This window comes from Tychonema sp. LEGE 06208, assembly GCF_015207505.1.
Lineage (GTDB): Bacteria > Cyanobacteriota > Cyanobacteriia > Cyanobacteriales > Microcoleaceae > Microcoleus.
Window position 1 is genome coordinate 57672 of sequence record NZ_JADEWT010000006.1, and the last position, 50337, is coordinate 108008.

At 45.3% G+C, this 50337-nt stretch carries 40 protein-coding genes; 19 read left to right on the forward strand and 21 right to left on the reverse strand.

Annotated elements, in window-relative coordinates; genetic code table 11:
• Positions 1-248: 248 nt before the first annotated feature.
• From IQ263_RS02920 to IQ263_RS02930, 3 genes are all read right to left on the reverse strand, one after another.
• Positions 249-2720 carry a GH116 family glycosyl hydrolase gene (locus IQ263_RS02920; protein WP_194066095.1) on the reverse strand — a complete coding sequence of 824 codons (2472 nt, stop codon included), beginning with the start codon at positions 2718-2720 and terminating at the stop codon, positions 249-251.
• A 210-nt stretch (positions 2721-2930) separates the two neighbouring features.
• Positions 2931-3536 carry a Uma2 family endonuclease gene (locus IQ263_RS02925; RefSeq protein WP_194066096.1) on the reverse strand — a complete coding sequence of 202 codons (606 nt, stop codon included), beginning with the start codon at positions 3534-3536 and terminating at the stop codon, positions 2931-2933.
• A gap of 41 nt (positions 3537-3577) precedes the next feature.
• On the reverse strand, positions 3578-4123 hold the full coding sequence (locus IQ263_RS02930; RefSeq protein ID WP_194066097.1) for a gamma carbonic anhydrase family protein: 546 nt from the start codon (positions 4121-4123) through the stop codon (positions 3578-3580).
• A 106-nt stretch (positions 4124-4229) separates the two neighbouring features.
• Between IQ263_RS02930 and IQ263_RS02935 the strand changes: the two genes are divergently transcribed.
• From IQ263_RS02935 to IQ263_RS02955, 5 genes are all read left to right on the forward strand, one after another.
• Positions 4230-4739 carry a TIGR02652 family protein gene (locus IQ263_RS02935; protein WP_006631343.1) on the forward strand — a complete coding sequence of 170 codons (510 nt, stop codon included), beginning with the start codon at positions 4230-4232 and terminating at the stop codon, positions 4737-4739.
• Positions 4740-4933: 194 nt separating this feature from the next.
• Complete coding sequence (locus tag IQ263_RS02940) at positions 4934-5368, forward strand: VOC family protein (RefSeq protein WP_194066098.1); 435 nt, start codon at positions 4934-4936, stop codon at positions 5366-5368.
• Positions 5369-5585: 217 nt separating this feature from the next.
• Positions 5586-7562 carry a heavy metal translocating P-type ATPase gene (locus IQ263_RS02945; protein ID WP_194066099.1) on the forward strand — a complete coding sequence of 659 codons (1977 nt, stop codon included), beginning with the start codon at positions 5586-5588 and terminating at the stop codon, positions 7560-7562.
• 66 nt (positions 7563-7628) lie between these two features.
• Positions 7629-8276: a hypothetical protein gene (locus IQ263_RS02950; protein ID WP_194066100.1), complete on the forward strand. Its 648-nt coding sequence runs from the start codon at positions 7629-7631 to the stop codon at positions 8274-8276.
• A 54-nt stretch (positions 8277-8330) separates the two neighbouring features.
• Positions 8331-9242 (forward strand): vitamin K epoxide reductase family protein, encoded by a 912-nt coding sequence (locus IQ263_RS02955; protein WP_194066101.1) that lies wholly within the window; start codon positions 8331-8333, stop codon positions 9240-9242.
• A gap of 269 nt (positions 9243-9511) precedes the next feature.
• On the opposite strand, the gene ctpB is transcribed toward IQ263_RS02955, so the two are convergent.
• Positions 9512-10831, reverse strand: coding sequence for a carboxyl-terminal processing protease CtpB (gene ctpB, locus IQ263_RS02960; RefSeq protein WP_194066102.1), 1320 nt, complete (start codon positions 10829-10831; stop codon positions 9512-9514).
• A gap of 196 nt (positions 10832-11027) precedes the next feature.
• Here ctpB and IQ263_RS02965 point away from each other — a divergent pair, with 196 nt between their 5' ends.
• Positions 11028-11858, forward strand: coding sequence for a hypothetical protein (locus tag IQ263_RS02965; RefSeq protein ID WP_194066103.1), 831 nt, complete (start codon positions 11028-11030; stop codon positions 11856-11858).
• Between the two features lie 181 nt (positions 11859-12039).
• On the opposite strand, the gene IQ263_RS02970 is transcribed toward IQ263_RS02965, so the two are convergent.
• Positions 12040-12615: a pseudouridine synthase gene (locus IQ263_RS02970; protein ID WP_194066104.1), complete on the reverse strand. Its 576-nt coding sequence runs from the start codon at positions 12613-12615 to the stop codon at positions 12040-12042.
• 208 nt (positions 12616-12823) lie between these two features.
• Here IQ263_RS02970 and wecB point away from each other — a divergent pair, with 208 nt between their 5' ends.
• On the forward strand, positions 12824-13939 hold the full coding sequence (gene wecB, locus IQ263_RS02975; protein ID WP_194066105.1) for a non-hydrolyzing UDP-N-acetylglucosamine 2-epimerase: 1116 nt from the start codon (positions 12824-12826) through the stop codon (positions 13937-13939).
• A gap of 145 nt (positions 13940-14084) precedes the next feature.
• Here wecB and IQ263_RS28150 read toward each other — a convergent pair whose 3' ends face one another.
• The 6 genes from IQ263_RS28150 to IQ263_RS03005 all read right to left on the reverse strand — a co-directional run bounded on the left by IQ263_RS28150 (position 14085) and on the right by IQ263_RS03005 (position 18924).
• The gene (locus tag IQ263_RS28150; RefSeq protein ID WP_228049755.1) at positions 14085-14924 is read right to left on the reverse strand and encodes a TPM domain-containing protein; all 840 of its coding nucleotides are present in this window, start codon (positions 14922-14924) and stop codon (positions 14085-14087) included.
• Between the two features lie 308 nt (positions 14925-15232).
• Positions 15233-15751, reverse strand: a complete 519-nt coding sequence (locus IQ263_RS02985) for a hypothetical protein (RefSeq protein WP_228049756.1) — start codon at positions 15749-15751, stop codon at positions 15233-15235.
• Between the two features lie 8 nt (positions 15752-15759).
• Positions 15760-16257 (reverse strand): TIGR00725 family protein, encoded by a 498-nt coding sequence (locus tag IQ263_RS02990; RefSeq protein ID WP_194066107.1) that lies wholly within the window; start codon positions 16255-16257, stop codon positions 15760-15762.
• A gap of 237 nt (positions 16258-16494) precedes the next feature.
• Entirely contained in the window at positions 16495-16899 is a 405-nt protein-coding gene (locus tag IQ263_RS02995; RefSeq protein WP_194066133.1) for a hypothetical protein, read from the reverse strand.
• A 153-nt stretch (positions 16900-17052) separates the two neighbouring features.
• A complete protein-coding gene (locus IQ263_RS03000) occupies positions 17053-17763 on the reverse strand; it encodes a DUF7847 domain-containing protein (protein ID WP_194066108.1) in 711 nt (236 codons plus the stop codon).
• A 276-nt stretch (positions 17764-18039) separates the two neighbouring features.
• Entirely contained in the window at positions 18040-18924 is an 885-nt protein-coding gene (locus IQ263_RS03005) for a 4-hydroxybenzoate solanesyltransferase (protein ID WP_194066109.1), read from the reverse strand.
• Between the two features lie 216 nt (positions 18925-19140).
• On the opposite strand from IQ263_RS03005, the gene IQ263_RS03010 reads away from it, so the two are divergent.
• The 3 genes from IQ263_RS03010 to IQ263_RS03015 all read left to right on the forward strand — a co-directional run bounded on the left by IQ263_RS03010 (position 19141) and on the right by IQ263_RS03015 (position 22406).
• Positions 19141-20751, forward strand: coding sequence for a Ppx/GppA phosphatase family protein (locus tag IQ263_RS03010; RefSeq protein ID WP_194066110.1), 1611 nt, complete (start codon positions 19141-19143; stop codon positions 20749-20751).
• A 1-nt stretch (position 20752) separates the two neighbouring features.
• Positions 20753-20893: a D-galactonate transporter gene (locus tag IQ263_RS29705; RefSeq protein ID WP_370588934.1), complete on the forward strand. Its 141-nt coding sequence runs from the start codon at positions 20753-20755 to the stop codon at positions 20891-20893.
• An 85-nt stretch (positions 20894-20978) separates the two neighbouring features.
• Positions 20979-22406, forward strand: coding sequence for a protein adenylyltransferase SelO (locus IQ263_RS03015; RefSeq protein WP_194066111.1), 1428 nt, complete (start codon positions 20979-20981; stop codon positions 22404-22406).
• Positions 22407-22729: 323 nt separating this feature from the next.
• Here IQ263_RS03015 and IQ263_RS03020 read toward each other — a convergent pair whose 3' ends face one another.
• Both IQ263_RS03020 and IQ263_RS03025 read right to left on the reverse strand, forming a co-directional pair.
• Positions 22730-24913: a tetratricopeptide repeat protein gene (locus IQ263_RS03020; RefSeq protein WP_370588935.1), complete on the reverse strand. Its 2184-nt coding sequence runs from the start codon at positions 24911-24913 to the stop codon at positions 22730-22732.
• A gap of 454 nt (positions 24914-25367) precedes the next feature.
• Positions 25368-27569: a tetratricopeptide repeat protein gene (locus tag IQ263_RS03025; protein ID WP_194066113.1), complete on the reverse strand. Its 2202-nt coding sequence runs from the start codon at positions 27567-27569 to the stop codon at positions 25368-25370.
• A gap of 363 nt (positions 27570-27932) precedes the next feature.
• On the opposite strand from IQ263_RS03025, the gene IQ263_RS03030 reads away from it, so the two are divergent.
• Together IQ263_RS03030 and mnmE are read left to right on the forward strand one after the other, a co-directional pair.
• Positions 27933-28142, forward strand: a complete 210-nt coding sequence (locus IQ263_RS03030; protein ID WP_194066114.1) for a hypothetical protein — start codon at positions 27933-27935, stop codon at positions 28140-28142.
• Between the two features lie 501 nt (positions 28143-28643).
• Complete coding sequence (gene mnmE / locus IQ263_RS03035; RefSeq protein ID WP_194066115.1) at positions 28644-30029, forward strand: tRNA uridine-5-carboxymethylaminomethyl(34) synthesis GTPase MnmE; 1386 nt, start codon at positions 28644-28646, stop codon at positions 30027-30029.
• Positions 30030-30242: 213 nt separating this feature from the next.
• Here the strand turns inward: mnmE and IQ263_RS03040 are convergent, their stop codons facing one another.
• Positions 30243-31781: a SagB/ThcOx family dehydrogenase gene (locus IQ263_RS03040; protein ID WP_194066116.1), complete on the reverse strand. Its 1539-nt coding sequence runs from the start codon at positions 31779-31781 to the stop codon at positions 30243-30245.
• 230 nt (positions 31782-32011) lie between these two features.
• Here IQ263_RS03040 and IQ263_RS03045 point away from each other — a divergent pair, with 230 nt between their 5' ends.
• The 4 genes from IQ263_RS03045 (at position 32012) to IQ263_RS03060 (ending at position 36870) form a co-directional block, all read left to right on the forward strand.
• The gene (locus IQ263_RS03045) at positions 32012-32533 is read left to right on the forward strand and encodes a pentapeptide repeat-containing protein (protein ID WP_194066117.1); all 522 of its coding nucleotides are present in this window, start codon (positions 32012-32014) and stop codon (positions 32531-32533) included.
• Positions 32534-32728: 195 nt separating this feature from the next.
• Entirely contained in the window at positions 32729-33061 is a 333-nt protein-coding gene (locus IQ263_RS03050; protein ID WP_194066118.1) for a hypothetical protein, read from the forward strand.
• Positions 33062-33094: 33 nt separating this feature from the next.
• Positions 33095-35173, forward strand: a complete 2079-nt coding sequence (locus IQ263_RS03055) for a dynamin family protein (RefSeq protein ID WP_194066119.1) — start codon at positions 33095-33097, stop codon at positions 35171-35173.
• Positions 35174-35187: 14 nt separating this feature from the next.
• Positions 35188-36870, forward strand: coding sequence for a dynamin family protein (locus IQ263_RS03060; RefSeq protein ID WP_194066120.1), 1683 nt, complete (start codon positions 35188-35190; stop codon positions 36868-36870).
• Here IQ263_RS03060 and IQ263_RS03065 read toward each other — a convergent pair.
• Complete coding sequence (locus IQ263_RS03065) at positions 36837-38129, reverse strand: endonuclease/exonuclease/phosphatase family protein (RefSeq protein WP_194066121.1); 1293 nt, start codon at positions 38127-38129, stop codon at positions 36837-36839. The two genes, IQ263_RS03060 and IQ263_RS03065, sit on opposite strands and share 34 nt — an antisense overlap.
• A gap of 109 nt (positions 38130-38238) precedes the next feature.
• The gene (gloA2, locus tag IQ263_RS03070) at positions 38239-38625 is read right to left on the reverse strand and encodes an SMU1112c/YaeR family gloxylase I-like metalloprotein (RefSeq protein ID WP_194066122.1); all 387 of its coding nucleotides are present in this window, start codon (positions 38623-38625) and stop codon (positions 38239-38241) included.
• A gap of 310 nt (positions 38626-38935) precedes the next feature.
• Between gloA2 and ilvC the strand changes: the two genes are divergently transcribed.
• Entirely contained in the window at positions 38936-39985 is a 1050-nt protein-coding gene (gene ilvC, locus IQ263_RS03075; RefSeq protein WP_194066123.1) for a ketol-acid reductoisomerase, read from the forward strand.
• Between the two features lie 296 nt (positions 39986-40281).
• On the opposite strand, the gene IQ263_RS03080 is transcribed toward ilvC, so the two are convergent.
• Positions 40282-40506 carry a hypothetical protein gene (locus IQ263_RS03080; RefSeq protein ID WP_194066124.1) on the reverse strand — a complete coding sequence of 75 codons (225 nt, stop codon included), beginning with the start codon at positions 40504-40506 and terminating at the stop codon, positions 40282-40284.
• 858 nt (positions 40507-41364) lie between these two features.
• On the opposite strand from IQ263_RS03080, the gene IQ263_RS03085 reads away from it, so the two are divergent.
• Both IQ263_RS03085 and IQ263_RS03090 read left to right on the forward strand, forming a co-directional pair.
• A complete protein-coding gene (locus tag IQ263_RS03085; RefSeq protein WP_194066125.1) occupies positions 41365-42000 on the forward strand; it encodes a TetR/AcrR family transcriptional regulator in 636 nt (211 codons plus the stop codon).
• Positions 42001-42158: 158 nt separating this feature from the next.
• The gene (locus IQ263_RS03090) at positions 42159-43838 is read left to right on the forward strand and encodes a DHA2 family efflux MFS transporter permease subunit (protein WP_228049758.1); all 1680 of its coding nucleotides are present in this window, start codon (positions 42159-42161) and stop codon (positions 43836-43838) included.
• Positions 43839-43971: 133 nt separating this feature from the next.
• Here IQ263_RS03090 and IQ263_RS29710 read toward each other — a convergent pair whose 3' ends face one another.
• From IQ263_RS29710 to IQ263_RS03105, 4 genes are all read right to left on the reverse strand, one after another.
• Positions 43972-44175, reverse strand: coding sequence for a hypothetical protein (locus IQ263_RS29710; protein WP_370588936.1), 204 nt, complete (start codon positions 44173-44175; stop codon positions 43972-43974).
• Between the two features lie 37 nt (positions 44176-44212).
• Positions 44213-45871, reverse strand: coding sequence for an alpha/beta hydrolase (locus tag IQ263_RS03095; RefSeq protein ID WP_194066126.1), 1659 nt, complete (start codon positions 45869-45871; stop codon positions 44213-44215).
• 476 nt (positions 45872-46347) lie between these two features.
• Entirely contained in the window at positions 46348-48351 is a 2004-nt protein-coding gene (locus tag IQ263_RS03100) for a cation:proton antiporter domain-containing protein (RefSeq protein ID WP_194066127.1), read from the reverse strand.
• Positions 48352-48569: 218 nt separating this feature from the next.
• Positions 48570-49967 carry an amidase gene (locus IQ263_RS03105; protein ID WP_194066128.1) on the reverse strand — a complete coding sequence of 466 codons (1398 nt, stop codon included), beginning with the start codon at positions 49965-49967 and terminating at the stop codon, positions 48570-48572.
• Positions 49968-50337 lie beyond the last annotated feature (370 nt).

Genomic DNA, 50337 nt, shown 5'->3' on the forward strand with positions numbered 1-50337 from the left:
AATACAGCGTATTCCAGGTTGATTAAATACACACTCCCAACCGGGTTTCTTTACAGTTCTTGCATCATATCAATTCCGGTTGCACTCCTCATGATGTTAACTGTTAACTGTTAATTGTTAACAGTCAACAGTGCAGGCGATAGTATAGTTTACGGTTGCTGTTGAACGATCGAACCAGTCTTGATGCTGATGACGCAAAGCCTCAAGAAAAGAGAGATCAATAAATCAGAGGCGGCATTAATTAGTGTTCACCTGCCAACATCTGCGGTTTTACGATTCAAAACATAGTAAATCGCCCAAATTGCCATCGCCCGCAAATAGTGACTCGCCCGAAAAGTTCCCCCCGCCGTAATCGCTTCCGGCGTGCGAAACTGCAACCCATTTTCATAAATCTGCTTCACCACAGCATCCGTCAATTTAAAAGCTTTCTCCTCCATCCCCATCTGTACCAAAAAAGCCGCCAACCCAAAATTAATCCCCGTCCAAACTTCCAAAGGATGAGTCGCATTGGGATTTTCCGGCGAACCATTCAGCATCACTCCATTTGCCGCACCGAACTCGCCATCGTTGAACTTCAAAAAGCAAGAATCGTACACAGTTTCTAAAGCGCTGACTGCACATTCTGGCGGCACAATATCCGGCAATCCTAACAGCTTCGCGTAAAAATGACCGCAGAGTTGGTCTGCCATTACCACTTCCGATTTACTCTCGCTGTCCAAACGGTAATATTGACCGTTCCACAGTTTTTCTTGATAGCTAGGTCTTGCTTGTAACAGCCAACTGTGATATAATGCAATCTTCTCTTGGGGATTTGGAATTATCTCAGGTGCTGCATCTTCTAAGATTTCGCCGATCGCGATCGCACTCTCCAGCGCCGCCAACCACAAACCCCCGCAATACGCACTTATTCCCCGCATTTGCCAATCATCAAACGTCTGATCCGGGGCTCCCGAATTCTCAGGAATGCCGTCCCCATCTTCATCAAAGGTTTTCAGATAAGCCAAAGCCTCAACAATTGCCGGCCAACAATCTTGCAAAAACTCGCAATCTGTGCCGCCAGTCAACAAAAAGTCCCGATAAACCTGCAACACAAAATCGCAAGGTAAATCCTTCCACAAATTGCAATCTTGATAGCTAGTATAATTGGTTTTCTCCCAAGGATGTTCGTTAGGCGCGCCCAAATCGTGCGGTGTCGCACCGACGGCTTTTCTAATCGCCGAAGCTTGATTCCAGCCCACAATTCTCGGCGTATCGTCACCAGCAGAAATTGCCCTAGCAAAAGCAATCATTACCGACTTTTCTAATTCCGGCCACAGCATCAACAAAGCAAAAGAACCGTAAAGACGCACGTCTAAACTTTCATACCAACGGTAATCAATGCACTCTAAAACCCCAAATTGACCCTTCGGATCCCGTTCGTCCGCCGCACTCCAAAGAGTACCGCCGTCAGTCAAAATGTACAACTCATTAAACAGCGCCATTTTAAAAATTTCTGACAAATCTTTCCGTTCTAAAATCGGTTTTTGCCAAGCTTCAATATTTTCGCGCCAAGTATCGGAATGCTTCATTGCAGTGCGAACAATCGGCCAAGCATTTTTGCCGTTACGGCCGAAGAAATCTGTATAGCGGCGGTAGTACCAAACTCCCGATGCAAACTCAGTAACGGGCAAATCCCAAGCTATAATAAAGGGGATTTTGCGAGTTTTTCCCGGTCGAATAGTAAAGCGAACTGCGATCGCACAAGCCAACTGTTCTCCGGCGGCTGCGGCTGTCTCATCTTTGTCATCCAACAAGAAACCTTCAGCAGAAAAGTTGCGCCAAATTTCGTCGCCATTCCCCGCCGGGTTCCAGCGAGTTTGGTAAAATACTTCTACCGCTGGATTAGTAATAGTTGCGATCGCCCATTGTCCATCCCCCTCTTGGGGTTCGTCCTCAGCAGTCAACCGCGTCATCACGCAACCGATTCGGTGAAAATCTTCCACCAACAAATTCATATTCCCGGCACTTTCTCCCCACCGGGATTGATAGTCATAAAATGGACTGCCATCATCTCGCACCATCACTTCCGGCGACTTGTTGGCATTAGTAAACCAACCGACAATATTCTCCCAAGTCAGCATGATGCTGAGAGTAATCGGCGCATCTGTAGGATTGTGCGCTACCCATTCAAACATGGCAACTGGGTAACTGCTTTCCTGATAATTGTTAGGCAAAATTGGCGAAAATTGCTCGCAGCTTAATTGAGCCTGAAACACATTTTCGTAAACAAACCAACTGCGCGGATACAAAGCATGATAACTCCCCGAAGAATTAGACTCTTCCCCGGTTCTTTCTTCTTCTTCCCTTCTTCCTTCTTCCTTCTTCTTTTTTCCTTCCGATGGATACCATTTCCAACTAGATAAACTGCCATCGGTAGGCGGTTCAGTGGAAAGTGCAAAAGCTTGTTTCTTGCCTTGAGTTTCTTCAAAAACGCTGAACTGACAAGCGGGCAAACTGCGAAAAATGTGCTCGCCGCCGTCAATGTGCCAGAGGTTAAAGTCGCCGCGGGACGATCGCCCGATGCAGCCGGCACCGAACCCACCCAGAGGCATTCCGTGCCAGGGCCCGTCGTCTAGATTGCTGGCGTAGCGGACTGTATAGGGATTCTCCCAACCCATGCCTATGGGACGTTTCCAGGTTTGTGGGGGGATGTTTGGATGAGATGTGCGATCGTTATTCATGTGATTAATCTTAGCGCTCGATCGAGCTTTACAATTTTTTTTATTTTATTTTAAACTTTTATCGCTCGAACCAATACCGATATTTCCGAAGATTCTTGACGGTTGATTGTTGGCTAAAAGTAATTGCGTTCATGGCTGCCGGATTAATCAATTCTCCAATCTAAAATCTAAAATCTAAAATCTAAAATCTAAAACGGTTTGGGCGATCGCCTAACGGGGAAGAATATCATCTAGGCGAATTTGCCATGTCTTTAACAGAGGAGAAATAATCGGTTGACCAAGGCGAAATTGTTGCTGACTGTAATCTTGGTCAATTAGTTGGCAAACGGTGATAGTAGGTTGTTTTGGTTTACCGATAAAAGCCACACCCCCCAATCCGCGATAATCAACTATCCAATATTCTGGAATCCCTAAAATAGCATATTCTTCAACTTTTCTGGCGTAATCTGTTTCCCAGTTAGTGCTGACGACTTCTACCACTAATTTAATAGATCGTCCCAGCGTAATCACAGGTTCTCTTTCCCAAAGAGGTTCGCTGACAATAGCAGTTTCATCTAACACGACAATATCGGGACGGCGGGCAGTAGCTGCATCTGAAAATGGACGGATCAAACAAGTGCGGGGAATGAACCAAGGTAGTTTTTCGGCTGCGATGGCGATGCCGATTTGAGTTGCCAGTTTACCGCTGACGGTTTCGTGGGGGCCTGTGGGTGACCTGTCAACTAATTCTCCGTCAGCGAGCTCGTAGCGGAAGTTGTCACAATATCGATCGAGGAATGTTTCAAAAGTTAGGATTTTTTGCGCGGTGTAAGCCATTGGAAACTAATAATTTTTTGCTGAAAATCTTATTCTATCAACTAACCAAATCCCAAATCAGAACCTTTCCCCGCGTGAACCAGAGCCAACTTTTCGTAATGCTTAGCGTGTTCCACCAACTCGGCTGCTTCTTCCTCAGAGACATCCCGCAGGCGTTTGGCAGGCACTCCCGCAACTAGCGTGTGAGGGGGAACGTCCTTGGTGACAACCGCCCCTGCACCGACGATAGAGCCTGTTCCCACCCTCACTCCGTCCAGGACGATCGCCCCAATCCCGATCAGGCAGCCCCGTTCAATGTAAGCTGAGTGAATCACGGCTCGGTGTCCGACTGTCACGAAATCTTCCAAAACAGTCGGTTTCCCCGGATCGCCGTGGAGAATTGCTCCATCTTGGATATTGGTACTTAAGCCGATCGCAATTCGCTCTACATCCGCCCGCACCACCGCCCCGTACCAGATACTAGCGCCCGCTGCCACCTCTACCCTGCCGATGACAACAGCGCCTTCAGCGACAAAAGCCGCTTGGGACAGATCTGGCCTGGGCCAATAGGAAGGAAGTGCAGGTAGAGGTTCGTTGAGATTGCTCATTTGTTGGTCGATCGTTATACTTCTAGCAGATTAGCTGGTTGTTGATACGGGATATAATAAGAGTATTTGGCACTTTTGCAGAGAAAATATGCTGGGACGCAAATAAATGATTGAAGTTGCCTTGCAATACCCGATGTTTGGCCCGGAAATTCAGTGTCCCCACTGTCGCCAAACAATTCCGGCTCTAACGCTCACGGATACCTATTTGTGTCCGCGTCACGGGGCATTTGAGGCAGATCCAAAAACGGGGGAACTGGTTCACCTTCAGTCTGGGCGGCACTGGCGCCGCTGGGAGAATGAATGGTATCGCCAGCACACGCACCCCGACGGGATTCGGTTTGAAATTCACGAGGCGCTCGATCGACTGTATACTCAAGGCTACCGAGCAACTCGCGTGATCGTTGCCCAACGCTATCGGGACTTAATCAGCGCTTATTTGGAACGCAGCACGCCTTGGCGCGGCCAGTCGGAATCGCCACGGCCGAGGCTGTACGGTTTGCCTGTGGATTTTAGCCCCGATCCTCAAGAGGACCCTTGCTGGGAAGTGATTAATTTTGATTTGGAAAAAGAGCCGGGAGTTCCGATTAGATATCCCTATTTTCGGTTGTTTGAATAAGTGAAGGAAGAAGGAAGAGGGAAGAAGGAAGAAGGAAGAGGGAAGAGGGAAGAAGGCTCTATTGCTTTCGCGCTAAAGATGCGACCGTTTTTAATTACGAATTACGAATTTACCCTCTAAAATCTAAAATCCCCAGCCGGAATTCCTACTTCCCTTCTAAAATCTAAAATCTAAAATCTAAAATCTAAAATTGAATGCACCACGCCTCGATTCGCACTGCTAACATTCACCGGGCGATCGCCTTTTACGAACAGTTGGGATTTACTGTGAGCGATCGCTTTACTACAGGTTACACCCTAGCCTGTTGGATGGAAGGTCTCAACGGACGCATAGAACTAATTCAAATCCCGGAACCCAAACCCGCACCGGATGCTTTCGGAGACGAGCATTATGTTGGATATTATCATTTATCTTTTGATTTAACGGAGGCGACAACTGACTTGCCTAGCTGGTTGCAGTGTCTGAAAGAACGGTTTGAGGAAGCTGCTAAAGACCAACCAAACCAGTTTCAAGCTTTGAAAGTTTTATTAGAACCGACTCAACAGGCGATCGGGCAAAATGTTTACGAAGTAGCTTTTATTGCCGATACTGATGGTTTGCCCTTAGAGTTTATCCGGCGGCTTAATTAGTTAATCACTAACGACTATGGATAATCATTCTCTCTCTCAATCAGAAACTGAGAATAGTTATTATTCTTAATACCTCATAATGTTCCCTACCAACTTAACAATATTTTTATAAAATCTACTAGATTTTGAGTTAAAAATCTAGTAGATTTTATTTTTGACTCTATAATATGAATATCTGTTCATACTATAATCTGTCAGAAAAAACCTAGGAAAAACCATGCAAAAAGCCAAATCGAGCGATTCTGGCTGCTGTAGTCACGACTACCACCACGATCGCAGCCATGAGAATCATAACCACGAACACGACCACAACCACGACCACGGAGATTTTAACCTGAATCAAGAATTGATTCCTGTGATATTGGTTGTTGTACTGTTTATCGGAGGTTTAATTTTTGAAGAACAACTCCACAACACGCCCTATTCTATAGGTGAATATCTGGTTTTTATCCCAGCCTATCTTTTAAGCGGATGGAATGTTTTAACCATTGCGGGGCGCAATATTCTGCGAGGTCGATTTTTTGATGAAAATTTCTTAATGACTATAGCAACACTCGGCGCTGTCGCTATTCACAAACTCCCTGAAGCAGTCGGTGTGATGTTGTTTTTCAAAATCGGAGAACTTTTTCAAGAATTTGCGATCGGGCGATCGCGTCAATCGATCCGATCGCTTTTAGAAATTCGCCCAGACAGCGCCAACCTCAAGGACAACGGCGACATCAAAAAAGTTTCGCCAGAAACCGTAGCCGTCGGCGATATTATCCTTGTCAAACCGGGAGAAAAAATTCCCTTAGACGGTGAAATTATAGATGGCAATTCTCAGATTGACACATCTGCATTAACTGGAGAATCTGTACCTCGAACCGTGAAAGTTGGAGAAACAGTTTTAGCAGGAACAATTAACCAGACAGGAGTTCTCACCGTCAAAGTTACCAAACTCTTCGGCGAATCTTCAATCTCCCGAATTCTGGAATTAGTAGAAAATGCCAGAAGCAAAAAAGCTGAAACTGAGAAATTTATCACCAAATTTGCTAGCTACTACACGCCGTTTGTAGTATTTGCATCCCTAGCAGTGGCTTTAATTCCGCCTTTGTTCATTTCAGAAGCAACTAATGCAGACAGATTTTTATGGGTTTACCGCGCCCTAGTCTTGTTAGTTATTTCCTGCCCTTGCGGATTGGTGATTAGCATTCCTCTCGGATATTTTGGGGGAATTGGCGGTGCAGCTAAGGGCGGTATTTTGGTTAAAGGCTCGACTTTTCTAGATACCCTGACAGCAGTCAAGACAGTTGTTTTGGACAAAACAGGAACTCTGACTAAAGGAGTATTTAAAGTATCACAAATTGTGCCTACAAATGGTTTTACCCAAGCAGCGTTAATGGAAATAGCCGCTAAAGTAGAATCTCAATCAAATCACCCCGTCGCGAAATCTATTATGGAAGCTTACGGCGGAAAGATAGATTCATCGGATGTTAAAGATTACGAAGAAATAGCGGGACATGGCATTCGAGCAAAAGTAAATAATCAAATTGTGCTTGCGGGAAATGACCGTTTGCTGCACCGAGAAAATATCCCTCACGATGTCTGCAATGCTGAAGGTACTGTCGTCCATTTAGCGGTAGACAACAGCTACGCTGGCTACATTTTAATTGCTGACGAGCTTAAGGAAGACGCAGTACAGGCTATTCGCGACCTCAAAAAATTAGGTGTTGAGCGCATCGTGATGCTAACAGGAGATAATCAAGCTGTAGCCGATAGTGTTGCGAAAAAGCTCGGTTTAGATTCCTATTTAGCCGAGTTATTACCCGAAGGAAAAGTCGAGGCGATCGAAAAACTGATCGGTCAATCTAAAAAAGGCGATAAAATTGTCTTTGTGGGGGACGGAATTAATGATGCACCCGTACTTGCTAGGGCTGATGTGGGCATAGCGATGGGGGGTTTGGGCTCCGATGCGGCGATCGAAACTGCCGATGTTGTAATTATGTCAGATGCACCGTCAAAGGTGGCTGAAGCAATCCAAATTGCCCGAAAAACTCACAATATTGTCTGGCAAAATATCATTTTTGCCATGTTAGTCAAAGGCATATTTATTGCTTTGGGTGCTTTTGGGTTAGCTACCATGTGGGAGGCAGTTTTTGCCGATGTTGGGGTAGCTTTAGCAGCTATTTTCAATGCGACTAGAGTTTTAAAGTAGTCGGCTGACAACTCCAGGAGGGCGGGCAATTCCTCCCTCCTTGTAGCAATTTGTAGAGGAAAGCAAATGGAAAGTCTCATCAAAATTTTGTTGGGAAGTCTAGCGATTAGTATTATTCACGCATTAATTCCCAACCACTGGATGCCCTTAATTGCCATTAGTAAGACTGAAAATTGGTCTCGCAGCGAAACTTTGCGGGCAACATTAATTACAGGAATTGCTCATACCCTCAGCATTATCCTAATTGGAATTGTCATCGGCTTATTTGGTTACAAGTTGGCTGCTACCTATGTAGAGACAGCTAAAATAATTGCGCCTTTAGTTTTATTGGTTTTAGGCATTTTCTATCTTTTGGCAGAGTTGGATAGTTCTCGCAGACACCACCACCATCACGTTGAAACAGCTAATTTAACTACCAAGCGATCGCAATTTCAAATCCTAGCTGTTTTAGGAACAGGAATGTTTTTCTCGCCTTGCATCGAAATAGAAGCCTACTTTTTTTCAGCAGGAACGATTGGTTGGAGCGGCATACTTGTAGTTTCTGTCGTCTACTTAGTGGTGACCGTTTTGGGAATGGTTTTGCTAGTAGACTTGGGAATGAAAGGAGTTAATGCTTTAGAAGAAAAGCTGCATTTTTTCGAGCACCACGAACAAGGATTAACCGGAGCAGTGTTAATAGTTTTAGGAGTTGTCGCTTATTTCATCAAAGTGTAAAATGGTTGGTAATAAACTTTAGTCTTGCAAAATATCCAGCACCGGAAAAATACTATGCGTCGTCAACGTTCTCAGCCCTGGATTCACCGCTATTCTCGTCCCATCACGGCAGGAATTGCCTCAATAGGGGCTGCGATTACTGCCTATCTAACAGTGGTCAAGTTATCCAACGGAACGGCAGTTTGTCCGATCGAAGGCTGCGATATCGTGCTTTCGAGTCCCTATGCCTATGTCTTTGGTTTGCCTCTTTCTTTGTTCGGTTTTTTGGGCTATTTGAGCATGATAGTTTTTGCCGTAGCTCCCCTACTTGTCAATCCCGCAGAACAGAAGAGTCTCCGCTCTAAGTTAGAGTCTTGGACGGGACTATTTCTGTTTGCTGGTAGCACGGCTATGACGATTTTTAGTGGCTATCTGATGTATGTACTGGCTGTTGATATCAAAGCAGCTTGTATTTACTGTATTGCCTCTGCTTTATTTGCAACTAGCTTGTTTTTCTTAGCATTAATCGGTCGCGAATGGGATGATATCGGGCAACTATTTTTTATAGGAATTCTGGTGTCTATGTTAGTGCTGATTTCCTCTCTGGCTCTTTATGCTGATGTGAATAATCTCGGTACAGCTAAGGAGACTAGCATGAATACCACAACATCTTCCGGTACTTCGGAAATTGCTTTAGCGCAGCATTTAAAAAAAGTGGGAGCTAAAATGTACGGATCTTATACCTGCTCTCACTGTCAAGCGCAGAAGGAAAGTTTTGGCAAAGAGGCGGCTCGAATTATCAATTATATCGAGTGCAATCCTCAAGGGAAAAATGCGAGGCCTGATCTTTGCCAAGCTGCGAAGATTCAGGGAACTCCCACTTGGGAAATTGACGGTAAGTTTTACCAAGGGCAAAAATCGTTGCAGGAGTTAGCTGATTTATCTGGCTATCAAGGAACTCGCGAATTTCAATTTCTCTCAAATTAGGAACGTTGATAATAGTGATTTTGGCCGATCGACCTTATCGCAGTCGATCGCCCGCACCTCAGTTCAATTCCGGTTGCACTCCTGGTGATGTTAACTGTTAACAGTCAACAGTCAACAGTCAACAGTGAATTTACTATTCCGATGAAGAGAGGATTTGAGATCGCGGTGAATCGATCGGACTTGATATGAAGCTCAATCAAACTACAAAAATAAAACCCGCACTGGCGGGTTTTATCTGAAAGTTAATTGTAAATAACTGCCAATTTCAACTATTTCTTGACACCAGGAGCCTCGTTAGCAGCAACGGGACGAGTTGAGGAAGCCGTAGTTTTCAAAAGCGCGATCGCCTGCGCGTAAACAGGATCGTCCTTAGTCGCCACCAACATCGGTTTGTTAGCTAATTTCAGCTTTTCTGCGTCGCTGACTTCGACTTTGACATCGGGAGTAACGCCCTTGTGGCTGATATCAGTACCGTTGGGAGTATAGTAGTGAGCGATCGTCACGGCCAATCCCGAACCGTCAGACAAAGAATGCACCGACTGCACCAAAGCTTTGCCAAAAGTTTGGGTGCCCATCACAGTTGCGCGCTTGTTGTCCTTGAGAGCACCGGCCAAAATCTCGCTGGCGCTGGCCGAGTTGTCGTCCACGAGCACCACCAAAGGCTTGTCAGTGATCGCAGTGCGGTTTGTCCGCATTTCCTGAGAATCGCCCACCCGATCGACTGTACGGACGATCGCCCCTGTATCCATCCACATCCGGGCAATATCGATGCTCACCCGCAGCAACCCGCCGGGATTCCCCCGCAAATCCAACACAAAAGCGTCAGCTTTTTGAGCCGAGAGCTTTTTAATCGCCGCCTCCATTTGTTCGCCCGCGTGGGAACTAAACTCTTGCAAGCGGATGTAACCGACTTTCTCGCCCCCTTCATCCTTGAGGCTGTAGCGAACCGCAGCTACCTCAATTCTCGCCCTAGTCAGAGTGATATCAAACTCGCTTTTGCCCTGACGAGCCATCCGCAGCGAGACTTTCGTGCCTTCGGAGCCCCGAATTATCTGAGCCGCATCCGAGACAGTCATGTCCTTGGTAGTTTTGCCATCAATCGCCAAAATCGTATCGCCCGCTTGAATCCCTGCTTTCAGGGCCGGGGAATTTTCCATCGGTTCGACTACCGTAATCGCTTTCGTTTTCTCGTCTTGTTCCAGCCTCATCCCCACCCCTGTGAGTTCCCCAGAGGTTTGATTCGTCAGCGCTTCGTACTGCTTTGGATCCATGAAGCGCGTGTAGGGGTCGTTTAATTTCTCTAGGGCTTTGCGGAGCGCGGTGTAGGCAGCTTCGCGAGAGGTATAATTTTTGCTCAGCAACTCTTGGCGGGCCACTTGCCAATCAGTCTTGTTAAAGCTGCCATCGACGTATTCTCGGTTCACAATTTGCCAAGCTTCGTCTAAGACAGCTTTGGGGCTATCTTGAAGCTCGGCGCGGACTGATTGACTCAGGCCAGGAACGAGTAAAGATATCGAAGCGGTTGCGGCCATCGCCCCAGTGAACAGGGCTGCCTGTAACAGAGAAAAGCGTTTGCGGGCTTGATTCATTGAATTATGGCTCAATTCGATTTTAGATTTTTGATTTGAGATTTTATATTGCTAAAAAATCTCAAACTACCATTTAAACTATTGTGTGGAGGCTCTACCATCCCTTTGGATAGTTTAACGAGATTCATCGCCGATCGCCAACCAATCATTACTCTATTTTAATAAACTTAATTTTAAACTTGGATTTGAAGGTGCCGTGGAAGCTAAAATCGAACAATTTTCGCGCAATAAGTGGTTGAGCCTGCTCATTAATGGAGCCATCGGCTCTGCAGCGCTGGCGGGAGTGATTACCATGCAGTCGAGCGGGCAATTGGGAGGAATGCCCGCAGCTAGCGTTCAGGGCCAAAAGCCTGTCTCTGCAATGTCTGCCACCGATTTCAAGCAAGCCTCCCAGCAAGAAGCCCTGCGGCTGAAAATGCTCAAAACACTTCCTAGTTTTGGGTTTGACAATTTAATGGCCGACTGGACATTTCTGAAATTTTTGCAGTATTTTGGCGACGATGAAGCCCGAGACGTAACGGGCTACAATCTCAGCGAAGATTATTTTGACATAATTACGCGGCGCGACCCCAAGTGGGCTGACATCTACCTATTTTTGTCCACAGCCGTTTCTTTTTATCAGGGAAAGCCGGAAACTGCTGTTAAGTTGATAGAGCGCGGTACTAACGCCCTTTCGCGGCAAAATCATCCCCAAGCGTGGATTGTGTGGCGAACCAAAGGTATTGATGAGTTGCTGTTGTTGGGCGATATTCCCGACTCAATTCACTCTCACGAAATGGCCGCTGATTGGGTAGAAAACACAGCCGACGGCCCGAAATTAGCACCCATTTTTCGAGCCACTGCTGACTTTTTGCGCCGAGATCCCGATAGCGTGCCGGTGCGGTTTAACGCTTGGAGCACGGTTTATTATCAAACAACCGATAAGTTGGTGCGGCAAAGGGCGAAACAAGCTCTTGTCAAGTTGGGAGCTCAGGTAAAAAAAGATAAAGATGGAAACGAGAGTTTTATTTTGCCGCCCAGAAAGTAGTTGATTGTTGACTGTTGACTGATGACTGTTGACTGTTGACTGTTGACTGTTGACTGTTGACTGATGACTGTTGACTGTTGACTGTTGACTGATGACTGATGACTGATGACTGATGACTGATGACTGTTGACTGATGACTGATGACTGATGACTGTTGACTGTTGACTGATGACTGTAATTCTCAAATCTCAAATCTCAAATCAGCTTGAGTTAATTCGCGCCATTCACCGGGTTTCAGGTCATTTAGTTGCAAATGCCCGATCGCACTTCTCACCAGCCGCAGCGTCGGAAACCCTACTGCTGCGGTCATCCGGCGCACTTGGCGGTTGCGGCCTTCTGTGAGGGTCATTTCCAGCCAAGCTGTCGGAATGTTTTTGCGAAATCGAATCGGGGGCTGGCGGGGCGGCAATTGGGGTTCTGCTGATAATAATTGCACTTTTGCCGATCGAGTCCGATAATCTTGAATTGTGACACCAGTTTGCAAAAGGGCGATCGCGCCTGCATCTGGAACCCGTTCCACCTGAACCAAATAAGTGCGAGGATGAGCGAATTTCGGATCGCTGAGGCGGTGCTGCATTTGTCCGTCATCCGTTAACAGCAACAAACCTTCGCTATCGCGATCGAGCCTTCCCACCGCATAAACATCAGGAATCGGAATATAATCCTTCAGAGTTCTGCGTTTAACTTCCCCTGAATTATCAGTGAATTGAGTTAAAACATCATAGGGTTTGTAAAATAGAATGTAACGATAAGGCATGACCAATTAACGATTAAAAATGTACAAACAGTGCGAGCATAAACAATATAAATCCGTAAAAAACCACTTTCTATCTCTCTTGCCTCCCTTCTCTGCGCCCTCTGCGCCCTCTGCGGTTAAAAAAAAATCTTATTAACCAACGATTCCAACCAGCTATAAAATCTTCTGCCTTTAACAGCCTCGCAAATCTCAACTACCCAATTTTACCATGCCCGAAGCCACACACCGCGTTTGTATCGTCCTAGGAACTCGCCCGGAAGCGATCAAACTAGCCGCTGTAATTCAACTGTTCAAAAATTCACCAATCTTTGACACCCAAGTAATTTTAACCGGTCAGCACCGAGAAATGGTCGAGCAAGTAATGCAAATGTTCGACCTGAAAGCCGATCGCGATTTAGCAATTATGCAGCACCAGCAAACCCTCACAGACATTACATCCCGCAGCTTGCAGGGTTTGGAAGCTTGCTTTAAGGAATTGCAGCCAGAAATCGTATTAGTGCAGGGCGATACAACAACAGCATTTGCAGCAGCTTTAGCTGCATTTTACCAGAAAATACCCGTCGGTCACGTAGAAGCCGGATTGCGAACCGACGATTTGTTCAATCCCTATCCCGAAGAAGCTAACAGGCGGTTGATATCTCAGCTCACAAGGCTGCATTTTGCCCCAACAGCGCTGGCTGCAGAGAATTTAGGGCGATCGGGCGTTTTAGGAGAAATTCACCGTACAGGCAACACAGTAATCGACGCTTTGCTATCCGTCGCCAAACGCGAACCAGAATGCAAAATTCCCAACCTAGATTGGAGCAAACACCGCACCATTTTAGCAACAGTCCACCGCCGCGAAAATTGGGGGAAACCCTTAGCAGGAATTGCGCGAGCATTCATCCAAATCTTAGATAAATTTCCCGACACAGCCTTACTCTTACCGCTGCACAAAAATCCAACTGTTCGGGAACCTTTAAAATCTCTTTTAGGCGACCATCCAAGAATCTTTTTAACCGAACCGCTGGACTACGCCGAATTAGTAGGAGCCATGCAGAGAAGTCATTTAATCCTCACAGATTCCGGCGGCTTGCAAGAAGAAGCACCGAGTTTGGGCAAGCCTGTTTTAGTATTGCGAGAAACCACAGAAAGACCAGAAGCAATTGCTGCCGGAACCGCTAAACTTGTCGGTACAAATCCTGATACAATTACCGCAGCCGCCGCAGAATTGCTCAGTGATTCTACAGCTTACGACACAATGGCAATGGCAATCAATCCCTTTGGCGACGGTTTAGCAGCCTCCCGGATTTTAAAAATAGTTGAAGACTACTTTTCTGATTAAAAACTAATCCTAAAATTGGTTTGTAGTGAAGACTTTAGTCCGCATCCATCATAAAACTAAAGTCCTCACTACAAACCAATATGATTGTGGTCATTCTTAGCAAAACGTTCTAATTCAAAATTGAATAAAGAGCACCTTAGAACTATTACCAATCTCCACCGCCGCCGTCTCCACCAGAGTCACCCCCGCCAAAGCTACCGCCGGAGTCGCTACTGCTGTAATCGCTGCTACTGCTGTAATCGCTGCTACTACTACTACTACTACTGCTACTATTAGCAGAGGATCTAGTCAACCAAATTATCCATCCTATAAATAAAAAACTTAAGAAAAATCTCAACTGCTCACCTGTGGAGCCACTATTCTTAACAACTGGTGATTCTGCAGGTATTGGCGACGGTTTCACCCCTTGAGATTGTACGATGGGAGCTAAAGGCAGCGCGTTTTGAGATTGCACATTTGCGATCGGAGTTTGTAAAACATTTACTAATGCCTTTGTCCCCGCCAATGTACCCCCGTTAAAGTCCTGCTGTTTAAATCTGGGCGTAATTTCGGTTTTAATAATTCCCACTACTCGCGCATCGGGTAAAATACTTTGAATGCCAGAACCTGTTTTAATTTGAACGCGGCGTTCACCCGACGAAATCAACAACAAAACTCCGTTATTTGTACCTTTTTTGCCAATTCCCCAAAAGTTAAATAATTGTGTAGCAAATGCTTTTGGTGTCGCAGATGGTTTAGTATCAGGCACTGTCACAACAGCAATTTCCGAGCCGTTTTTTGCCTCCAACTCTGCAATCATCTGATTTAGCTGAGTTTCTGTGCTGTCACTGAGAATATTGGCTTTATCTGTTACCCAAGTGTGATTTTGGCGTGGATTCGGTACTTCTTGTACTGTTATAGCTGGACTCGTTAGGGGAAATACAATTGCCGAGAAGCACAGCAAACTGCTAAAAATTATTTGTTTTTTGCTAGATTGTAATTGCATCGTTTCAGTCTCCTGAATAAGTGCCAATCAAAAAAAATAAATAGATATGTCCGCCTAATTACAATTAAATAACCAGCTCGCTCTCGCGTCAATTCATATTATTCAGAAGTTAGATTCATAAAAGTCATATTTTTAGTAGGGACACGGCAGTGCCGTGTCCCTACAGAAAATCATTTAGGATTGCTATAGACGCACGGGCGGCCAGAAACCGGGTTTTTAACCAAAATAATTGCTCACAACCCTGAATTTCGGTTCAAAAACCCGGTTTCTTAGTGGGCGAGTGCGATCGCCAACTAATTTAGATATATTTAAGGAGAAGGAAGTTGTGGCACAAAATTGCTGCTGCCTTTATAACCGGATAAAAGAGCAAGTTTTTCCAAAGATTGCCTGCCGGTGTAATATTTGCCCCGAATTTCCCAAGTTGGATAAGCTTGAATCTTCGCAGCTTTGCACAAATCCGGTTGAGCATTTTTCCCCCTGGGATCGCACTCAATGTAAGTAATCGCGGTAAATGCTTCTTTGCCGAAAAGTTCTTGTTGCGTGTGACAGTGAGGACACCAGTAAGCACCGTACATTTTAGCTTCGATCGTCTGCAAATGGGTTGCTAAAGCTATTTGATCCGGCGCGGATTCGCTAAGAATCGGGGGCGCTTCTGGTTCGGTAACAGGCTGTGCGGCAGGAGGTGGAGGGAGGGTTTGTGCTAAAGTTTGAGTGGATTGGTTGCTGAAGCTTAACTGTGCAATTCCTCCGTCTGCTTTGGTACTGCCGAAAATCCCCAGAGTTAGGAAAATTGCGATCGCACAAAAGTTGAATTTGCTTACTTTCATCTTGAATTTCATCTGGGATTTGCTAGGATTTCGCGAGCTTGATTCATAGCCTCTACAGCATTGTGTACCACAAAAATGTTATTTTTGCCTAAATCTTTAAAGAAAAGTTGACTTTCCCAGCTATGATTTAACAAAATAACTTGCTTGTGAGCTTTGATGGCGAGGGCAATTTCCGAAGCGGTACCCGCGCCCGTACCGCAGGCAATTATCACATCTGAAGAAAGAATATTAATGTTATTTCTGGCGTTTCCCATATCGGTGACAATGGCAATATCTACAGCTTCGGAAATGCCGCGAGTATCCTTTCCCGGAAGGATGCCGATTGTTAAACCGTTAGCTGATTTTGCACCTTTGTTGGCGGCATCCATCACGCCGAGATTTCGGCCGCCAGTTAGCAATATCCATCCAGCTTCGGCGATGAGTTGTCCGAGTTGATAGGCGTTTTCTAAGTCGGTTGATGTGGCACTTTCGCCTGGGCCCATGATGCCGATGATAGTTTTCTTCATGGTTTATGGTTGAGTATCTGGTTGGGAAGAATGTGTGTTATTTTTTCATTAAACAGGTCAAAGAAAATAAGTATCGCTAAAAGTCCCGAAACCAAGCTGATAGAAAAAATTCGTAGCTTACCGCCGGATAAAATTATCTATCGCCTTTTTGATTGTATAACGGGCGCTCGCACTTTTGTTGTTTCTGAACAATAGGGTTTATGCTGCTTCCATTTGTAATCGACGTTCTACTTGTTCCTATTCATTTTCTAATAGCCAGAGTTTAGCTTCTTCATAACTTGAACTGGCAAACACGATTTGATGATTTTGAGCAGGATCGTAGATAGAGCTATTACCTGAATAGTCACCTTGATAGTTTGTATCGCGCGAAGGTGCAGAAATTTTGAGTGCATAATTTGTTGCACCCAAGTTATCGATGCTAAATGTACCGGAATTTGTGCCGTCGGTGGCGATGTCTTTGACGACTTTTCCTTCACTGTCAAGCAGTTGCATCCCCACCACGGAAGTGAAACCTTCGGCGGTGACACGGAAACTTCCTGTATTCAGTCGATTGAAGCGATAGGTATCGATGGGGTCTGTTTTGCCCGCAAAGTCGATCGAGAAATAGTTGTCGTTAAGATTGCCGATAGAAGTAGTAGACATGGCGCACCTCGATTAATCCGATAATTTGGGCTGACATTTATCTATCTGGAGTGCGTCGGAGTTTTTATGCGAAATTTATATTTGTGTAATATAACTTTATATAGAAGGTGCGATCGCCCGTAGGAGATCGCACTGTTAGACATCAGACTTACCCTAGACAACCGGCTGCTGATTTTTTGCATCCCAGTAGAACAAAAACAAAACTATGATGGGCAATGCAGAAAGAATACTCGCAATACACTGGTAGATTAATTCGATTCCAAAGTTATCATGTTGTCCAATTAATGATAGCGGTAAATACAAAATCCAAGACACAATCATCGAAGCAATAAACAATCCAAGATAGGTCAGAATCATCGTCCAAAATATCTTCCATCTTTTCCCTTGAGTCAAATTCGCACTCATTTTTTGAGCCTTCGAGCCTTCTACACCTTCCAGCACCACAGCGGCATCAATTAGTGCATAGCGCAATGCTAAGATGACACCTGGAACGATGAAAACAATTACACCACCTAGCACAATCAATCCAGTGACAAAACGAGTTCCGAACAGCTTGAAACACTTTCGTGCTGCGTGGGTCATGGACTCACGATAAGTTGGATGAAGTCCCCGCTTCAACTGAGCAAGTGCATGAAGTAATGCACCCACGTACAGCGTACCAAACGAGCCTTCAATGAATTGCGACATTCGCAACTCTTGAATGGTTATACGCAACTCGTCTCCGCCAGTCATCCCTGGAAAAACGTACAGGCGCAAATATATCAACAGAATTGACCCCGGCAACCATACTGTTAGCACTATCAAACTAAACAGCACAAAGTTTGATGCGAACAATGCAAGAGCTTCACGGATTTTTTGAATCATAAAGTGTAGGGTCTACATTATGAATAAATTTTTATATGACAATTTAAATTTTGAGGTGCTTTCAGACTAGCTTGCAAGGGTTATTTTGTCAAGTAAATAAACTGAATTTTTGGCGAGAGTCGTCGATCGCTTTAATCTTCACTGCTACTATTTTTTTGCTTTCACTTGAGTATTTTTGGAACCCGCTTTTTATTTCTCAGCTTCACGATTCTGAGTAAGTGTAAGTTTTGTTTCACGAGCGTTAAACTTAACTTACACTTGATATTGAGGAACTTATCAAAAAATATCTCCAACAATCATCCCCGCCAAAATCACAAAACCCACCCAAACATTTTGGCGGAAAATTTGACCGTAAACGGGATTCGGAATGTCGGTCTTTCGCAGTTGATTGTACTGCAAAACCCACAAAATCGCTGCCGCACAAATTGCGATCCAAAAACCAATATGCAACTGTAAATTAATCCCCATTGCTGCTAACAAACCGACAGTCCCTACAAAGAAAAAACCCACAGCATTAGCGGCATGATCCCCGAAAAATATCGCGCTGGAATTCACACCCAAACGCAAATCATCTTCTCTGTCGCTCATCGCGTAAACTGTGTCAAATCCCATCGTCCAAAACACGACGGCTCCCCACAGCAGCCAAGTTGCTATTTCTAATTGATTGACAGCCGCGCTCCAACTAATTAATACGGCAAATCCCCAGGCTATTGATAATACTAATTGGGGTACTGGAAAGAATCTTTTTGCTAGGGGATAGCAGATAATTACTGGTACGGCGGCAACGCACAGCCAGAAGCTTAAAGGATTGAGATAAAATGCAAGAATGGCGGCGCTTGCTAAGGAAATTAAGGCAACTCCTATTCCTGTTTGTACGGTGAGGGCGCGGGATGCTAGGGGGCGCGATCGCGTTCTTTCGACTTCGGGATCGATATCGCGATCCCACAAGTCGTTGATCGCGCATCCCGCCGCACTCGTGGCTAAGGTGCCCAACACGATCGCGCCTACCAACGCTACTGGTGGCTTACCCTGTGCTGCTAAAAACACGGCCCAGAGGGCTGGTATCATTAAAATCAGCCTTCCTGCTGGTTTGTCCCACCTCAAAAGCCTTATGATGGTTAGTAATTTGGATTCGGTTGGGCGATCGGACTCTTGAAGCATTTTAATTCTAGATTTTAGATTTTTAACATTAAATGTTATCAAATTTTAGGCAAAATCACCTAATATAGCGGTTCTCAAAAAAGTGATGTATGTCCCCATGCCCGATGTCCGATGCCCCATGCCCGATGCCCTAATTCCCAATTTTTGCTGATTTCATAGGATGCCTAACTGGATTCGTGAAATAATCATAATATCTATCAACCCCCATACACTCCAATGGTTAATTCAAGTGCTTCTGCGGAGTCAAACCGCATTATTGCTGCTATTGATATGGGTACTAACTCGTTTCACATGGTGGTGGCGCGGATCGAGCCGAAATTACCCGCCTTTGCGATTATTGCTAGAGAAAAAGATACGGTTCGGTTAGGCGATTCCGAAGCAAAAACAGGCTGTTTAAAGGCTGAGGTTATGGAAAGGGCGATCGCCACTCTGAGCCGTTTTCTAGACATTGCTAAAACTTTCAACGCCGAACAAATTATCGCTGTGGCTACGAGTGCGATTCGAGAAGCTCCTAACGGGCGGGATTTTCTCAAACGAGTTGCTGACGAATTAGACCTGAATGTTAGCTTAATTTCCGGTCAGGAAGAAGCGCGGAGAATTTATCTCGGCGTGCTTTCGGGTATGGAATTCAACAATCAGTCCCAGGTAATTATTGATATTGGGGGCGGTTCTACCGAGTTAATTTTAGGAGATAGCTCGGAACCTCGCTGTCTCACCAGTACCAAAATCGGTGCTGTGCGCTTAACAAAAGAATTTGTTAAAACTGACCCGATTAGCAGAGAGGAGTTTGCCTATTTGCAAGCTTATATTCGGATTTCGATCGAAAGACCGATCGACGAATTGCGAGATCAATTCAAGGCTGGCGAAACTCTGCGTTTAATTGGTACCGCTGGAACCATCGAAACTCTAGCAGCCATTAACGCTCGCGAAAAGCTGGGAACAGTTCCGAGTCCGTTGACAGGCTATCAATTAAGTCTAAAGGATTTGCGCGATTTAGTCAACCGTTTCCGCAAACTTTCTTACTCAGAAAGACTGGCAATTCCGGGAATGTCGGACAAGCGGGCAGAAATTATTCTCGCCGGCGCTTTGATTTTGCAGGAAGCCATGACACTATTAGGAATGGAATCGATCACTGTGTGCGATCGGTCTCTGAGAGAAGGTGTCATTGTTGACTGGATGCTGAGTCACGGTTTAATAGAAAACCGCTTGCGCTATCAAGGTTCAATCCGCCAGCGCAGCATTCTGCTGATGGCTGAAAAATATCAAGTCAATACAGAACAAAGCGAAAGAACCGCAGAATTTTCCCTCAAATTGTTCGACCAAACCCAAGGAATTTTACACAATTGGGGAACCGAAGAACGGGAGTTGCTGTGGGCCGCCGCGATTCTGCACAATTGCGGTTTGTACGTCAGTCATTCGGCGCACCACAAACATTCTTACTATTTAATTCGCAATGGTGAGTTATTGGGCTACACTGAAACAGAGATTGAAGTAATTGCTAATCTGGCTCGCTATCACCGGAAAAGCCCCCCGAAAAAGAAACATGAGAATTTTATAAACCTCCCCAAAAACTACCGAGAAATCGTTAGTAAACTTCATCCTTTTCTGCGGCTGGCTGTAGCTTTGGACAGGCGGCAAATAGGCGCAATTGCTAATTTCAAAAGCGAACACCGCCCCGAACTTCGAGAGTTTCACTTGCGGCTTCAACCGCTCGACTCCGAGGACGATTGCGCTTTGGAAATGTGGAGTTTAGATTACAAAAAACCGTGTTTTGAAGATGAGTACAATCTCAAATTGATAGCAACTTTGGAGGGAATATGCGGTTAAAATTCATGAGTCATTAGTTATTGGTTATTGGTTATTGGTTATTGGTTATTGGTTATTGGTTATTGGTTATTGGTTACTTGCTACGAATTTCCAATCCCTCCGCAACGCTAGAGCCCAATTCTCAATTCCCAATAACAACTAACAAATAACAGCTAACAGCTAACAGTTAACAGTCAACAGTCAACAGTCAACAGTCATTAGTCAACAGTCAACAATCAAATACAAAAATGTCAAATCCCTTGCTTTCCCTCAACTACGAACCAGCCCTCGAATCCCTCGGCGGCGACTATTTTGATGAAGTCCCCGCAGCCGATTTTCCCCAGCACATCCTCCGTTTCCGCAACGACAAATTATTGCCAGTATTGGGTTTAGATCCCGCACAAGTAACCGACCAACATTTCATCGAAGCCTTCGGTAAATTTCACTGCGTGCGTCCCTTTCTCGCACTCCGCTACCACGGCTATCAATTCAACGAATACAACCCGAATTTAGGTGACGGTAGAGGCTTTTTGTACGGTCAAGTTCGCGGTACTGACGGCAGACTTTATGACTTCGGGACTAAAGGTTCCGGTCGCACTCCCTACTCGCGCCACGCTGATGGTAGACTCACTCTCAAAGGGGGAGTTCGCGAAGTTTTAGCCGCCGAAGCTTTGCACAGATTGGGAGTTCGGACATCTCGCTGTTTTAGTTTAGTTGAAACTGGGGATGCTTTGTGGCGGGGCGACGAACCCTCTCCCACGCGATCGTCCGTAATGGTGCGTTTTAGCCACTCTCACATCCGTTTTGGCACGTTTGAAAGACTACATTATATCCGCCGCCCGGATTTAACTAAAAAACTTTTAGATTTTGTAATTGAATATTACTATCCAGAACTGCATTTAGCAGCTAGCAATTCTGCTACTTCTTCCGAAGAAAAGTATGCGCTATTTTATGCAGAATTAGTCAAACGTGTCGCCGAATTGGTTGCTCAGTGGATGGCGGCTGGTTTTTGTCACGCGGTGCTAAATACTGATAATATGTCGATTACTGGAGAAAGTTTTGATTACGGGCCGTTTGCTTTTATTCCAACTTACAAGCCGGAATTTACAGCAGCTTATTTCGATCACTACGGTCTTTATTGTTACGGAAATCAACCGTTTATTTGCAAGGGGAATTTAGAGAAGCTTCAGCAACCGCTAGCAGCGGCAATTCCTCAAGCTGATATGGATGCTGGTTTGGCAAAGTTTGGCGATTATTATAATGCAGCTTACCGCAAGTTGATGCTGAATAGATTGGGATTTGAGGATTTGCCAGAAGCTGATGGTGATGAGCTTTTGAAGCTGACAATTAAGATGCTGGCGGAGTCTCAAGTTGATTATCACGATTTCTTTTGGGAATTGCGCCGACAGTTCGATCGCACTTGGCGAGATGATGCTAGTCTAATCTTTAGCGAGGCGGAACCTGCGGAGTTGTTAGCACATTGGCGGGAGTTTTATTGTCACGTTTTGCAAAGTTTGTCGGCGGACGATATGGATGAGATGGCCCAGAGGTTGCGCCAGCACAATCCCGAACAATCGCTGTTGAGGCCGACGATTGAGGCTATTTGGGAACCCATCGCTCTTGAGGATAATTGGCAACCGTTTTATGATTTGGTTGAGCGAATTCAAAATTCTTAAAGGGAATTGGGCGAGCGCGAAGCGGAGGGATGGGGCATTGTTGACTATTAAGCTGTCGCGCAAATAAACATTGCATATTCAGGGCGGGCAGGATGCCTGCCCCACAAGAGTTTTACTGTTTTTTGACATACAGTTTCAATGCCGCACAACTAACAACTAACAACTGACAAATGAGGGCGGGCACGCACCATCCACCGCCCCTACCAACTAACAACTAACAACTAACAACTAACAACTAACAACTAACAACTAACAACTAACAACTAACAACTAACAACTAACAACTAACAACTAACAACTAACAACTGACAACTGACAACTAGCTACTTGATTTTTTCAATCTCAAATTGTGTGTCTTTGTAACCGCCGGTAAGTCCTTGATCGAGAAAGATTTTGCCCGCTTTTTCTAAGTCGCTAATTGCTCCTGCTTTGTCTCCCAAGGAGCGGCGAACCATTCCTCTACCGTAGTAAGCTGCTGCATAATTCGGATTCAGCCGAATTGCTTGCACATAATCGCCGATCGCACTATTGTAATTATTTAACTGCTGGTAAACCTTCGCCCGATTGGCGTAAGCTTCCGCATCGTTGGGATTGAGGCCAATTGCAGCAGTAAAATCTGCGATCGCCCCCTGGCTATCTCCCCCTGCGTTGCGAGCCAAACCGCGATTGCTCAAAGCATTATAATTGTTCGGATTTAGTGTCACCGCTTGGGTGCAATCGGCAATTGCTTTCGGATAATCCTTCAAATTTAAATAAGCAATGCAGCGATTGTTGTAAGGAACCCCATCTTCATCGCTCAGCGAAATCGCCTGAGTGCAATCGTCAATCGCCGCTTGATACGCTCCCAAATTCAACTGCGTGCTGCAACGATTAGTGTAAGCATCTCCACTCTTGGGATCGATCGCAATTACCTGAGAATAATCCGCCAAAGCTCCCTGATAATCTCCTAGGTGAAAGCGAGCTCTCCCCCGACTGTAGAAAGCATCAACATTCTGAGCGTCGAGTTTAATTGCTTCAGTATAATCTCCGATCGCCCCCTGCAAATCTCCGCTCCCGGCGCGAGCCAGCCCCCGCGAATGATAAGCTTTAACAAGCTTCGGCTGCAACCGAATTGCTTCAGTAAAATCCTGAATAGCCATATTGTAATCTTGTAGTTCTAAATAGGTAATTCCTCTTTCATAATAGGTATCAACATCGTTGGGTTGGAGCTTCAAAACCTGAGTATAATCCTCAATCGCCCCGCGCCTGTCGTTAAAATCGTTGCGGGCTAATCCCCGGTTAAAATAAGCCTTAAAATATTTAGGATTGAGAGCGATCGCCTGAGAATAATCGGCAATTGCTTCTTGATATTTTTTTAAATCGTAATTAGCATTACCCCGCAGATAAAAACTATCAGCATTGTTAGGATTTAATTGAATTGACTTGTTGAAAGCCTGCAAAGCCGCCTCCGCATCTTGATTGCGAGACTTTTCTACTCCCTGTTCGTAATATTCCTTAGCTTTAATCGGATTCGGGCGGCTGCAATAACTCAACAGAAATACCAGAGATATCGCCCCTAATCCAGCCAAAATCAGCCACCAAAACCGAGGGCCAAAACGTGATGCAAAACTATCAACAGACCCTAAACTAGGAGCCCTACTTTTCTGTTGAGCTGTATGAGGTTCTTGGCGGTGCGTCAGCTTGCTGAGAGCGGCCAAAACGTCCTCAGCCGATTGATAGCGTTTGCCAAATTGGTGACAGACCATTTTGTCAATTATATTTGCCAATCCCGGAGAACATTGAGCTCGGTTGCGCCAAACAATTTCCCCGGTGTGAGAAGGACTCGGATCTTGCAATTTTGGCAAATCGGTACCGGGTAAACCAGTGATAGCTTGGATTGCCATCATCCCTACGGCATAGAGATCGCTGCTAAATTGGGGGTTGCCTTGAAATTGCTCGATCGGCATATAAGCCGGAGTCCCCGTCGCAATGGTGCGCGGAAATTCTGTATCGAAATCGATGACGTGATTCGCAACTTCTTTAACTGAACCGAAGTCAATTAAAACTAATTTGCTATCTGGTTTGCGGCGGATTAAGTTGGAGGGATTAACGTCGCGGTGAATCACTCCCTGAGAGTGTACGAAGGCGAGAAGTTGTAATATTTCTTCCAACAACGACAGCACTCGTTCTTCCCGCCAAGGTTGACCGGCAACAATTTCCCGATTTAGGGCGTGTCCGGGAACAAACTCTTCTACCAGGTAGAATTGATTGCTTTCTTCAAAATAAGCGAGTAAAAATGGAATTTGATCGTGTTTTCCTAGCTTTTCTAATATTTCGGCTTCTTGTTTAAATAAGCGGTAAGCTGTTTTGAGAACTGCGGAAGTGTTGCTGGGAGGACGAAGTTGTTTTACTACACATTGAGGGTGGCCAGGTCGGCGAGTATCGACAGCTAAATAAGTTTGTCCAAAAGCTCCTGAACTGAGAATTTGCACTACGCGATAACGCCTATCTAAAAGTTGACCAACCATGTTCATATCGATATTTGATAATTGGTAATTGGGATTTGAAAATTGGGAGTTTATCGCGGGAAATTGGTAATTTGGAGTTGGCAATTGGGAATTGGTGATTGGTGATTTTCCCTTTTTCTTTTTTTCTGCCTCATTCTTCATTGTTCGTTCCTGATGACTAATGACTGTTAACTTTTAGCTGTTAGCTGTTAGCTGTTAGTTGTTAATTGTTAGTTGTTAGCTGTTAGTTGTTAATTGTTAGTTGTTATTGGGGATTGAGAATTGGGCTCTAGCGAAGCGGAGGGATTGGAAATTCGTAGCAAGTAACCAATAACCAATAACCAATAACCAATAACCAATAACCAATAACCAATAACCAATAACCAATAACCAATAACCAATAACCAATTCCCCACAACTAATGACTAATGACTAATGACTAATGACTAATGACTAATGACTAATGACTAATAGTTTATTTAGGGTCGTTTATTTGTGCTTGTGCGTTTTGGAAACCATCGGCTCTTCCTTGTTCGAGAAACAGTGTTGCAGCTTTCTGAAAATCTTCGATCGCCCCAGCCCGATCTTTGAGTTGGCGGCGCACGAGGCCCCGGCTGTAAAAAGCAGTAGCATTGTTGGGGTTTAGCCGCAGCGACTGAGCGAAATCCTCAACCGCTAAAGGATAATTTTTTTGTTCTGAGTACAGGCTACCGCGATTGCTGTAAGCTACGGCATCGCTGGGATTGAGCCCAATTGCGCGGGTAAAATCTTCCACAGCCCCGAGTTTGTCTCCCGAAGCCGATCGAGCTAATCCTCGATTGCTGTATGCTTTGGGATTGTTGCTGTTAAGTCCGATCGCCAAACTGCAATCTTCAGCGGCCTTTTGAAATTGTTTTAAATTTAGATAAGCAATGCAGCGGTTGTTGTAAGCTGCTTCATCTTTGGGATCGAGATTAATTGCTCGGGTGCAATCTTCAATCGCTTTGTCGTAGGTTGCCAAATTTAAGTAAGCGCTGCACCGATTGGTATAAGCATCAGCTTGTTCTGGTTCCAATTCGATCGCCTTACTATAATCTTCCATCGCTCCTTGATAATCTGCCAGATTAAAGCGCGATCGACCGCGACTGTAGTAAACGCTAGCTTGTTTGGGGCTAATTTGAATCGCTTGGGTAAAATCTGCCATTGCTCCAGTTTTGTCGCCCGATGCCGATCGAGCTAAACCCCGATTGCTGTAAGCTACAGCATCGTTGGGAGTGAGCCGAATTGCTTGAGTGTAGTCTTCAATGGCCGTGCGGTAGTCTGCCAAATCGTAGTAGACTAAACCCCGCTGAGAGTATGCCTCACCGTCGCTCGGACTCAGCCGCAATACTTGGGTAAAATCCTCCACGGCCCCCCGCTTGTCGCCTGTGTCGAGGCGCGCCAAACCTCGATTATAGATGGCTTTGGTGTGGCTCGGATTAACTTTAATTGCTTGCGTATAATCTGCCTTTGCTTGCTCTGTCGCACCCATGTCGTAGCGAGCATTAGCCCGCTTGTAAAAAGTTTCGGCATCGCCAGCATTCAGGGCGATGGCTTGAGTATAATCGGCGATCGCGCCTGTTTTGTCACCTTGTTGTGCCTTAGCCACGCCGCGGGCGAACAATTCTTTCGCCCTCGCCGGACTTTTAATATGTCCGAAGTACATGATGACTGCTGTCAAGATCGAAGCGGAGACTATTGCAGCCAACAGCAGCAGTTTAGTAGGGCGCTGGATGGGCGGTTTACTCCTAGGCTTGGTGATGATGGTGGCTGGCGACGGAGGGGCATCCCATTTTACGGCGATTTGTTTGATGTCTGCCAAAACTTCGGCTGCTTCGTGATAGCGTTCTTCTTTGTCGGAGCGCACCATTCGATCGATAATACGTGTTAGAGTCGCCGAACAAGTTGCCCGATTGTGCCACGGAATCTCGCCTTTTTTGTTGTTTCTCAGGGCGCTGAGTTCCTTGGGTGAGAGTCCCGTTACCGCAAGCTGGGCGATCGTACCTAGAGCGTAGATGTCGCTATTGTAGTGGGGGTTGCCTTGCGATTGCTCGATCGGCACGTACAAAGCCTGCACCGCCAACTCCTGTTTTTTTCCCAAAGGCGATTTAACAGACTTCGGCGGAGTTTGCGCCCACAAATCACAATTAACAAGTTCCGGGTTAATTTCTTTGTCTAAGCTAAAGTCAACCAACACAAATTTTCCGTCTGACTCGCGCCGGATAACTCTGTCTGGTTGAATTCTGCGGTGAATAAAGCCCTTGGAATGGATGAACGCCAAAATTTCTAATATCGATGATAGCAAAGTAATTACTTCATCTTCTTGCCAAGCTTCACCCACAATCAGTTCTTGACTCAAAGGTGAACCCACAATAAATTCTTCAATTAAGTATAAACTTTGATTTTCCTCAAAATACGCCAATAATTCGGGAATTTTGTCGTGTTTACCCAATTCCTCAATTATTTCTGCGTTTCTTTGAAATATAACTTTGACTAATTCGGGAGTTTGCGAACTTGTGCCGGGAAGCCGCATTTCTCTAACCGTGCATTGCGGATACCCGGGACGGTGAGTATCTGCTGCTAAATAAGTTTTTCCCACCTCATTTGAGTCTGTGACTTTAATGATGCGGTAACGTCTGTCTAGAAGTTGACCAATCATGCTCTGCCCTCTACCCTGTCAATGTTCCATTATCGCATGAAATCAGGATAGCTCACTGTGGTGTCAAACTTTTAGCTATTGATTCCGGTGTGCCAAGCAGCCGAAGAAATAGCCAGTAGTAGGACTACAGGTGCTGGCAATTTAAAGAAAGGCTATCGCCGAAACTTTGAGCCTTGTCTGAATTTGAGCAGTCCTGGACGCAGTGTTAAAAGCCGGGATGCAGTATTTCCGTAAAAAACCAATTTCTGCGTCGAGGACTATAGCATTAAGATTAGTCCCAGTCTGCTGCCCGTATCGGTTGACTGTAAATGCAAACCCTGAACTTATAGTATAATTTAGTAACCGAGCAACAGATGACTTAAAATGAACGTACAACTGGTTGACTCCCTAATTCAAGTTATCTTATCTCTCTCCGCAGACGAGCAATTAGCGATTACGGACAAATTACTAGAAAACATCCCGTATCCTTCGACTCAGGAACTTATGCAGCTTTCTCAAAACGGTGGCTGTTTTGACTTTTTGCAGGACGAACCTGATATTTATACGATAGAAGATGGAGAACCTATTGCGTGATACTAAAAAAAGGAGATATTGTATTAGTACAATTTCCATTTACTGATTTGAGTCAGATGAAATTGCGTCCTGCTTTAGTGCTGTGTGCTATCTAAAATTCTGATGAAGTTACTGTTGGCTTTATTTCCTCTCAAAATGTTGCAAGATTAAACAATGAAGAGTTTGCCCTGAATGTGGAAGATAGAGAATTTCCAGCAACTGGATTGCGAGTATCATCTAAAGTTAGAGTAACTCGAATAGCTACCCTCCAACGCAGATTAATTATCAGACGATTGGGTGAATTAGAAAATCTCTATATAGCCTTTATCAAAAAAGTGAGGTATGCCCGGTTTGCCCTATGCCCGGTTTGGCCGGTTTGGCCGGTTTGGCCGGTTTGGCCTATGCCCGACAGTACCTCATATGAGAGCTTGAAAGGCTATATACAGCAATTAAATGCCTATATAATCGAGGCATTGCAGATAGGGCGATCGAGAGAATTATTGAACTATAGAGCAATTAAAAATGGCTGAATCACTAACAAAAGGAGGAACGATCGCAGCGATCGCCACCGCCATAGTTCCCCAACAAGGCAGCGTCGCCATTGTGCGACTTTCCGGTGCTGCAGCCTTAAAAATTGCGGAAACTCTGTTTCGCGCCCCAGGACAGCAAATTTGGGAGTCTCACCGCATTCTTTACGGCCACATCCGCCACCCAAAAACTCAAGAATTAGTTGATGAAGCTTTGCTGTTAATCATGAAAGCGCCGCGTTCTTTCACCCGCGAAGATGTGGTGGAATTTCACTGTCACGGCGGGATTATGGCCGTCCAGCAAGTCTTGCAGTTGTGTTTGGAAAGCGGGGCGAGATTGGCGCAGCCGGGAGAGTTTTCGCTGCGGGCTTTTTTGAACGGGAGGCTCGATTTAACTCAGGCTGAAAGTATTTCAGATTTGGTGGGAGCAAAATCTCCCGCTGCTGCACAAAGTGCTTTAGCCCTTTTGCAGGGAAAATTAGCCCAGCCAATTCGCAAATTAAGAACAACTTGTTTGGATTTGCTGGCAGAAATTGAGGCGAGAATTGATTTTGAGGAAGATTTGCCGCCTTTAGATGAAGCTAAAACTTATTTGGAAATAAAGCTTGTTTTGGCGGAATTGTCAACAATTTTGACGACGGCGGATCGCGGTGAATTGTTGAGAACCGGTTTGAAAGTGGCGATTGTGGGGCGGCCGAATGTGGGAAAGTCGAGTTTGTTGAATGCTTGGAGTAAGTGCGATCGGGCGATCGTCACAGATTTGCCCGGTACGACGCGGGATGTGGTAGAATCGCAGCTAGTTGTGGGCGGCATTCCGGTGCAGGTGCTCGATACTGCGGGCATTCGAGAAACTGAAGACAAGGTAGAAAAAATTGGCGTAGAGCGATCGCGCGCAGCAGCAAAACAAGCCGATTTAGTATTATTGACAATTGACGCAGAATCTGGTTGGACAGAGGGCGATTCCGAAATTTACGAACAAGTAAAGCACCGCCAGCTAATTATAATCATCAACAAAATCGACCTAGTAAAAACCATCCCCGAACTACCTTTTTCCTCGGAAATTCACCCTACAGTCACCGCATCTGCCGCCCTAGATCGAGGCATAGAAGACTTAGAAACAGCCATCTTAGATGCCGTCAGCCACGGAAATTTGCAAGCAGCAAACTCCGATTTAGCAATCAATCAGCGGCAAGCAGCAGCCTTAACCAAAGCCAAAATTTCTCTGGAACAGTGCACGGATACTATTAGCAACAAATTGCCTTTAGATTTTTGGACAATAGATTTGCGCGGTGCAATTCAAGCCTTGGGGGAAGTTACGGGCGAAGAAGTGACAGAATCAGTGCTAGACAGAATATTTAGCAAGTTTTGCATTGGGAAATAGCAATGGTAAAAGAGTAAATTGAATAGGTAAGCTGTCTCGCATTTAAGTTGTATTTTTAGGGCGCACCCGACACCCCACAATAATTTAACTCTTTGTGGAAAGGGTGCAAGATGTTAATTTCATCAAACTTGACTCTAAAATTTAGATGCGCCTGGACTCAGTAAAGCCATACTACTGACAAATAACAACTAACAACTGACAACTGACTAAAATTCACGATCGCGGTCTTCCCAGAGTAGTAATATAAAGCACGGCCTCGCTTGTAGGAATACCGAGAACGTCATTCACGCGATCGTCAAAAAAGCCCGCGATACCGCTAACACCCAAACGCAGTTGAACCGCTGCTAAATTCAACCGCTGGCCCAAATGACCCGCATCCATGTGCAAATAGCGGTAAACCCGATCGCCATATTTTGCTACAGCCCTGTTCAAATCCGCCGTGTGAAACAATAGCGCCCCCGCATCTCGGCCCAAATCTTGCCCCAAACACAAAAAATGCAACTCCCTGCGGAAATTTTTAAACCGAATTTGCCGCAATTCTTGAGCTTTCGGAGCATAATAATAACAGCCTTCCTCCAACCCGTGCACTCCCGAAACAGCAATAAAAGTCTCGATCAAACTCAGATCGAAATAATCGGGATAACCGTCTAATCCTTGGTCGATATAGTGCTGCGGCTGGTAAGTAAAATCGAGCAAAGCTAACAGTTCGCCCAAGCTCAAAGAAGCACCAGTATAAGCGCGGGTAGAACGCCTTTTGAGGATAGTTGTTTCTAAAGTTTCCAGATTCACTCCCCAAGGAATCGAAGGAGTTACCGTAGAAACTTTAGTACAAAATGGAAAGTTGTATTTATCCTCTAAATCACCTTCATTTTCATCAAATTTCCAGCCATCCGTTCCGGTGGGGTCTGAGTCTAACTGTGTCGCTTTGTGGAGGTATCCCAACAGTTGACCTTCGGAAATTTTAGGATAATCTGTTGTGGTGTTTCCGGGCAAAGCTGTTTTGAATTTGGGCAAATTTTGGTCGATATCTAGCAAGTCGGCTAACGCAACTACACAAATCGCTCCTTCTTGCTCCGAGTCGATGTACAGTAATTCATTGATAGCTGCATCGGCGAATCCTCCAATCAAGTGAGGTCGGTAATCGTTGATGGCGCAAGCTAACTCGATATTGCTCAATAAATGACCGGTGTCGAGGAAAATTCTGCGGTAAGCCCGGTCTTCGTAACGCCAAGAAGAACGGAAGAAAATAGTAGTAATCGCGATCGCCAGTTGGGTATTTTCGAGCGCCGGCGATCCGAAACAAGCAGCTTGCAGCCCCGACCAAACTTCACTGTTCCAAAAATGAACGAGTGAATGAGTTCTGCACTGATAGTTGTAGAGTCCGGCGGGCAAATGTGGCGTGCCGCGGGAGATTAAATAAACCTCTGCAGGGTACAGCCCGCCCGCCGACGGTGCGGATCGCAAATACAGATAGCTCTCATCTAGCGTCTGCACCTTCGCAGTCAACCCGTAGCTGCACAGCAACAAGCTCGACAAGCGGTGCCACCAACCGGCATCAGCCGCGGCATCGCGATCGTCCGAGGGGTCTTTTATATAGGGCTTTAGGTCAAAATACGCACCAATTTTATATTCTTTGAACGGCACTGGTTGCTCTGTCCAATCTAGCTGTCTGCTTTTGGCAGCAAGGGTTTCAGGGTCATATTTCGTCCGCTCGTGGTAGTGCTCAGCCATAGAAAGAGGAAGTTCTGGCATATTTCAGTAGAGAATGGGCTTTGGTTTGTCGATCGATCTTGAGATTACTGACTGGTTACTGACCGAGCCAGCCAGAAATTTACAAATATAAAAAAAATCTTAGAAAAAATGCGCTCGTTGTTACACAAGCTTAACATAAGAGAATGCTTAGGTATAAATACGCAAACAGTAATAGCCCTTTATTATCGTTATGGACTGGCTACAATAGCTGTCCTCATAAAGAGATGAATATGCAAAAGCTAAGCGCTGAGCAATTGTTAGCTCAGTATTCTGAAGGCAAGCGAAATTTTGACGCAGTTGACCTAAGTGAACATAATTTATTCCAAGCAGATTTAGCAGAAATCAACCTTTCTGGTAGCGTTTTGAGGCGAACTTATTTGCCCTACGGAAATCTGACTCAAGCCAATCTTTGTCAAACACAGTTGCAGGATGCTGAATTGGGCGACATTCAGCTTTATCAAGCAAACTTGTCAGAAGCTAATTTGTCAGGAGCAAATTTATCAAGAGCTAATTTACGCCACGCTAATTTGCAAGGTGCTAATTTGCAGAAAGCTAATTTACAAGGTGCGGATTTGTACAATGCCGATTTGAGCAATGCCGATTTGAGATATGCTGATTTGAGCAGGACTAATTTGGAGAAAACCAAGTTAACTAAAGCTCAATTGGCTGGGTGCAACTTATTTCGATCGCGCTTGGCAGATTTGTCGGAAGCTGAGTGCGATCGCACTACCATCAGCCCCGAAGGATATTGATGATTTCCAGCGCTGCGGGCGATCGGCTTCATTAGTCGTGAAGCGTAGCTATCCCGAGCCGGAATCGCCCTTTTTAAAATTTATTAACATTTCTCGACACGGCGGAAAATGTGAGTTACAGTCGTAGAGAACTTATCGCTTTGCAACATTGACAATAAATAACACATTTTTTCAGTGGAAAATAAGAGATAATTTATGAATTTTCCCGACAAAACAGCCAGAGAACTTCGGCACAAAAAACAAAATTTGCGGAGGCGCGAACAAGAAATTTGGCTCCGCGAACTAGAAGCCGAAATCGACCGCTCAGTGCCAGAACATCTAACACGCAAGTACGAAGAATCCGATAGCCAAGTTAACGGCAAACTCAAACAGTGGCGCAGAAAAATCCTAGCCGTAGCTCAATTTACAGGCATTGTCATTGCTGTTGTCGTTGCAGTTCGCATCGCATCTTGGCTGGCAACTACGCTGATAGTTGGATTCATTGCTTTGAGCGCTTACAAAATGTTTATTGAAGAAGATATAAATTGAAAGTTCCCAGCCGTAAAATATCAGGAAATACCCATGAACCTTAAAGTAGAAACCAGCAGTTTTCTCAACGATTTAGAGCGAGTAGCCGCCGTCCGCCGAGAAATTGCAGGTCGCCTCAGCAACATCGCAACAGCCATCAACCAATCAGAATTAACAGCAGCGGAAGCATCAGGAAAACTAGGTTTAGAAACAGACAACGCGGACATTGATATCGCCAGTAAAAACTTGCGCCAAGGAGTCTTTCGGCTGCTAGTGCTAGGCGACATGAAACGCGGTAAAAGCACTTTTCTCAATGCGTTAATCGGCGAAAATTTACTACCGAGTGACGTAAATCCCTGTACAGCTTTGCTGACGATTTTGCGCTACGGTTCAGAAAAAAAAGTTACCGTTTATTTCAATGACGGCAAAAGCCCAAAACAGCTAGATTTTAAAAGTTTTAAACAGAACTACACAATTGACCCCGCTGAAGCTAAACGCCTAGAAGAAGAAAAGAAACCAGCATTTCCCGATATCGATTGCGCCGTAGTAGAATATCCCTTACCTTTGCTAGAAAAAGGCATAGAAATAGTAGACAGTCCCGGACTGAACGATACAGAAGCCCGCAATGAATTATCTCTGGGTTACATCAACAACTGCCACGCTATTTTGTTTGTGCTCAGGGCAACTCAGCCTTGCACAATGGGTGAAAGACGTTATTTAGAAAATTACATCAAAAATCGCGGATTGAGCATTTTCTTTCTGATTAATGCTTGGGATCAGGTGCGGGAAAGTTTGATTGACCCAGACGATCCTGAAGAATTGGCAGAAGCCGAAGGGAAACTGCGGCGGGTTTTTCAAGCTAATTTGGCTGAATATTGTTTGACAGAAGGACACGATATTTACGAGGAGCGAGTGTTTCCAATTACCTCAATTAAGGCGCTCAGGTTGCGGATTAAAAACCCGGATGCGGATTTAGCAGGAACTGGTTTTCCCGAGTTTATGGCGGCACTGAATACGTTTTTGACGCAGGAAAGGGCGATTTCTGAACTGCGTCCGGCGAGGACTTTGGCGCGTCAAATTTCTGCTCGCGTCCGCGAAGCTGTTGGGCGGCGATTACCATTGCTCGATCGCGATGTCAATGAGTTGAAGGAAAAGATTAATTCAGTTGAGCCGGAGTTTAAAAAACTGACTCAGATTCGCGAAGAATTTCAACAAGAAATTATCGGAGTTAGAGATAGTAAATCGCGGGCGATCGCCGATTATTTCCGCATCTACGTTCTCAACTTAGAAAATACCTTTGAAACAGACTTTTTGCGGTATCAACCCGAGCTGAAATTTCTGGATTTCTTCAGCCAAGACAAGCGAGAAGCCTTTGAAGCATCGCTCAGACGAGCATTCGAGCAGTACATCAACGACAAACTAGCAGCTTGGACTCTCACGGCTGAACAAGAGATGAATTCAGCATTTTCGCAGCTATCGCAAAGTGCGGCAAATTACGGAGCATCTTACACGAAAGTGACTGAAAAAATCACCGAAAAACTGACCGGGCAAAAGATACCTGCAGCAGTCAGCAACTCAAACGAAGATAACTCGCCAGCTTGGGCAAAATGGGCGATGGGATTGTTTTCGTTAACGACAGGAAACCTGGCGGGCGTAGCAATGGCAGGAGCGGGTTTTGACTGGAAAAATATCCTGCTCAACTTAATTACTGTGTTGGGAGTCAGTACGATTTTTGCTGGTTTTACCGGGATTGTTTTGGGGCCGCTGTACTTGGCTTTGTTGGGGATGGGTGTTGGGGTTTTGCAGGCAGACGGAGCTCATAAACAGTTGGTGAAAGCAGCGAAAAAAGAGTTGGTGAAATATCTGCCGCAGGTTGCTCAGGAGCAGTGGCAGCCGATTCACGATGCTGTGAAAGAGTGTTTTGATGTTTACGGACGGGAAGTGGGCGATCGCATGAATGCTGATATTAATTCTCGGAAATCTGAGTTAGATAATTTGCTGGAACAAAAGGAATCTCGCGAGATTAATTGTCAGGCTGAATCGCAGCGGTTGAAAAAATTGGATGCTGATGTTTCTGCCGAGTCGCAGAGTATTGAATCGCTATATCAAGGTTTCCTAGCCTCCGCTAAATGAAAGAAAAAAACAATATGCAACAACCCGAAACTTATCAAGATTTAACTAACAATCTCAAATCAGCACTCGGCATCCTCGAACTCGACAAAAACTCCCAACTTTACCGAGATACCACCTCAATCTGCGACTATCTCGCCAAACCAACTTTTCAAATTGCTGTCTTTGGCCCGTTTAATTACGGCAAGTCAACTTTGCTGAATGCAATGCTTGGAAATCGTGCTTTGCCGATCGACCTCGTGCCCACTACAGGTGCTGCCATTTATGTCAACTACGGCGAGGAATTGCACGCAAAAATTACCCTGAAAGATGGCACGGAAGTTAGCGAACCGGGGACTGATGTGTTGAAACGCTACGCCATCCTTGACGACGCGAGACAAATGCGGGATGATGTGGCGGCAGTGAATGTTTACTGCCCCCATCCCTTCCTGAAAACGGGTGTGGAATTGCTGGATTTGCCGGGAACCAACGATCGCGAAGAACAGGATAATTTGGTTCGCGATAAATTGCTAACGGCTGATTTAGTTGTGCAGGTTTTAGATGCTCGCAAATTGATGACTTTAGGCGAACGAGAGAACTTAAGAGATTGGTTGAGCGATCGCAACATCAACACAGTCGTCTTTGTTGCCAATTTTCTCAATCTACTCGAACCAGACGACCAAAAACAAGTTTACAATCGCTTGTTGTTTGTTGCCGAAAGTTTTCGCTCGAACTTGCCGAACAATATCAGCAATATCTACCGCGTCGATGCTTTGCCGGCTTTGAGGGCGAGGCTGAAAGGAGATGTGGCGGCCGCCCAAACTACAGGAATTGCCACGTTTGAATCGGCTTTGCAAAGTATTGTGGCAGCTCAACAGGAACAACTAGCAGTTAAGTTGCCCAGAATTGAAGCTATAGCTAATAAAATTTGCCAATCTCTCCGAGCCAAAGCTGAAACTGTCGCTGCAGAAATAGTCGCAGCTCAAAAAAAGCACAAAGACAAAATTGAAATTAAACAAAAAGCCGAAAAACTGATATCAAAAGGCTTTCAAGCCAGCGTTTCCGATTTCGAGATTTGGCTTTACCAGCCCACACTTTTGCAGCGGTATCAATCGGAAATGGCGGTGTCGCTCCAGGAAGGAAGTTTTGATGCGTGGAAGCTAAAATTTCAGCGAGAGGTCTTACATCAGCAGCAAAGCATCGCAGAATGGGTAAATAAAGCTTGCGAATTCTTTGATAAAGAACAGCCGATCGCGCTTTTGATTTCGTTTCCTCCATCCCCGCAAGTCTCTTTACCGGAGCCGCCGCCACCTCCACCTCAAAAGTCGAACGAGGGCGAAGTGGCTCCAGTGGCGATCGCCACAGGCTTAGGTTGGCTATTGGGCGGGCCTGTGGGAGCCGCAGTAGTCGGCGGTGCTAGCTATATTTTGAATAAAAGAACTGGGTATGAAAAGCCGCCTGAATCGTCAGAAGCTTATCTCAATCAAGTAACGGAAATTTGCAGCGAGGCTGCTAAAAACTATCTCGCTCGCTTCAGCACCGATACTTTTTCCATGCTGCAACACTACAAGGAAATCGCCGGAAAAGTTATCTGTTTTCAAGACAGCAAAGAGCCACTACAGACAAATATTCAGCAATATCAGATACAGTTAATCAATAATTTGTTAGAAAATATCGAATCCTGCCTTCAAATGACTAAATCTGTAATTAACGGCAAATGATCCGAACCGACATTGCGGCCAGTACGAATCTTCAAAACACCAATTTCTTTGCTGACTAAAAAGTGATCGATCGGAATATAAGCCAGTGGCATAAAAGTCGGCCAAGTCGGTAAAATGCCAAAGCTCGATCGCGCATTTCGCAAATTTCCGGTTTTTACCATATTTTTGTAGAAAGGCGACCACATTGTGGTATTTAAATCCCCAACCACAATCAGCGGATTTTTGATTTGGGCTGCATACTCGCCGATGCCTGCTAGCTGTTTATTGCGATCGATAAAACTCTCCTGTTTGATCGGCACAGTCGGATGAGCAAGAATCAGAGAAATGATTTTACCTTGAAATCTCACCTCTGTAAACAAGCTCTTTCTTCGCTTTGAAAAAGCTTTAATAGAAGCATTTTCTAAAGGCAGCTTGCTGTATATTGCACTGCCAAATCTCTCAGATTCTTGCAGGTTGGAAGAGTAAGGAAAAATCTCGCTTAAAACTGCTAACTCTTTTGCCCAAACTGTGCTGACTTCGACAAAAACCGCGATATCAGGTTGTTCTGCTTTAACCAGCGATATCACCTCAGAATAGCGTCGGTTACTCGTTAAAACATTTGAATGCAAAATCCGCAAGTTGTGTGCGCTAGTTGCTCCTGCAAATGCTGGCGCTGGAAAGTACCAAGGAACAATTTCAGCCAAATTAACGATCGTGCAAAATGCGCTCACCAACAACCATCTTTTTGGGGAGCGCACCAGAGCGAAAAATATCAAAGTAGAGAAACCAACCAGCAGATATTGTACTTTAAAATGAGAACTCAATTCAAAAAAAATGTTAGTTATTCTCAAATAACCGACTATTGAAAATAGGGCATTTACACTTGCTGCGATAATAAACCATTTTAAAATTACGTGCTTCAAGCTAATGTTTTTGTTGTTGCTGCTGTACATCACCGCCCATTTGAGCTTGATTTTAAGGTCGTTAGTAATCGGCAATTTATCAATTTCTGTTACCAGTTGTTCTTCCTGTTCCAACTCTCGCCGCTTTTGATAAAATCTCACCCCCAAGCCATCTACCACAAAATAACTCACAGAATTGGCAACAAATCCTGCAAATACCAACACACCTAAACCGATCAGCATACCAAAGGAACCGCCGACTTTGACCAAACCCGACCAAACGGCTGCATCACCTGTTTTTCCTGTAGCTAATATGGCGATAAAGAGCATTAAAGTCGGCAATCCGATAGTGATTGTATTTCTGATTAATCTGTCCATTATACAATTTTATATTTTAGATTTTAGAGGGGGATGAATGATGCAATTTCTATAGTCATCACTACGGACTGGTTGACTTAATAACGGCTTGAAAAAATAAAGAGACTCCTTAATTCTCATATATTTCTAATGGTAAGTTGTCGGGGTCTCGGAAAAATGTAAACCTTTTTTCGGTAATTTCGTCAAGGCGAATTTCTTCTACTTCTACTTGTTGGGATTTTAAGTAAGCAACTGATGCTTCTATGTTCTCAACTGCAAAAGCTAAATGTCTCAAGCCACAGGCTTCAGGATTGTTAATTCTTTCAGGAGGATGGGAAAATGAGAAAAGCTCGATGGTGTCGCCATTTCCGACTCGCAAATCTAGTTTGTAAGAATTTCTCTCGGTTCGGAAAGTTTCTTTGATAATGGAACATCCCAATACTTCTACATAAAATTTCTTCGACGCTTCGTAATCCGAGCAAATAATCGCCACATGATGTATTGCCTTTATTTTCATCTGAAAAAAGTTAGTTAGTTGGGTTTTTCTGAGATGTTGCACCATTCTCAATAAGCTTTTATGAACAGGCTCTCCGGCCTGTTCCACAAAGAGTAAATTTTCTTGTGGAACAGGCCGGAGAGCCTGTTAAGCGAGAATAGTGCAAGATGCGAGGTTTTTTCAAATGCACAGCACGCTATTAACCAATTATATTTGACGATCGCAGACTCGGCGACAAACCCTGCGACATTCAGGGCGATCGACCTTTATTTTCCCCCGTCCAAATCTTAATTGAAAAATTTCTGCAAAAAAAAGCACCCTACTTGATAAGATGAGAGTTTTGCAGTCAATCACCCAATTTGCATCTCAGGAGACAAGCATTATGGCCCGTATGTATTACGACACCGACGCTAACCTAGACCTGTTAGCCAACAAAACAATTGCTATCATTGGCTACGGTTCCCAAGGACACGCCCACGCCCTCAACCTCAAAGACAGCGGTATGAATGTCGTTGTCGGCTTGTATCCCGGTAGCAAATCTGCAGCCAAAGCAACCGAGGCGGGTTTAACAGTTCACCCGGTAGACAAAGCAGCCGCCGCCGCTGACTTCATCATGATTTTATTACCCGATGAAGTTCAAAAAACTATTTACAAAGAACAAATCGAACCGAATCTTTCCGAAGGAAATGTTTTAGCATTTGCTCACGGTTTTAACATTCACTTCGGCCAAGTTGTGCCCCCAGCCAACGTAGACGTAGTAATGGTAGCCCCCAAAGGCCCCGGACATTTGGTGCGCCGGACTTACGAACAAGGGGAAGGCGTTCCGAGTTTGTTTGCAGTATATCAAGATGCTTCCGGTCAAGCGCGCGATCGGGCAATGGCCTATGCTAAAGGTATTGGCGGCACCAGAGCCGGCATCCTGGAAACCACTTTCCGCGAAGAAACAGAAACCGATCTTTTTGGCGAACAAGTAGTTTTGTGCGGCGGTTTGAGCGCCTTAATTAAAGCTGGATTTGAAACCTTAGTTGACGCTGGATATCAACCAGAATTAGCTTATTTTGAATGTTTGCACGAAGTTAAACTTATCGTTGACTTAGTAGTAGAAGGAGGCCTAGCCAAAATGCGCGACAGCATCTCCAATACCGCAGAATACGGCGATTTAACTCGCGGCCCCCGCATTGTCACCGATGACACCCGCGCCGAAATGCGGAAAATTCTCAGCGAAATTCAATCCGGCCAATTTGCTCGCGAATTCGTTCTCGAAAACCAAGCCGGCAAACCTGGTTTTACTTCCATGCGCCGTCAAGAAGCAGAGCATCCCATTGAAGAAGTTGGCAAAGATTTGCGAGCTATGTTTAGCTGGTTGAAAAAGCAAGCCTAATCGATTGTAAATTTGAGATTCTTCGGCTTTGCTCCGAACAAGTTTGAGATTTTAGATTGTTCGTTCAATCTAAAATCTGAACTGCTAACTAACCGTAGGATGCGGAGTAAAATTGCTCGTTGCTCGTTACCAGGCTCTGCCTGGTAATGCAGGTGCGGAGACTCTGCCTCTCTCTACCTTGTCGTTTTTGGAGAGAGAGGAGTGTGACAGATGTTTAAGTTATTGATTTTTAGTTTTTTACAAAAAAGTGGCTAGATATTGTTAAAGAAACCTGGTTTGTCGCTGGTAGCTCCAAACTATCTACTGGGAGTAGGACTTTTTTGCAATTTCTCAATCTGCTGTTCCCTTTGCTCGTTGAAATCTCTCGGTCTCAGCCAATTGGGCCACAACCCGACGAAGAAATTTCTACTGGCGACGCTGGTATCTCTTATCGGTTTGGGCAGAAAAGTTAAACTGTCACCGTAAAGGGTAAACAGGACTATAAACAAAAGCAACAGCGGAATAACATTTTTTTTAGGCATGGCAGTTTGGGAGTGGAGTTTGTGAAAGCGCTTTGTTATATTTTGCCCTGGTACGGACAAAATATATCAGCAACGGCTCAAGAAAAATAGACCTCAGCAGTTTCGGAGACGGCAATACCGTTTCCCCTACCCCAAAATAATCAATTTTCGTCGATTAAAGATGTAACGATTCCGGGATTAATTGTAGGGAAATAGCGCGTGCAGTTTCCTGATGGTTCGACACTTCGGCGAGGTTTAGGTGCAACGTTTAACAGTTAACATCATTCCGAACCAACCGAAAACGATCTAACAAGTTATTAGCAAAAATCGAAGTGGTGGGAAATAGTTTGTGGGTGCATTTTTGTTAATTAGCTGACAAAAAAACATAAAACTAATCAAGTGACACGCGAGAGTGTGGAAGAGTAATCCCATATCTTAAATTGTTTTCATACACAGGGCATACCTCAATAAATATTAAAATATAGTGAGCATACATGGTGGAATTTTAGTGAATGATAGAAATCTACGTTAAATAATTGGTGACTGATAATTCAACCCTATATCTTTTACAATCCCCTCAAGCCTTGGCTTTTGATTTTTGATATTCCTAGCTTAAAAGCCGGATTTCTAGAACTATTAAATATGATGAATAAATGTTGTGGATATACAACATTAGACTCTGGATCGAGTTGGTATGCCGTTGTTTTATTTTATCCAGAGTGATGAAAGAGCGCTAGTTTCGGAGCGCGACGACTTTTCCTAGTTTCCGGCATCTGAGCGTAAATCCATCCCTCCTGTGTTTCAAAAATCCGTCTTTGTGCTGAAGCTACGGCCCTTTGGCGATCTAGAATATGTAAGTTAGTGCTTACATTAATTAAGATGAGTAGAACGAATCGAAGTGCAGCGGAAACGCGCGATCGCCTGTTGAAAGCGGCGATTGAAGTTTTCTCTACAGAAGGCTACGTTGGAGCGACAACTCGTGAAATTGCTCGTGTTGCAGATGTGAGTGAAGTCACTTTATTTCGCCGCTTTCAGAGCAAAGAGCAAGTGTTGAGTGCGGTTGCCCACCACATTACAGCATTGCGGACGGAGGCGTTGGCGCATCAAGACGAATGGACTTATGACCTACGCCGCGATCTCCTGCATTATGCAAACCTCCACGACGATATGTTGGAGGAGTACGAAGCTCTATTTCGGATGTTTATTGGTGAAGCTCACCGGCATCCGACAGAAGCACTGGAGGTGCTTCAGCAATCATTTTTACCGCTGCGTGAAAAACTAATTTCCTATCTACAAACCTGTGTTCAACGCGGCAGTGTTTGTCCGAATGTTGACCTGTCACTGGCAGTGGATCAATTGACTGGAATGCTGCTGTCTGGTATGATTCGCCGCCATGTTTTTCAAGTAAACCGGGGCTACAGCCGTAAGCAATACATCGAAGGGTGCGTGGATTTATTTGTGCGGGGAGTCAGCACAGCAGCGTCTTCTGTAAGTCGTACTCCGTCTCCAGAATGAAGACTCCTGACAATTTTCCTATGAATTTGGCATTTTCCGATTGAAGCACCCTAACCCGTTGCGGTGGTGGGAAGCACCAGCCTCGCGTGCGATCGCAGAAGTAGAGACGAAAGATGGAACGCCCTCAAATACAGAGTCAATCAACTGAGCCAGATTCTATGGATATTCGGGCTTTTACCGAGTTGGAAGAGTCTGAGCCTCAAGACCAACAAAACGCTCAACAAAACGCTCAACAAAAGCGAGCAAAACCATTAAAAAAATTGAAACAATCTACCTATGATGCAGCCGGGTACGTGCAGGGACCGCTCAAGTGGGCGATCGCCCTGACGGCTTCTCTGGGAGCCATTCTAGAAGTCATTGATACCAGCATTGTGAACGTTGCTTTAACAGATATGCAGGCGACATTAGGCGCAACCGTGACCGAAATTGCTTGGGTAGTAACGGGTTACGCGATCGCCAACGTTGTGATGATTCCGCTCTCAGCCTGGTTGGGGGACTTATTCGGCAAGAAAACCTACTTTGTCTTTTCCATGATCGGGTTCACAGCAGCCTCGATGTTATGCGGTTTATCCATCAACCTGCCGATGTTAGTGGTAGCTCGGATTCTTCAAGGCTTCTGCGGAGGCGGACTGTTGGCAAAAGCGCAAGCGATTCTGTTTGAAACTTTTCCCCCTGCGGAACAGGGATTAGCGCAGTCGGTGTTTGGGGTTGGGGTGATTGCAGGTCCGGCTATTGGTCCCACGCTAGGCGGCTATCTGACCGATACGTTAGGCTGGCGCTGGATTTTCTTTATCAATTTGCCAGTCGGCATTGTGGCTGTCATCATGGCGATCGTCTTTCTCCGACCAGACTCGAAGCAACACGGACGGAGCCAGCAGAAAGTAGACTGGACAGGAATTGTACTGCTGTGTATTGCGGTAGGTAGTTTGCAAGGATTTTTGGAAGAAGGGGAAAAAGAAAACTGGTTTGAATCCGGTTTCATTACGCTCCTGGCGTTTGTGGCGGTTGTGGGGCTGTTTCTGTTCATCTGGCGAGAACTCAGCACCAAAGCACCAGCAGTTGACTTGCGGGTTCTGCGGCATAAATCCCTGGCAGCCGGTAGCCTTTACTCTGGTATTTTGGGCATGGGGTTGTACGGAGCCTTGTTTGCTGTACCGCTGTTTGCTCAAGGCGTGCTGCACTTTTCGGCAACGCAAACCGGATTTCTACTCGCTCCTGGAGCTTTAGCGTCCGCCATCATAATGGTTTTATTGGGCAAAATTTCGACTAAGGTGGATGCCCGCATTTTAATTGCGCTGGGAGCCTGTGGAACGGCAGCCGTGATGTTTGAGCTGGCAAAAATCACGCCCCAAACCGGAACTGATAATTTGTTTTGGCCCCTAATCTGGCGCGGTGCAACTACGGTTTTGATGTTCCTGCCCCTAAGTTTGGCAACATTGGGTTCCATCCCCAAAGAAGATGTATCGGCTGGCTCCGGCTTCTATAACTTGACTCGTCAGCTCGGCGGTAGTATTGGCATTGCCATTCTGACCTCATTGCTGGCTCAACGAGAGGCTTTTCATCGAGCCATTTTGTTGGCAAAGTTAACGCCTTACGATCCAGAAACAACGGAGCGGCTCAGTGCACTCATTGGTTTGTTTCAGAGTCGCGGTTCTGATGCCGCAACCGCCGAACAACAAGCCCTCGCCGCGCTCTCCCAATTAGTCAATACGCAGGCAGCCGTTCTATCCTACGCAGACATTTTTCGCTTTGTCGGCATTGTCTTTCTCTGTTCGCTGCCATTGCTGCTGTTTCTCGGCAAGGGAGGCGCTGGAGCCAAAGTACCTGCTGCTCACTAATTGCTTGATTTTAAGCAAAGTGCTGTATCAATTCCACTTGTACCGTCAGGTGATTGTTGATTGTTGATTGTTGATTGTTGACTGTTGACTGTTGACTGTTGACTGTTAGTTGTTAGTTGTTAGTTGTTAGTTGTTAGTTGTTATTGGGAATTGAGAATTGGAAATGGGGAATTCGTAGCAAGTAACCAATAACCAATAACCAATAACCAATAACCAATAACCAATAACCAATAACCAATAACCAATAACCAATAACCAATAACCAATAACTAATAACCAATAACCAATAACCAATAACCAATAACCAACAACCAATAACTAATAACCAATAACCAATAACTACTGACTACTGACCACTGACTACTGACTACTGACTACTTATTCCCTTGAATGAAAGTTTGCACGACTGCATTAGTTTCTGGGGGAATTTCTGTTATTAGGCGCACCGGAATTGCGTTTGTTGAGGCAAATTGCGCGTATTCTGGGGTTAAAAAGATAGCATATTTGTCGGCTTCTGCTGTTAGTTGAGCGGCCATTGCCAAACTGATAACTTTAATATAATTGCGTATGCTCGCGGCTTGGTCGCCGACAAGTTCATCGCCGGTAATTACTGTGCTCGGCCTCCCAACTTGGTCTAAGGTTGTACTCGGATCTTTGACGCTTAAGTGGGTTCCTCCTACAAATCCGACTAGCCATTTGGGTGAGGGAATTTTTGGGAAGCCGGCAATTTGTTCGACTAAGGCGGGTGTTGTTTTGTCTGCTGAAGATGCTACTATTAATGTGGGAATCTTAATTTTACTTAAGCCTGTTTCTCCAAATAGTAATGATGTTGTGGGATTCATGACGATCGCCCTTTTAATCCTCGCATCCCGCAATTGATACCGTTCTTCGGGCAATCCCGCCGCCGCGCACTGAATCCCTTCGCCCAAGCTAAACCCAATCAAATCGCCCTGACAGCGCTGTTTGAGCCCGCTCAATTGCAGTTCGGCACCCGCTACGGACAAGGCTGTGGCGCCGCCGAAGGAATAGCCAACTATCATCGATCGGTCGATCGCGATTTTCCCCCGTAAGTTATCATCAGTTTGGTTCAATTTTGCTAGTTCGTCGAGCACAAAACTGATGTCTTTGGGACGCTCTAAAAACTCTTGAGGAGCTAATAACCGAGACTTACCCGCAATCGCAGCATTGGTGTTCGTTTCGTTGCTTCCCGGATGTTCTAAAGCAGCCACCACATAGCCGTAAGACGCTAAATGCTCGGCCAAATAGCGCAAATCCGTGCGGACAGAACCCAAACCGTGAGAAAAGACGATCGTTGGTTTGTCAGCCGTCGCAGCTTTCGACCAGTAGACATCAACCGGAATGCGCCGATTGCGGGCGCTGTCGTTCAAATCTAGCTTCAATACCTGCACCGAATTGGGGCCCGGTAGGCTAGGGTCGAAAGGCAGGTTAAGCGCCGGTTTAACGGCTGCTAACTGAGGTGCGATCGCCGCCATAAACCGCTGAGTTTGCCAAAAACCCGCGTTCAAATTTCCCAAAACCGAGAAAGCTCGATCGAGATCCACGACTACCCGCGAGCTCGGATAAGATTCTATAAAACTCAGTACCGATAAGCCTTCCGGCGCGTTCGCACCCAACACCAAAGCCGCTCGCAGCGCTTCGACACCAGCACCGTCGCGCCTCGGTATGACTGTCGTCAAATCAGTCAGGATCGCACTCCCGATGCGCGTATTTAGCAAGTTGCTCAAACCGACTACATTGAGGGGAATTTTCGCTGTTAGCGCGCCAAAAATTTGACCGCGCTGTGAGTCAGACAGCAAATCGGCGTATGTTTGCAGTTTTTTGGGTACTTTTCCGGTTTTTGCGAGTTCGCGCAAATCCGCAACCGATATTGACGATTCTAAAATACCTTTGCGGAGAACAACGGTTTCTGCAGCTTTTGCAGAGGATGTGACGCTGCTGAAAGTGCCGATCGCGATCGCGCTACAAACACTCACCATTGACGAAAACCATCTGAAATGGGGTCTAATGCTCATTTTTATTTGATTCAACTAGAAACAATATCACTATATTCTCAGAAGTCTCTCAGATACCGAAAAATTGCCTCAGATGTCGAGAAATTGTGCTGAAGTCCGCTCTAATTTTTGTATAATTTTTTGTATTAGTGCGATCGGCTTTGCTCGAAGGGCTTCCATCACCGAAAGCCAGCGAGGACGATCGCACAGCGTTAAGGCCAAACACAGATGATCCCATTACACTAGACCTTTTGTACTCAATCGCACACAAGATCGAAAGCATCTGCGTCCATCAGTATTTATCAGCTTAAAATCTGCGGTTAACCGGCTCTATAGAATATTTATCCAACTCAAGTATACTTTGCTTGTCGCTGCTAATTCCATACACTTGATATCGGCCAGCAAGCGAGAGTAAATCCGCTGTAAAAATAGACTCTCTTGCATTTTAACCGCAGATGAATGCAGGTCGATCAGACGATCTGCAGTTAAAATATTACTTAAGATTTAGGGAAATAAACCACAAGCATCGAAAGATCTTGATGAGCGCGGGCGATCGATTCCGGTTCTTTAAGAGTTCCCGGTTGTTCCCACAAATTCTGCGACTGATAAATTGTTGGTAAAATCAGCAAATCATGTTCTAACAACTGCTGCGAAACCTGCTTGACAAAATTTCCCCGCACCCGATTTATCGGTATCTCAGAAAGAATTTCTATCTTAGTGGCACTTTTGTTAGCTTGTTCGCGTTTTGTCGCCACCAACAATACTTGTAAACTCGCCTTAAGTTCCTGGGCCAAACTCTTAGCAATATCCACGGTTTCCGCAAATCCAAACCGAGTCAAATCGCTGTCAGTTATCGCTAAAATAACTCTGGCTGTATTTTGGATAGGATGGGGAAATCGAGCAATCAGTACCGGTACGGGCGATCGCCTCACTATATTATCAATGATGCTGCCAAAAAAATTGTCGCGAGTCGTGGAAAATCCCTTCCAACCGCAAACAATTAAACTAGCCTCGCGTTCGGTTGCGCTCCGCAGAATTCCGCGATCGATCGCATCATCTATCCTCGCGATCGGTTCCACCGCACAATCAGCGGCGTTAGCGACAGTTTCCGCAGCCCTCAAAAGTTGAGTTTGCTGCATTTTCTGTGCCGGCGAAATTGGTTCCCCGCGATCGGACAAAATATGCAGAGGTAGCAAAATTCCCTGGGATGTTTTAGCTAAAATCAAAGCCAAACGCAGCAAATTATCTTCCGTATTCGGGTTAGCAACAGGTACTAAAACTCGATCTCCCCATGAATGCTTTCCCGAAGTAGCAGCCGGTAAACTTGACTCCGGCTCCTGCATTTGTTGACCCCACCGAGATACAATCCAAGGAGAAGCGACACAAGTTACTAAAATCATGAAAATGATCCCGTTCACCACTACGCGATCGACCAATTCAATGTTAAAAGCAACCGTAATTGCAGCCAAAGTAGAAGCAGCTTGAGCAGCAGAAAGACCAAACATTACCATAATGTTGGGAAACTTAAAACCAAAGATTTTCCCCGGTATCCAAGCTGCCAAAAACTTGCTCACCAATTCTGCTAAAATTATCACCCCCGCCACCAACAAAGACTGCGGCTGCTTCACCAAAATTAGCGGATCGATCAACATCCCCACAGAAATCAGAAAAAACGGCACAAACAGCGTATTCCCAATAAACTCAATCCGATTCATCAGCGGACTCATTTTGGGGATGATTTGAGTAATGGCAATTCCCGATAAAAACGCACCAATAATTGGCTCAATTTGAATCATTTCGGCTGCGTAAGAAACCAAAAACAGCGTAGCCAGTACAAACATAAATTCGGCGTTTTCGTCGTGACCAAATTTCTTAAAAAACCAGCGGCCGATTTTGGGGACTCCCCACAAAGTAGCAAAAGTGTAAATAGCAAGAGATGGAATTAGAAACAGCCAAAAATCGAGAGTCAGATTTCCTTTGTGAGCTTTAACAACAATTGCCAGCACCAACAGTCCCAAGACATTTGTAATTAAAGTCCCGCCCAAAGTCGCAGTAATAGTCTGAGTTCGCATCAATCCCAATTTTGTCAAAATTGGTAGGGCTAAAAGCGTGTGGGTAGCTAAACAAGAAGCGACTAAAATTGAAGCAAGCAAGCTATACCCCAACAGCAGCATTGCTCCAGTCCCCAATATCATCGGTAGGGCAAAAGTAGCCAGGCCAAATATGATAGCTTTGTCAGCATTTAGTTTGAGGTCATCAAGGCTAGTTTCCAGTCCCGCTAGGAACATCAAAAACAGCAATCCTACAGTACCTAACAAAACAATAGTAGCGTCTCGTTGCAGCAAATTGAGACCGTTGGGGCCGACAATTACGCCAGCAATAATCAAACCGACTATTCCCGGCAATCGCAAGCGCTCAAATACTAGAGGGGCGATTAGCATGATTGCTAAAAGAACCAGAAAAACGGGAACTGGAGCGGTAATTGGCCCGGAAGCTAGCATAAATTTTTATCCTACATATTCGCACAGAATTGCTACTAATTTTTCCCTAAAAACTCTAAATATTTATCAATCTAAAGAGGGATTTTGGAAAAATTGCAGTTGTTATTGTTGATAACTACAATTGACCGGAATTGACTCGGTTTTTTAGCAAAATATCGGTTTGTAGTGAGGACTTTAGTCTTTATCTAAATCCAAGGACTTTAGTCCTCACTACAAACCTATTGAAAATTCAAAACTGGGAAAGGTTTTGCTGCTTCCATCTGCGCCGCCAAAGCAATTAAAGTTGCTTCCGCTGCCGGCCGCCCGATAATTTGAATGCCCACGGGTAAACCGTTATCATCTAAAATTGCCGGAAGTGCGATCGCAGGCAAACCGCTAGCATTAAATGGCGGACAAGGAGCAACCCAATTAATAATCCGCTGCAAAGTTTCCTCACAACTCAAATCAGCCCACTCGCCGATGCCAATTGGCGAGTGCATATAAGTCGGTAAAACTAAGACATCAAAATTTTCAAAGAATCCCACAATCCGCCGTGAAATAACCTGCATTTGATTCACCGCCCGCAGATATTCTCCCGCAGAAACAGTTCTTTCCAACAACCAGCGATTCATCGGTTCCAAAACTTTGCTGGGAATGCCGCTTGCACCCGCCCCAGACTGCCAAATTACTGTAAAGGGTTCGATTAAACCCGTAAAATCAGGGCATCCCGGTTCGACATCGTGACCCAAATCTGCCAATAATTTTACGGTATCGAGCACCGCTTGCTGACACACAGGCGCTGCCTCACCGACGGGAGCAATATTGGTAGAAAAAGCAATTCGCAGCTTGCCCAATTTTTCACTGGCAGACTCTAGAAACGTGGGATTTGGGTCTGGTAGCCAGTACGGATCGCCGGTTGTGTACCCTGACATTACATCCAAAAGTGCGGCCGCGTCAGCCACGGTACGCGCTAGAGGGCCGTTGGCAGAAATGCCGCTTAGGTAGTCTCCGACTGGTGCCCAGGAAACTCGCCCGCGCGATGGTTTGATGCCGACTAAACCGCAGGCGGAAGCTGGGCCTCGGATCGAACCGCCGCCGTCTGAACCTTGGGCGATCGCGCACAAACCGGCCGCTACAGCCGCTGCTGAGCCGCCGCTGGAACCTCCGGGCGTGTAGCCTAAATTCCAGGGATTGCGCGCGGGTCGGAAACCTGGGGGCTCGGTGTAAGGCAATGAGCCTATTTGAGAGGTTGCTGTTTTGCCCAGAATGTTAAATCCGGCTGCTTTGATCCGCCAGACTACTGACTCGTTGTAGGGAGATATGTTACCGTGCAGTGCCTGAACTCCGTAAGTACAGGGAATGTCGGCAACTGGTGTCAAGTCTTTGATGGCGATCGGCACTCCGAAAAACGGTGGCAATTCCTCTGACTTGTTTAAGCCTGCTAGGTGTTCGGTTTGCGCTGTCGCTAGTTCGATCGCCCGATCGGCCGTTACTGTAAAATAACTACCAAGCTGATGGTTTAATCGATCGATCCGTTCCAAGTACAGATTTACAATTTCTAGAGGCGATACTTCCCGATCGCGGATCGACTTCGCTAATTCCAGGGCTGGAGTAAAAGCCCGATCGACAGAATTCATCGGTTTAAGTCCTTAACGGCTTTATTGAGTATCAATTTATACTTACTTGGCAGGTAAAAATGTGGGCTGGAAAAAAATATTTCCCATGTCAAAAATCCATATTCGATAGTAGCTCGATTTGACTCGCATCCTGCAAGGGGCAGAATATTTCCTTACGGGTGCAACGCCGTGTGCTCTTCTTTTGGGATAGACTGATCGGAATAGTCCAGCTTTTGTGCAAGAGACGCTCTTCGGGCGATCGGCATTGTGCCACTTCCACAAATCCTCTGTTCGAGTCAGCCTTCTCAGCAAACCAAGGTAGCGCATATGACACAACAGCACCCGCCAGCACCTCGCCCGCCCCTACCCGGAGCACCCCCACCTCCAGGGC

Bases quoted from the DNA above. Each gene is read 5' to 3' on its own strand.
- IQ263_RS03105 (WP_194066128.1), bottom strand. From the start codon at position 49,967: ATGAATTCTGTCGATCGGGCTTTTACTCCAGCCCTGGAATTAGCGAAG.
- IQ263_RS03045 (WP_194066117.1), top strand. From the start codon at position 32,012: ATGCAAAAGCTAAGCGCTGAGCAATTGTTAGCTCAGTATTCTGAAGGC.
- IQ263_RS02995 (WP_194066133.1), bottom strand. From the start codon at position 16,899: ATGTCTACTACTTCTATCGGCAATCTTAACGACAACTATTTCTCGATC.
- IQ263_RS03055 (WP_194066119.1), top strand. From the start codon at position 33,095: ATGAACCTTAAAGTAGAAACCAGCAGTTTTCTCAACGATTTAGAGCGA.
- IQ263_RS03060 (WP_194066120.1), top strand. From the start codon at position 35,188: ATGCAACAACCCGAAACTTATCAAGATTTAACTAACAATCTCAAATCA.
- ctpB (WP_194066102.1), bottom strand. From the start codon at position 10,831: ATGAATCAAGCCCGCAAACGCTTTTCTCTGTTACAGGCAGCCCTGTTC.
- IQ263_RS02985 (WP_228049756.1), bottom strand. From the start codon at position 15,751: ATGAAAGTAAGCAAATTCAACTTTTGTGCGATCGCAATTTTCCTAACT.
- IQ263_RS03020 (WP_370588935.1), bottom strand. From the start codon at position 24,913: ATGGTTGGTCAACTTTTAGATAGGCGTTATCGCGTAGTGCAAATTCTC.
- gloA2 (WP_194066122.1), bottom strand. From the start codon at position 38,625: ATGAAAATAAAGGCAATACATCATGTGGCGATTATTTGCTCGGATTAC.
- IQ263_RS02950 (WP_194066100.1), top strand. From the start codon at position 7,629: ATGGAAAGTCTCATCAAAATTTTGTTGGGAAGTCTAGCGATTAGTATT.
- IQ263_RS03040 (WP_194066116.1), bottom strand. From the start codon at position 31,781: ATGCCAGAACTTCCTCTTTCTATGGCTGAGCACTACCACGAGCGGACG.
- mnmE (WP_194066115.1), top strand. From the start codon at position 28,644: ATGGCTGAATCACTAACAAAAGGAGGAACGATCGCAGCGATCGCCACC.
- IQ263_RS02930 (WP_194066097.1), bottom strand. From the start codon at position 4,123: ATGAGCAATCTCAACGAACCTCTACCTGCACTTCCTTCCTATTGGCCC.
- IQ263_RS03095 (WP_194066126.1), bottom strand. From the start codon at position 45,871: ATGAGCATTAGACCCCATTTCAGATGGTTTTCGTCAATGGTGAGTGTT.
- IQ263_RS03025 (WP_194066113.1), bottom strand. From the start codon at position 27,569: ATGATTGGTCAACTTCTAGACAGACGTTACCGCATCATTAAAGTCACA.
- IQ263_RS03065 (WP_194066121.1), bottom strand. From the start codon at position 38,129: ATGGACAGATTAATCAGAAATACAATCACTATCGGATTGCCGACTTTA.
- IQ263_RS02940 (WP_194066098.1), top strand. From the start codon at position 4,934: ATGCACCACGCCTCGATTCGCACTGCTAACATTCACCGGGCGATCGCC.
- IQ263_RS03030 (WP_194066114.1), top strand. From the start codon at position 27,933: ATGAACGTACAACTGGTTGACTCCCTAATTCAAGTTATCTTATCTCTC.
- IQ263_RS02970 (WP_194066104.1), bottom strand. From the start codon at position 12,615: ATGCCTTATCGTTACATTCTATTTTACAAACCCTATGATGTTTTAACT.
- IQ263_RS03080 (WP_194066124.1), bottom strand. From the start codon at position 40,506: ATGCCTAAAAAAAATGTTATTCCGCTGTTGCTTTTGTTTATAGTCCTG.
- IQ263_RS02955 (WP_194066101.1), top strand. From the start codon at position 8,331: ATGCGTCGTCAACGTTCTCAGCCCTGGATTCACCGCTATTCTCGTCCC.
- IQ263_RS02935 (WP_006631343.1), top strand. From the start codon at position 4,230: ATGATTGAAGTTGCCTTGCAATACCCGATGTTTGGCCCGGAAATTCAG.
- IQ263_RS02920 (WP_194066095.1), bottom strand. From the start codon at position 2,720: ATGAATAACGATCGCACATCTCATCCAAACATCCCCCCACAAACCTGG.
- IQ263_RS02990 (WP_194066107.1), bottom strand. From the start codon at position 16,257: ATGAAGAAAACTATCATCGGCATCATGGGCCCAGGCGAAAGTGCCACA.
- ilvC (WP_194066123.1), top strand. From the start codon at position 38,936: ATGAGAGTTTTGCAGTCAATCACCCAATTTGCATCTCAGGAGACAAGC.
- IQ263_RS03085 (WP_194066125.1), top strand. From the start codon at position 41,365: ATGAGTAGAACGAATCGAAGTGCAGCGGAAACGCGCGATCGCCTGTTG.
- IQ263_RS03050 (WP_194066118.1), top strand. From the start codon at position 32,729: ATGAATTTTCCCGACAAAACAGCCAGAGAACTTCGGCACAAAAAACAA.
- IQ263_RS28150 (WP_228049755.1), bottom strand. From the start codon at position 14,924: ATGCAATTACAATCTAGCAAAAAACAAATAATTTTTAGCAGTTTGCTG.
- IQ263_RS03100 (WP_194066127.1), bottom strand. From the start codon at position 48,351: ATGCTAGCTTCCGGGCCAATTACCGCTCCAGTTCCCGTTTTTCTGGTT.
- IQ263_RS03005 (WP_194066109.1), bottom strand. From the start codon at position 18,924: ATGCTTCAAGAGTCCGATCGCCCAACCGAATCCAAATTACTAACCATC.
- IQ263_RS03090 (WP_228049758.1), top strand. From the start codon at position 42,159: ATGGATATTCGGGCTTTTACCGAGTTGGAAGAGTCTGAGCCTCAAGAC.
- IQ263_RS02945 (WP_194066099.1), top strand. From the start codon at position 5,586: ATGCAAAAAGCCAAATCGAGCGATTCTGGCTGCTGTAGTCACGACTAC.
- IQ263_RS03010 (WP_194066110.1), top strand. From the start codon at position 19,141: ATGGTTAATTCAAGTGCTTCTGCGGAGTCAAACCGCATTATTGCTGCT.
- IQ263_RS02925 (WP_194066096.1), bottom strand. From the start codon at position 3,536: ATGGCTTACACCGCGCAAAAAATCCTAACTTTTGAAACATTCCTCGAT.
- IQ263_RS03015 (WP_194066111.1), top strand. From the start codon at position 20,979: ATGTCAAATCCCTTGCTTTCCCTCAACTACGAACCAGCCCTCGAATCC.
- IQ263_RS03000 (WP_194066108.1), bottom strand. From the start codon at position 17,763: ATGATTCAAAAAATCCGTGAAGCTCTTGCATTGTTCGCATCAAACTTT.
- wecB (WP_194066105.1), top strand. From the start codon at position 12,824: ATGCCCGAAGCCACACACCGCGTTTGTATCGTCCTAGGAACTCGCCCG.